The organism is Actinomycetospora cinnamomea (genome assembly GCF_003096675.1).
In the GTDB taxonomy this organism is placed as follows: Bacteria; Actinomycetota; Actinomycetes; order Mycobacteriales; family Pseudonocardiaceae; genus Actinomycetospora; species Actinomycetospora cinnamomea.
The window spans coordinates 1-55722 of sequence record NZ_QEKW01000001.1; the positions used below are offsets into that span (position 1 = coordinate 1).

The 55722-nt window shown below is 75.3% G+C and carries 55 protein-coding genes, 4 tRNA genes and 1 pseudogene (1 of these 60 only partly in view); 27 read left to right on the forward strand and 33 right to left on the reverse strand.

Annotated features, from left to right (window positions below):
• Positions 1–249, forward strand: a 249-nt coding sequence (locus C8D89_RS00005; protein ID WP_165825476.1) for an integrase core domain-containing protein, incomplete at its 5' end; no start/stop codon positions are given.
• Here C8D89_RS00005 and C8D89_RS28925 read toward each other — a convergent pair.
• The 5 genes from C8D89_RS28925 to C8D89_RS00025 form a co-directional block, all read right to left on the reverse strand.
• The gene (locus C8D89_RS28925; RefSeq protein WP_165825477.1) at positions 243–401 is read right to left on the reverse strand and encodes a hypothetical protein; all 159 of its coding nucleotides are present in this window, start codon (positions 399–401) and stop codon (positions 243–245) included. The two genes, C8D89_RS00005 and C8D89_RS28925, sit on opposite strands and share 7 nt — an antisense overlap.
• 508 nt (positions 402–909) lie before the next feature.
• Positions 910–984: transfer RNA gene (locus tag C8D89_RS00010), tRNA-Val, on the reverse strand.
• Between the two features lie 23 nt (positions 985–1007).
• Positions 1008–1511: a TIGR02611 family protein gene (locus C8D89_RS00015; protein WP_243417637.1), complete on the reverse strand. Its 504-nt coding sequence runs from the start codon at positions 1509–1511 to the stop codon at positions 1008–1010.
• Positions 1508–2461: an anti-sigma factor domain-containing protein gene (locus C8D89_RS00020; protein ID WP_116706063.1), complete on the reverse strand. Its 954-nt coding sequence runs from the start codon at positions 2459–2461 to the stop codon at positions 1508–1510. The genes C8D89_RS00015 and C8D89_RS00020 overlap by 4 nt, the downstream gene beginning before the upstream one ends.
• Positions 2458–3030, reverse strand: a complete 573-nt coding sequence (locus C8D89_RS00025) for a sigma-70 family RNA polymerase sigma factor (protein ID WP_243417639.1) — start codon at positions 3028–3030, stop codon at positions 2458–2460. Before C8D89_RS00025 ends, C8D89_RS00020 begins: the two co-directional genes overlap by 4 nt.
• Positions 3031–3331: 301 nt before the next feature.
• Here C8D89_RS00025 and C8D89_RS00030 point away from each other — a divergent pair, with 301 nt between their 5' ends.
• The 5 genes from C8D89_RS00030 to C8D89_RS00050 all read left to right on the forward strand — a co-directional run bounded on the left by C8D89_RS00030 (position 3332) and on the right by C8D89_RS00050 (position 4763).
• Positions 3332–3757: an SsgA family sporulation/cell division regulator gene (locus C8D89_RS00030; RefSeq protein ID WP_116706065.1), complete on the forward strand. Its 426-nt coding sequence runs from the start codon at positions 3332–3334 to the stop codon at positions 3755–3757.
• A gap of 96 nt (positions 3758–3853) precedes the next feature.
• A tRNA-Gly gene (locus tag C8D89_RS00035) sits at positions 3854–3926 on the forward strand.
• A gap of 56 nt (positions 3927–3982) precedes the next feature.
• A tRNA-Cys gene (locus tag C8D89_RS00040) sits at positions 3983–4054 on the forward strand.
• Between the two features lies 1 nt (position 4055).
• Positions 4056–4130 (forward strand) — tRNA-Val (locus C8D89_RS00045).
• A gap of 183 nt (positions 4131–4313) precedes the next feature.
• Positions 4314–4763 (forward strand): hypothetical protein, encoded by a 450-nt coding sequence (locus C8D89_RS00050; RefSeq protein ID WP_133251780.1) that lies wholly within the window; start codon positions 4314–4316, stop codon positions 4761–4763.
• Between the two features lie 26 nt (positions 4764–4789).
• Here the strand turns inward: C8D89_RS00050 and C8D89_RS00055 are convergent, their stop codons facing one another.
• Positions 4790–5224, reverse strand: a complete 435-nt coding sequence (locus C8D89_RS00055) for a MarR family winged helix-turn-helix transcriptional regulator (RefSeq protein ID WP_243417641.1) — start codon at positions 5222–5224, stop codon at positions 4790–4792.
• A gap of 71 nt (positions 5225–5295) precedes the next feature.
• On the opposite strand from C8D89_RS00055, the gene C8D89_RS00060 reads away from it, so the two are divergent.
• From C8D89_RS00060 to C8D89_RS00065, 3 genes are all read left to right on the forward strand, one after another.
• Positions 5296–5934: a maleylpyruvate isomerase family mycothiol-dependent enzyme gene (locus tag C8D89_RS00060; protein ID WP_116706067.1), complete on the forward strand. Its 639-nt coding sequence runs from the start codon at positions 5296–5298 to the stop codon at positions 5932–5934.
• 36 nt (positions 5935–5970) lie between these two features.
• A complete protein-coding gene (locus tag C8D89_RS28930) occupies positions 5971–6123 on the forward strand; it encodes a hypothetical protein (protein ID WP_165825478.1) in 153 nt (50 codons plus the stop codon).
• Between the two features lie 120 nt (positions 6124–6243).
• Positions 6244–7008 (forward strand): IclR family transcriptional regulator, encoded by a 765-nt coding sequence (locus C8D89_RS00065; protein WP_133251781.1) that lies wholly within the window; start codon positions 6244–6246, stop codon positions 7006–7008.
• A 48-nt stretch (positions 7009–7056) separates the two neighbouring features.
• Here the strand turns inward: C8D89_RS00065 and C8D89_RS28935 are convergent, their stop codons facing one another.
• The 5 genes from C8D89_RS28935 to C8D89_RS00085 form a co-directional block, all read right to left on the reverse strand.
• On the reverse strand, positions 7057–7230 hold the full coding sequence (locus C8D89_RS28935) for a hypothetical protein (RefSeq protein ID WP_165825479.1): 174 nt from the start codon (positions 7228–7230) through the stop codon (positions 7057–7059).
• Between the two features lie 31 nt (positions 7231–7261).
• Positions 7262–8173 carry an AAA family ATPase gene (locus C8D89_RS00070; RefSeq protein WP_165825480.1) on the reverse strand — a complete coding sequence of 304 codons (912 nt, stop codon included), beginning with the start codon at positions 8171–8173 and terminating at the stop codon, positions 7262–7264.
• A 5-nt stretch (positions 8174–8178) separates the two neighbouring features.
• A complete protein-coding gene (locus C8D89_RS00075) occupies positions 8179–8967 on the reverse strand; it encodes an alpha/beta fold hydrolase (protein ID WP_116706070.1) in 789 nt (262 codons plus the stop codon).
• A 23-nt stretch (positions 8968–8990) separates the two neighbouring features.
• The gene (locus tag C8D89_RS00080) at positions 8991–9962 is read right to left on the reverse strand and encodes an NADPH:quinone oxidoreductase family protein (protein WP_116706071.1); all 972 of its coding nucleotides are present in this window, start codon (positions 9960–9962) and stop codon (positions 8991–8993) included.
• A gap of 64 nt (positions 9963–10026) precedes the next feature.
• A complete protein-coding gene (locus tag C8D89_RS00085) occupies positions 10027–10650 on the reverse strand; it encodes a class I SAM-dependent methyltransferase (RefSeq protein WP_116706072.1) in 624 nt (207 codons plus the stop codon).
• A gap of 128 nt (positions 10651–10778) precedes the next feature.
• Between C8D89_RS00085 and C8D89_RS00090 the strand changes: the two genes are divergently transcribed.
• Complete coding sequence (locus tag C8D89_RS00090; RefSeq protein WP_116706073.1) at positions 10779–11036, forward strand: hypothetical protein; 258 nt, start codon at positions 10779–10781, stop codon at positions 11034–11036.
• Between the two features lies 1 nt (position 11037).
• On the opposite strand, the gene C8D89_RS00095 is transcribed toward C8D89_RS00090, so the two are convergent.
• Complete coding sequence (locus tag C8D89_RS00095; protein ID WP_165825481.1) at positions 11038–11688, reverse strand: TetR/AcrR family transcriptional regulator; 651 nt, start codon at positions 11686–11688, stop codon at positions 11038–11040.
• A gap of 119 nt (positions 11689–11807) precedes the next feature.
• Here C8D89_RS00095 and C8D89_RS00100 point away from each other — a divergent pair, with 119 nt between their 5' ends.
• Complete coding sequence (locus C8D89_RS00100) at positions 11808–14357, forward strand: DEAD/DEAH box helicase (protein ID WP_116706794.1); 2550 nt, start codon at positions 11808–11810, stop codon at positions 14355–14357.
• Here the strand turns inward: C8D89_RS00100 and C8D89_RS00105 are convergent.
• Both C8D89_RS00105 and C8D89_RS00110 read right to left on the reverse strand, forming a co-directional pair.
• Positions 14354–14914 carry a MarR family transcriptional regulator gene (locus tag C8D89_RS00105; RefSeq protein WP_165825482.1) on the reverse strand — a complete coding sequence of 187 codons (561 nt, stop codon included), beginning with the start codon at positions 14912–14914 and terminating at the stop codon, positions 14354–14356. The genes C8D89_RS00100 and C8D89_RS00105 overlap by 4 nt on opposite strands.
• A gap of 166 nt (positions 14915–15080) precedes the next feature.
• Positions 15081–16058 (reverse strand): AraC family transcriptional regulator, encoded by a 978-nt coding sequence (locus C8D89_RS00110; RefSeq protein ID WP_116706076.1) that lies wholly within the window; start codon positions 16056–16058, stop codon positions 15081–15083.
• Positions 16059–16205: 147 nt separating this feature from the next.
• On the opposite strand from C8D89_RS00110, the gene C8D89_RS00115 reads away from it, so the two are divergent.
• Positions 16206–17075 (forward strand): NmrA family NAD(P)-binding protein, encoded by an 870-nt coding sequence (locus C8D89_RS00115; protein WP_116706077.1) that lies wholly within the window; start codon positions 16206–16208, stop codon positions 17073–17075.
• 17 nt (positions 17076–17092) lie between these two features.
• On the opposite strand, the gene C8D89_RS00120 is transcribed toward C8D89_RS00115, so the two are convergent.
• The gene (locus C8D89_RS00120; RefSeq protein WP_479731917.1) at positions 17093–17935 is read right to left on the reverse strand and encodes an exodeoxyribonuclease III; all 843 of its coding nucleotides are present in this window, start codon (positions 17933–17935) and stop codon (positions 17093–17095) included.
• Positions 17936–18030: 95 nt separating this feature from the next.
• Here C8D89_RS00120 and C8D89_RS00125 point away from each other — a divergent pair, with 95 nt between their 5' ends.
• Complete coding sequence (locus C8D89_RS00125) at positions 18031–19632, forward strand: ATP-binding SpoIIE family protein phosphatase (protein ID WP_116706078.1); 1602 nt, start codon at positions 18031–18033, stop codon at positions 19630–19632.
• On the forward strand, positions 19629–19946 hold the full coding sequence (locus C8D89_RS00130) for an STAS domain-containing protein (RefSeq protein ID WP_116706079.1): 318 nt from the start codon (positions 19629–19631) through the stop codon (positions 19944–19946). Before C8D89_RS00125 ends, C8D89_RS00130 begins: the two co-directional genes overlap by 4 nt.
• Positions 19947–19960: 14 nt before the next feature.
• On the opposite strand, the gene C8D89_RS00135 is transcribed toward C8D89_RS00130, so the two are convergent.
• Entirely contained in the window at positions 19961–20416 is a 456-nt protein-coding gene (locus C8D89_RS00135) for an SRPBCC family protein (protein WP_116706080.1), read from the reverse strand.
• Between the two features lie 165 nt (positions 20417–20581).
• Here C8D89_RS00135 and C8D89_RS00140 point away from each other — a divergent pair, with 165 nt between their 5' ends.
• On the forward strand, positions 20582–21910 hold the full coding sequence (locus C8D89_RS00140; protein ID WP_116706081.1) for an ATP-dependent 6-phosphofructokinase: 1329 nt from the start codon (positions 20582–20584) through the stop codon (positions 21908–21910).
• A 69-nt stretch (positions 21911–21979) separates the two neighbouring features.
• Positions 21980–23059: a class I SAM-dependent methyltransferase gene (locus tag C8D89_RS00145; RefSeq protein WP_116706082.1), complete on the forward strand. Its 1080-nt coding sequence runs from the start codon at positions 21980–21982 to the stop codon at positions 23057–23059.
• On the opposite strand, the gene C8D89_RS00150 is transcribed toward C8D89_RS00145, so the two are convergent.
• Genes C8D89_RS00150 through C8D89_RS00170 form a run of 5 tightly spaced genes read right to left on the reverse strand, consistent with a single transcriptional unit; the run spans position 23056 to position 29356 of the window.
• A complete protein-coding gene (locus C8D89_RS00150) occupies positions 23056–23454 on the reverse strand; it encodes an FKBP-type peptidyl-prolyl cis-trans isomerase (RefSeq protein WP_116706083.1) in 399 nt (132 codons plus the stop codon). The genes C8D89_RS00145 and C8D89_RS00150 overlap by 4 nt on opposite strands.
• An 11-nt stretch (positions 23455–23465) precedes the next feature.
• A complete protein-coding gene (locus C8D89_RS00155; RefSeq protein WP_116706084.1) occupies positions 23466–24782 on the reverse strand; it encodes an MFS transporter in 1317 nt (438 codons plus the stop codon).
• A 32-nt stretch (positions 24783–24814) separates the two neighbouring features.
• Positions 24815–26629, reverse strand: a complete 1815-nt coding sequence (locus C8D89_RS00160) for a thiamine pyrophosphate-requiring protein (protein ID WP_116706796.1) — start codon at positions 26627–26629, stop codon at positions 24815–24817.
• Positions 26630–26646: 17 nt separating this feature from the next.
• The gene (locus tag C8D89_RS00165; RefSeq protein ID WP_116706085.1) at positions 26647–28326 is read right to left on the reverse strand and encodes an alpha/beta-hydrolase family protein; all 1680 of its coding nucleotides are present in this window, start codon (positions 28324–28326) and stop codon (positions 26647–26649) included.
• Positions 28327–28339: 13 nt separating this feature from the next.
• Positions 28340–29356 carry a glutathione S-transferase family protein gene (locus C8D89_RS00170; RefSeq protein WP_116706086.1) on the reverse strand — a complete coding sequence of 339 codons (1017 nt, stop codon included), beginning with the start codon at positions 29354–29356 and terminating at the stop codon, positions 28340–28342.
• 139 nt (positions 29357–29495) lie between these two features.
• On the opposite strand from C8D89_RS00170, the gene C8D89_RS00175 reads away from it, so the two are divergent.
• Positions 29496–30092 carry a dihydrofolate reductase family protein gene (locus tag C8D89_RS00175; RefSeq protein WP_116706087.1) on the forward strand — a complete coding sequence of 199 codons (597 nt, stop codon included), beginning with the start codon at positions 29496–29498 and terminating at the stop codon, positions 30090–30092.
• Positions 30092–30673 (forward strand): dihydrofolate reductase family protein, encoded by a 582-nt coding sequence (locus C8D89_RS00180; protein WP_116706797.1) that lies wholly within the window; start codon positions 30092–30094, stop codon positions 30671–30673. Before C8D89_RS00175 ends, C8D89_RS00180 begins: the two co-directional genes overlap by 1 nt.
• Positions 30674–30710: 37 nt before the next feature.
• Here C8D89_RS00180 and C8D89_RS00185 read toward each other — a convergent pair whose 3' ends face one another.
• Positions 30711–31151: an alpha/beta fold hydrolase gene (locus tag C8D89_RS00185; protein ID WP_116706088.1), complete on the reverse strand. Its 441-nt coding sequence runs from the start codon at positions 31149–31151 to the stop codon at positions 30711–30713.
• Entirely contained in the window at positions 31094–31603 is a 510-nt protein-coding gene (locus C8D89_RS00190; RefSeq protein WP_133251782.1) for an alpha/beta fold hydrolase, read from the reverse strand. The genes C8D89_RS00185 and C8D89_RS00190 overlap by 58 nt, the downstream gene beginning before the upstream one ends.
• Positions 31604–31656: 53 nt before the next feature.
• Here C8D89_RS00190 and C8D89_RS00195 point away from each other — a divergent pair, with 53 nt between their 5' ends.
• Positions 31657–32115, forward strand: coding sequence for an ester cyclase (locus tag C8D89_RS00195; protein WP_116706090.1), 459 nt, complete (start codon positions 31657–31659; stop codon positions 32113–32115).
• A gap of 141 nt (positions 32116–32256) precedes the next feature.
• Positions 32257–35073: a phosphoenolpyruvate carboxylase gene (ppc, locus tag C8D89_RS00200; RefSeq protein ID WP_116706091.1), complete on the forward strand. Its 2817-nt coding sequence runs from the start codon at positions 32257–32259 to the stop codon at positions 35071–35073.
• On the opposite strand, the gene C8D89_RS00205 is transcribed toward ppc, so the two are convergent.
• From C8D89_RS00205 to C8D89_RS00220, 4 genes are read right to left on the reverse strand one after another with little or no spacing between them, the layout of a single operon-like run.
• Complete coding sequence (locus C8D89_RS00205; RefSeq protein ID WP_133251783.1) at positions 35070–38033, reverse strand: ATP-binding protein; 2964 nt, start codon at positions 38031–38033, stop codon at positions 35070–35072. The genes ppc and C8D89_RS00205 overlap by 4 nt on opposite strands.
• A complete protein-coding gene (locus C8D89_RS00210; protein ID WP_133251784.1) occupies positions 38030–39385 on the reverse strand; it encodes a hypothetical protein in 1356 nt (451 codons plus the stop codon). Before C8D89_RS00210 ends, C8D89_RS00205 begins: the two co-directional genes overlap by 4 nt.
• Before the next feature lie 6 nt (positions 39386–39391).
• On the reverse strand, positions 39392–40057 hold the full coding sequence (locus C8D89_RS00215) for a LuxR C-terminal-related transcriptional regulator (RefSeq protein ID WP_116706094.1): 666 nt from the start codon (positions 40055–40057) through the stop codon (positions 39392–39394).
• A complete protein-coding gene (locus tag C8D89_RS00220; protein WP_116706095.1) occupies positions 40048–40629 on the reverse strand; it encodes a histidine kinase in 582 nt (193 codons plus the stop codon). The genes C8D89_RS00215 and C8D89_RS00220 overlap by 10 nt, the downstream gene beginning before the upstream one ends.
• Before the next feature lie 198 nt (positions 40630–40827).
• Here C8D89_RS00220 and C8D89_RS00225 point away from each other — a divergent pair, with 198 nt between their 5' ends.
• The 3 genes from C8D89_RS00225 (at position 40828) to C8D89_RS00235 (ending at position 43750) form a co-directional block, all read left to right on the forward strand.
• Complete coding sequence (locus C8D89_RS00225) at positions 40828–42552, forward strand: Hsp70 family protein (RefSeq protein ID WP_116706096.1); 1725 nt, start codon at positions 40828–40830, stop codon at positions 42550–42552.
• Between the two features lie 125 nt (positions 42553–42677).
• Complete coding sequence (locus C8D89_RS00230) at positions 42678–42911, forward strand: hypothetical protein (RefSeq protein WP_116706097.1); 234 nt, start codon at positions 42678–42680, stop codon at positions 42909–42911.
• 29 nt (positions 42912–42940) lie between these two features.
• On the forward strand, positions 42941–43750 hold the full coding sequence (locus C8D89_RS00235) for a PIG-L deacetylase family protein (protein ID WP_207786979.1): 810 nt from the start codon (positions 42941–42943) through the stop codon (positions 43748–43750).
• Here the strand turns inward: C8D89_RS00235 and C8D89_RS00240 are convergent.
• The 4 genes from C8D89_RS00240 to C8D89_RS28675 form a co-directional block, all read right to left on the reverse strand.
• On the reverse strand, positions 43735–44871 hold the full coding sequence (locus C8D89_RS00240) for a glycosyltransferase family 4 protein (RefSeq protein WP_116706098.1): 1137 nt from the start codon (positions 44869–44871) through the stop codon (positions 43735–43737). The two genes, C8D89_RS00235 and C8D89_RS00240, sit on opposite strands and share 16 nt — an antisense overlap.
• A gap of 115 nt (positions 44872–44986) precedes the next feature.
• Positions 44987–46426, reverse strand: coding sequence for a glycosyltransferase family 4 protein (locus tag C8D89_RS00245; RefSeq protein WP_116706099.1), 1440 nt, complete (start codon positions 46424–46426; stop codon positions 44987–44989).
• A gap of 198 nt (positions 46427–46624) precedes the next feature.
• Positions 46625–47377: a glycosyltransferase gene (locus C8D89_RS00250; protein ID WP_116706100.1), complete on the reverse strand. Its 753-nt coding sequence runs from the start codon at positions 47375–47377 to the stop codon at positions 46625–46627.
• A 199-nt stretch (positions 47378–47576) separates the two neighbouring features.
• Positions 47577–48776, reverse strand: coding sequence for a collagen-like domain-containing protein (locus tag C8D89_RS28675; protein WP_207786980.1), 1200 nt, complete (start codon positions 48774–48776; stop codon positions 47577–47579).
• Between the two features lie 379 nt (positions 48777–49155).
• Here C8D89_RS28675 and C8D89_RS00265 point away from each other — a divergent pair, with 379 nt between their 5' ends.
• The 4 genes and pseudogenes from C8D89_RS00265 to C8D89_RS30010 form a co-directional block, all read left to right on the forward strand.
• A complete protein-coding gene (locus tag C8D89_RS00265) occupies positions 49156–50169 on the forward strand; it encodes a methylenetetrahydrofolate reductase C-terminal domain-containing protein (protein WP_243417643.1) in 1014 nt (337 codons plus the stop codon).
• Positions 50166–50942 (forward strand): class I SAM-dependent methyltransferase, encoded by a 777-nt coding sequence (locus C8D89_RS00270; RefSeq protein WP_207786981.1) that lies wholly within the window; start codon positions 50166–50168, stop codon positions 50940–50942. Before C8D89_RS00265 ends, C8D89_RS00270 begins: the two co-directional genes overlap by 4 nt.
• Before the next feature lie 248 nt (positions 50943–51190).
• Entirely contained in the window at positions 51191–51487 is a 297-nt protein-coding gene (locus C8D89_RS00275) for a hypothetical protein (protein ID WP_116706101.1), read from the forward strand.
• A gap of 307 nt (positions 51488–51794) precedes the next feature.
• A pseudogene (locus C8D89_RS30010) lies at positions 51795–52409 on the forward strand (esterase/lipase family protein); the annotation flags it as partial.
• A gap of 188 nt (positions 52410–52597) precedes the next feature.
• Here the strand turns inward: C8D89_RS30010 and C8D89_RS00285 are convergent.
• Together C8D89_RS00285 and gltB are read right to left on the reverse strand one after the other, a co-directional pair.
• A complete protein-coding gene (locus tag C8D89_RS00285) occupies positions 52598–54061 on the reverse strand; it encodes a glutamate synthase subunit beta (protein WP_116706103.1) in 1464 nt (487 codons plus the stop codon).
• Positions 54054–55722 carry the 3' end of a glutamate synthase large subunit gene (gene gltB / locus C8D89_RS00290; protein WP_116706104.1) on the reverse strand. Its footprint extends 2990 nt past the window's final position, so the window shows 1669 of its 4659 coding nt (coding positions 2991–4659); its start codon lies off the right edge, out of view — the gene reads right to left on this strand; it ends in the stop codon at positions 54054–54056. The genes C8D89_RS00285 and gltB overlap by 8 nt, the downstream gene beginning before the upstream one ends.

Here is a 55722-nt window from a genome sequence, read left to right on the forward strand (position 1 = left end):
GCCGGCCTGCTCGGGTCGATGGGCTCGATCGGTGACTGCTACGACAACTCGATGATGGAGTCCTTCTGGGGCACCATGCAACTCGAGCTACTCGATGCACGGACCTGGAAGACCCGCGCCGAACTTGCCAACGCGATATTCGAATGGATAGAGTGCTGGTACAACCCCAAACGACGCCATTCCAGCATCGGGATGCTCAGCCCGCTGGACTACGAAGCCCACCACACCAGCCCCAGTCAAGATCACTGACCCCACACCGTCGGTGTCCGGCGCTGGGGGCCAACCTCAGCGACGATCTGGCCGAGGGTCTGCTCGAGGTCGCGGATGCTGCGGGGCTCCGCCAACCTGCGGCCGGCGTTGCGCATGGCGAGGACGAGCTGTTCGTTCTGGTCGGGTTCCACGTGCGGGTCCCACTCTCAAGGCGTTGCTGCGAGGAGACGGGGCGCAGCACCCGGGAGATGTGCTGACAGGGCAGAGCCGAAGCGGCATGCACTACGCTCTGCCCCCTCACCGCAACCGGTGACGAGGGACGCACATGACGAACGGGACCACCGGGCGCGTCCCCGCCGGAGCGAAAACCGCGTCCCGAGTCCGATCGCGGCCCGAAGCGTCGAGCCGCACCGCAGACGCTACAGAGAACAGAGCTGGCTGTCTGCTTTCGCTTGGTGGACAACGACCGGTGGCGACTCCGCCGCCGCGACCGCGGCCGCCGCGTGCGAAGCCGTCCCGTCGGGCTGCGCTGGTGAACCCGCACCGCAGGGCTACCCGATGTCGACCGCGCAGCAAAGGCGGCAACCGACGACGAGGACGGCCGCTGATGTCTGCTGCATCCCTGCTGCATCGATCTTCGCCGGACACGACGAAGGCCCTGGCCTCAGCACCGTGTGGGACTGTGACCAGGGCCTTTGCTGGTGGGCGATACTGGGATCGAACCAGTGACCTCTTCGGTGTGAACGAAGCGCTCTCCCCCTGAGCTAATCGCCCGCAGCGATGACCACCCTAGCCCATCAGGCGAAGGGGCTCTGCAGCCAGGTCCAGTGCCCGAGGCCGACCAGCTGGGCCACGAGGTAGGGCGCGCCCAGCAGCCAGAGCGTCACCAGGACGACGGCGCAGGTCAGCAGACCGAGCAGGGCCTTCACGACGACGTTCTGCCGTCCGACCCAGGCCATCCAGCGGTCGTAGTGCCGGCGCGCGAAGTGCAGCAGCCGGCCGGCCCAGGTGAACTCGGTGGCGAGGATGCCGAGGCCCGCGAAGACGATCAGCCAGCCCGGGCCCGGGTACGGGATCGCCACGACGCCCACCGCGAGCACCACGCTGCCGAGGACACCGATCGCGATGCGCCACGCGAGGTTGGCCCGCGGGTTGCGGCGCACGCGGGCACGGAAGTGGCGCAGCCGGGCGCGCAGGAGCTGGTACCGGGACGGGCGGCGACCCGCGGCGGCGCGCGGACGCGGCCGGGCGGCGACCGGCTGCTCGGCGGTGGCGGTCGACTGCTCGGCCGGTTCCGTCAACGTCCCACCTGTCCACTCGCGACGACTCGGGTCGGTGAGGCCGGTGCGGTCCGCCCGGGCTCGAGCGACAGCGCGAACCCCGCGAACGGGGGAGCCTCCGACGATGAGGGTACGGAATGGACGGACGGCACCTGCCCGGCCACGTCGAACGTGCCCAGCGGGCGCGGCGTGCCGTTCGCGAGACCCCACAGCACGTAGATCTCCTCGGTGGCGTTGGCGTCGAGCCCCGTGGTGAGCACCCGGGGTCCGGTGCCGTCATCGACCACCATCCCGACCATGGCGCCCTGCGGGTCCTCCAGCGTCGCGTGCACGACCCCCGGCCGGCCCGCGTCGTGCAGCATGTCCATGACCGCGGCCTCGCGCTGGGCCTGCGCCGCCGCGGTGTCGCGCTCGCTGCGCAGGGACTGGGTGACCACGGCCAGCCCGGCCACGGCGGCGACGACCGCGGCGGCCGCCGCGACGGCGAGCCAGCGGGTCGCGCGGCGACGCCGTGGGGGAACGACCCTCGACCCCTCGGTCCGCCGCCGAGCGGGCGCGGGTGCGGCGCGGCCCGTGTCGTCGAGGGCCGCGTCGTCGCGGGCGCGCCGTGGCGACGACGTCCACAACGTCGGCGGCACGTCGCCGGTCGGCGCGTCGTCCACCCCGTCGTCCACCGCGTCGTCGACCGCGTCGTCGACCCACCCGTCCAGCGCGTCGTCCTCGGCCGCCACGGCGTCCAGCAGCCGGGACCGGAGCTGCGGCGGCGGATCGACGGGCTCGACGGACCCGCCGAGGTCGCCCAGGGTCTCGAGCGTCTCGTCGACGGTGTGTCGGCACGCCGGGCAGGTCGCGAGGTGCGCGCCGAAGTCCCGTTCCTCGTCCGGGTCGAGGGCGTGCAGCGCGAACGCGACGGCCAGGGCGTCGTGATCGTGGGCATGGCCTCCGGAGGTCCGGACGGCGTCGTCGCTCATCGGCCCTCCTCCTCCACCTCGACGTGCGGGCCCAGCAGGCTCCGGAGCTTCTTCGTCCCCGTGAACATCCGTGACTTCACGGTCCCCAGCGGGACACCGACGAGACTCGCCACCTCGCGCTGCGTGTAACCACCGAAGTACGCCAGCGCCAGCGCCTCGCGCTGCTCCGCGGGCAGGGAGGCGAGGGCGTCGCGGACCTTGCCGGCGACGACCGCACCGAGCGCGGCCTGGTCGGCGCCCGGTCCGGGCGGCACGTTCCACTCCTCGCCGTCCTCGCTCGGGGCGACCGTGCGCCGGCGGCGGGTCGCCTCGCGGCGCACGGCGTCGACGGCCCGGTGGTGCACCAGGGTCAGGAGCCAGGTCGAGACCGACCCGCGGGCGGGGTCGAACCGCCCGGGGTCGCGCCACACCACGAGGAAGACCTCCTGCACCACGTCCTCCGCCAACGCCTCGTCGATGCAGATCCGACGGGCCAGGGAGTACGCGGGGCGTCCGAACCGGTCGTAGAGCTGCGCGAGGGCATCCGCGCTGCGGTCGCCTATACGTTCGAGCAATGTGACGTCGGTCACGACATCGCCGTGGGCGTCGTCACGCTGCGGAGCCGCCCTGGGGACTCCTCGCGACGCGTCCGTCACTGCTCGACCCTCTCTCCGGGGGTGTGTGTCCGGCTCAGATGTCGGAGAGGCTAGTGCTCCTGGGGCATCACCCCGCGCTCGGCCGGGGTGGGTGGTTCGTTACGGAACCGAACCGGGTAAGTCCTCCACCGGGTGCTCGTGCGGTGTGATGGATGCGTGAGCCGGGTGAACCGGCGTCACAGGCTCGTCCGCCAGTCGTTTCCCCCGACGACAGCAGCGTGCGAAAGGCAGCCACATGCTCAACGACCACACGACGATCCGCTCGACCGCGGTCTTCGACCTCGTCGGTCCGCCGAACCCGCCCGTGCCCGTCCAGGTCGAGATGCGGTACGACACCCGCGACCCGTACGCGGTGCAGGCGGCCTTCCGCACCGGCCGCGCCGGATGGGTGGAGTGGGTGTTCTCCCGCGACCTGCTCACCGAGGGCCTCCTCGCCCCGGCCGGCGCCGGCGACGTCCGCATCCGCCCCTCCGAGGGCGACGCGGAGTCCGTGGAGATCGAGCTGAGCTCGCCCTCGGGCCACGCCACCTTCCGGGCCGCGAGCCGGGAGGTGTCGGACTTCCTGACCCGCACCCACGAGATCGTCGCGCCGGGCTGCGAGGACGACTGGCTGGACCTCGAGCACGCCCTCGGGCTGCTGCTGTCGAGCGACCCGAGCTGACACGCCCCCCCCCGCGGATGGCGGGGGACGCACGATGCAGTAGTGTTCTCTTCGTCGGCCACGGCGGGACGGTCACCCGGAACCCGCCGGCCACATGCGGACGTAGCGCAGTTGGTAGCGCATCACCTTGCCAAGGTGAGGGTCGCGGGTTCGAGTCCCGTCGTCCGCTCGGGAGGCTCCTCGGCTGTACTTCTCCACGGTGAGCCGGACGACCTCCGGAAGCCTGGCGCAGTGGCCGAGTGGCTTAGGCAAGGGCCTGCAAAGCCCTGTACGCGGGTTCGATTCCCGCCTGCGCCTCGGGCGATTAGCTCAGTGGGAGAGCACTACCTTGACACGGTAGGGGTCACTGGTTCAATCCCAGTATCGCCCACCATGAAGGCCCTGGTCACAGCCTCGGAACGAGGCTCGTGCCGGGGCCTTTCGGTGTTCCGGGGCCCCGATCGTCGCTTCTCGCCGCCCCGCGCTCCCGGCGATCGGCGGTACCCTCCCCACGACGTGGGCTGACGTCGATGGCGTGGTGAGCACGATGAGCGAGGGTTCGGAGACGCTCCGGTCCGTGGACGTCCCCGCGCCGGATCGGCCCGAGCCTGCTGACGGCCCAGAGGGCGCCGCGGACGAGCGGGACGCCCGAGCCGACGCTCGTGACGTCGCTGCCGACCTCCGGGACGACGAGGCCGACCGCAGGGAGGCCGAAGCCGACCGGCGGGAGCAGCAGGCCGACGCGCGCGAGCGTCGAGCCGATGCGCGCGAGGCCGCACTGGACGACCTGGCGCGAGCCACCGGTACGGCCACGGCCCATCCGCTCGATCGCGGGTACGCAGCGCTGGACCGTGCCGCCGAGGCCGTGGCGCGGTCGGATGACCGTCTCCGCCGGTCGCGCGCGCTGCTGGACCGGAAGCGTGGGCGGGCCGACCGCGACCAGGACGCCGTCGACCGCGAGAGCGCGGCGTCGCGCCGGGCGGCCGACAACGGCGACGGACGCGAGGCGCCCTCGCCGCGCGACTGATCCCGGCGAACCCTCGTGCCCCGAGCTCACCGCCAGGGGTCGGTGATCTCCCGCAGGTCGGTCAGCGCGCGCCGGAGCTCGGCCATGCGTTCCGCGCCCAGGTGCGCCTCCCATTCCGCCTCCACCTGCGCCACCACCGTCCGTGACGCCTCGACGCTGCGCCTCCCCCGCTCCGCGATCAGCACGAGCCGCGCGCGGCCGTCGTCGGGGTCGGGGACGGTGTGCACGTAGCCGGCGCGCTCGAGCTTCTCGACCAGGAACGCGGCGCTCTGCTTGGTGATCCCCGCCTGGCGGGCCAGGTCGGTGAGCCGGCTCCCGTGCGGGGCGATGCGCTGGAACACGCGGGCCTGGGCCGGGGTGAAGTCGTCGAAGCCGGCCGCAGCGAGCTCGTCGAACACGCGCGTCTCCATCGCCCGGTAGGGCAGGAACAGCAACAGCCCGGTGTTCAGCTCCTCCGCCACGGTTGACGACACTAGGAGATGGTCAGACACTCTGTCGTGTTGGTCAGCCTCTCTGACGGATCGGGCTCAGCATGGACGTCGATCGGAAATGGCACCTCATCGCCGAGCAACGCCGGGCGCTGGCCGACCTCCTGGCGGGCCTGCCGGTCCCGGAGCTCGACCGGCCCTCGCCGTGCACCCGCTGGCGGGTCCGGGACGTCGCCGCCCATGTGGCCCTGGCGCCGGCGTCACCGGGGCTGCTCCGCATCCTGGGCGCCGCGGTCCGCGCCCGCGGGGACTTCGACGAGGTCAACCGCGCGATGGCCGTGGCCCACGCCGACGCGCTGGGCGCGGGCCTCGCCGACCGTCTGCGCGCGGTCGCCGACGCCCGTCACAAGCCCGCGATCACCACGCTCGACAACCTGCTCTTCGACACCCTGGTGCACGTCCAGGACGTGGCGACCGCGCTGGGCCGCGAGGTCGCCATGCCCCTCGACGGCGCGCGGGAGGGCGCCGAGCGCGTGTGGCGGATGGGCTGGCCGTTCTGGGCACGGCGCCGCCTGCGCGGGCTGGAGCTCTCCGCCACCGACACCACCTGGGTCCGCGGCGACGGCGCGCTCGTCCGCGGTCCGATCCGCGATCTCCTGCTCCTCCTGACCGGCCGCACCGAGGTGGCACTCCCCCACCTCGAGGGTGCGGGAACGGCCCACCTCCGCGCGTCGGCGACCTAGGCTCCGGGACGTCCGTGGACGACGAGGGAGCTGCACATGAGCGAGCCGCGCCCGGCGCACATCCCCGACGACGCCGGCGGGGACCCGGCCTGCTGGATGCACCGCGTGTGCGACGAGTGCGGGCGGCTGGCCGACGAGGACCCGCCGACCCGCTGCCCGTCCTGCGGAGCCCGGCTCGAGGCGGACTGAGAGCGCCTCAGACAGTCCTCAGAGCACGGTCGTTCCCGATCACACCACCTCCACCTAAGATCACGTGATGTGACGATCGACCTGCCGGCCCCCCGTTCGGGTCACACGGCGAGCCGGCGGGTGCCCGGGAGCCCCTCACGGATCGTCGCCCCGGGCGCGCTGCGCGTGCTGCGCATCCTGGCGGCGCACCCCGAGGGCGTCGACCTCGCCGCGCTGGGCGGCCACCTCGGCCGCAGCGACACCGGTGTGCTCCCGGTGCTGCAGCGCCTGTGCCGCGACGGCTACGCCGAGCGCACCGCCGCCGGGGCCTACCGCCTGCGTCCCGGGCCGAGCTGGAGCGGCACCCCCGCCGCCACGGCGCCGCGGCGCGAACTGCCCGCGATGCTCTCCGACGCGGTGACCGAGCTGTACGGGCGCGCGCGGGCCTGGGCCTACCTCGCCGAGTGGGCGGACGACGACCAGATCGACGTCCTCGACATCCGCGGGCACCAGGGCCTCGGGCTGGTCCCGGAGCTCTCGCAGCGCATCCCGCCGACCATCGCCCACGCGCTCGCGGTCAGCAAGGTGCTGGTCGCCCACTCCCCCGACCGCCGTGAACGGCTGGAACCGGCGCGCTGGACGGCCTTCACACCCTCGACGATCACCACGCCGGACGCCTACGACCTCGAGCTCGCGCGCATCCGGCGCGACGGCTACGCCCTCGACCGCGAGGAGTACGCCGCCGGCCTCTCGTGCGTGTGCGCCCCGATCGCCGACCCCGGCGGGCGCGTCGCCGCCGCGATCGCGATCACCCTGCCGACCCCCCGGTTCCGCGCCGAGCTCGGCCGGCTCGTCCGGGACGTCACCGACGTCGCGCGGGTCGCGCACCGCCAGTGGTACCGCTAGCCAGTGGTACCGCTAGCCAGTGGTACCGCTAGCCAGTGGTACCGGTGGTCAGCTCTCGTCGTACCTGTCCGCCGCCTCCGTGCGCTGCCGGGCGATCTCCAGGGCGTGCTCCGCGGTCTCCGGATCGGGGTACGGGCCCAGCCGGTCGGCCGCGCGGCAACCGTCCCAGGGCTCGACGCGGTGGTGCTTGAGGCAGTAGTACCACTCGTTCTCGTGGGCCACGGACCCATGCTGGCACGGCCATGCCTCCGTCTCACGTCCCCGGTTCGGCGAGCCCGAGAACGGTGAGCCCGAGCCCTCGCCACCGGGCCGCCCGCCGTGGGCGTCCCTCGACGACGGCCACGACCGTGTAGCGGTCGCGGACGTGGGCGTCGAACAGGCCGAGCGCGACGGCGTCCTCGCCGCGCCGGCGGCCGGGCGGGCGCAGCAGCACGGTGTCGACGGGCACCGGCACCCGGCGGGCGAGCCACGACGTGACGGCGGCCCGCTCCTCCTCGGGGCGCGCCGAGAGCGCCACGACCCGGTGCCCGGCGGCCGCCAGGGCGGCCAGGACCTCGACCGCCGCCGCCACCGGGACGTCCTCCGGGTGGTCGGGATCCGGCGGGTCGGCCTGCGCCAGCACGCCCTCGACCACGACCAGGACCGCGCTGGGGGTCCCCGGCACCGGCCGGTACGGCGCCCCGCCGGCCGACGAGAGCCGCGGGGGCGGGGCCAGCGGGGCGGGGCGGCCGGTGACGGGGTCGAGGTAGCGCGCGTGCAGGTCGCGCAGCGTGTCCTCCCCGACGTGCTCCGGCCCGTTGCGGGCGGCGTCGCGGCGGATGCACTCCTCGAGGTCGGCGACGACGTCCTCGACGTGCCAGCAGGCTCCGCAGGCCTCGGCGAGGGCGAGCCAGCGCCGGGCCACGGCGGCGCGCAGGTTGGTGGCGTCGACGACGACGTCCACCCCCGCGAGCAGGGTGCTGCGCACGAGCTGCCACTCCGCCGCCGAGATCCGCCGCTCCACCGCGTCCACCGGCGTCGAGTAGGCGGGGTCGGCCATGCTGCGGCGCAGGTCGTCCCGGTTGACCCGCAGGATCGACCCGGGCCGCCGCGACGCGACCAGCGCCCGCGCCCACGTCGACTTCCCCGACGCGGGCAGCCCACGGGTCAGGTGGAGGGTGGGCACACCCGTCAGGCGCGCGGGCGGGTGGCGGCGAGGATGAAGTCGGCGACCAGAGCCGGGTCGTCGGCCATCGGGACGTGTCCGCAGCCCGGCAGCACGTAGATCGCCGCGTCGGGCAGCGCGCGGCGCAGCCGCTCGGACTGCCAGCGCGGGAGCAGGAAGTCGCGCGAGCCCCAGCCGACGGTGGTCGGGACGGCGGCGCGGGCGGGCACCGTCCAGCTGCCGAGGTGCGAGAGCATCGTCGCGAACGACGAGCGCGGGCGGCTCAGCCCCTGCAGGTCGGCGGCCATCTGTTCGGCCTCGATGCGCGAGGGGTGGGCCAGGAGCAGGCCGACCAGGGCGGTGCGCAGGACCGGCGTGGCGAGCATCCGCTCCAGGCGCGCCGCCGAGACGGTCGCCAGCAGCGCGTGCGCCCCGCCCAGGACCGCCCGGGCGTAGACCCGCTCGAGGCGCGACCAGAACCCCGCGGGCGAGAGCGCGGTGGCCGAGCGCACCGAGCCGCGCGCGGCGAGCTCGAGGGCGATGAGCCCGCCGAGGGAGTTGCCGACGACGTGCGGGCGGTCGATCCCCTGCGCGGTGCAGAACGCCTCGACCGCGTCGGCGAGCGGGCCGACGTCACCGCGGTAGCCGGGCGGCAGGTCGGGTGACTCGCCGTGGTCGGGCAGGTCGAGCGCCCAGAGCTCGCGCTCCTTCTCCAGCAGCGGCACCACCAGGTCCCAGCCCTGCCGCCGGTGGGTGATGCCGTGCATCAGGACGACCGGCTCCCCGGTGCCGGTGCGGGTGTGGGCCAGCTCCACGACGTCCTCCTCCGGTGGGGTGCTCAGGCGCGCGGGTGGACGACGACCTTGCCCGTGACGCGCCGCTCGGCCAGCTCGCCGATCGCCGACGCGGCCTCGGCCAGCGGGTAGGTCGCGCTGATCGGCGGCGCGAGCCGGCCGCTCGCGATGTCGTCGTACATCGCGTCCCACTGCCGGCGCATGAACCCGGGGCGCTTCGAGGCGTAGGCGCCCCAGCCGGCGCCGACGACGGAGGTGTTGTTCAGCAGCAGCCGGTTGACCTTCACGGTGGGGATCTCGCCCGCGGTGAAGCCGACGACGGCCAAGCGACCGCCGTCGCCGAGGCTGCGCAGGGAGTCGGTGAAGCGGTCACCGCCGACCGGGTCGACGACGACGTCGACACCACGCCCCCCGGTGATCTCCTTGGCGGCGTCCTTGAAACCCTCGACCGGCACCCAGTGGTCGGCGCCCGCGGCCGTGGCGACCTCGCCCTTGCCCTCGGACGACACGACCGCGATGACCGTCGCACCGCGAGCCTTCGCGAACTGGATGCACGCCACGCCCACCCCGCCGGCGGCGCCGTGGACGAGCACCGTCTCGCCCTTCGCCAGGTGCGCACGGGTCTCGAGCACGAAGTGCGCGGTGAGGTAGTTCATCGGCAGCCCGGCGCCCACGTCGAACGAGACCGCGTCGGGCAGGGGGAAGACGGTCTCGGTGGGGGACGCCACGGTGGCGGCGAACCCGCCGAGCACCGGCAGCGCCGCCACCCGGTCGCCCGCGGAGAACCCCGAGCCCTCGGGCGCCTCGCGCACGGTGCCGGCGACCTCGCTGCCCAGCAGGAACGGCAGCTCTGGCTTCATCTGGTACTCGCCGCGTGTGAGCAGCAGGTCGGGGAAGACGACGCCGGCCGCCTCGACGTCGATGAGCACCTGGTCGCCGCCGGCCGTCGGCTCGTCGACCTCGTTGACCTCCACCGCGTCCGGCCCGTCGAGCCGGACGACCTGTACCGCGCGCACCGCGACCTCCCTGCACCGCCCGGACCGTCAGCCGTGACGGTTCTACAGGAGTCGGGGGGCGCTGTCAGGTGAAGCGGTGCACCGTCGTCCGGGTCGTCGCCCCGCCCTCGAGGTCCGCGGTGCCGGTGACCTCGTACACGCCGAGGGCGGTGCAGCGGCGCCGCGGGAGGTACTCGCGGCCCGGGTCGCCCACGATCACCTCGACACCCGCCGCGACGGCCTCGTCGCAGAAGCGCTCCACGTGGCGGGCCATCGGCTGCTCGTAGAACACGTCGCCGGCCAGCACCACGTCGATGTCGAGCTCGGTGCTCCCGCCGAGCACGTCGCCCACGACCTCGACGGCCACGCCGTTCGCCTCGGCGTTGAGCCCCACCGCGGCGCGGGCGCGGGCGTCGGAGTCCGAGGCGATCACCGCGCCGGCTCCGGCGCGCGCCGCGGCGATGGCCACGAGCCCGGAACCCGCGGCGAGGTCGAGCACCCGGCGCCCCCGCACGAGCTCGGGATGGTCGAGGACGTGGCGGGCCAGGGCCTGGCCACCCACCCAGGCGAACGCCCAGAACGGCGGGGCCTCCTCGTCGAGCGCCGACCACGCGCGGTGGATGTCGTCGGCGAGCAGAAGGGTGATCTCGGGGACGTGCGGGGGGTGTCCGGGCCGGGTCCAGTCGCGGATCCCGTCACCGTCCGTCATCCCCCGCTCCGACAAGAGACGCCGCAGGGATGCAGCGCGCGGGGCCGGGCGTCCCTACGCTGGACGCGGCGCCCGGACCCGGGTCGCGAGGAGGACCGTCGACCAGCGAGCCGTCCGAGGAGGCCGTCATGACCGTCACGCCCGTCGGCCCGACCGACCCCCCGACCGAGGAGGACGCCGTCCTGCTCTACGTCGGCGGCCCGCTCGACGGCCGGGTGGAGGTCCGCGAGGCGCGGCACGGCGCCCCGTTGCCGGTGGTGACCCACACCCATCTCCACGACGGCCCGAAGGTCGTCCACGTCTACGACCTGCACCCGCTCACCCCTGCCGCCGGCGTGTACCACCTGCGGCCGGCCGAGGTGCCGGTCGACACGGCCGCGGGGTAGCTCACTCCGCACCGTCGTCGTCCTCGGGCAGGCGCAGGAGCAGGCGCAGGACGCGGCTGTAGAGGTCGCCGGGGACCGCGTCCTCCCCCAGGACACGGCGCAGGCGGATCAGCCCGTGGTAGAGCGCCGCCGCGGCGACGACGAACTCGTCGTCGCGGACGGCGGCCCGGACGGCCGGGTCGAGGTCCTCCCAGGCGCGGTGGAGCTCGGCCGTCGCGACCCGGGCCAGCCGCACCTCGTGCTCGGCGAGGCGCTCGGCGAACTCCGGGTGGCGCACCGCGTAGAGCCACACCTCGGCGTCGAGCAGGGCCTCCTCGCGCGAGTCGGCGACGTCGGAGACGAGCTGGTCGAGCGCGGCGAACGTCTCCCGCGCGCTCCCCCGGACCAGCGCGGCCTTGTGGTGGACGTCGGCCGACGTCTGGTCCTCGACGAGCGCGGTGAACAGCGCCTCCTTGCTCGCGAAGTGCACGTACACCGAGCCGACCGACACCCCGGCAGTGCGCGCGATCTCCTCCACCGACGCCGGTCCGTAGCCGCGCTCGGCGAAGACCCGGCGGGCGGCCACGAGAAGCGCCTGGCGGGTGCGGGCCTTGGTGGCGGCGCGGCGGCCGAGCGGCGCCGCCGGTGCTGCCGTCTCGCCGCGTTCGCTCACGCGCCTCCCTCCCCCTGCGCCGTCGGAGCAGCGCTGGTACCCGTGCAGTGACGAAGCGTAACCCGCGGCCGTGCCCCGGCCCGCTCGTGCGCGCCCGACCTCGCGGGACAATGGCGGGGATGACCACCTCCACCGCCCTGCTCGCCCGCCCGGGAGCCGACCCCGACGAGCTCTACGAGGGGTTCGCCGAGTGGGCCGCCGAGCGGGGCCTGGAGCTCTACCCCGCGCAGTCCGAGGCGCTCATCGAGCTCGTGTCGGGCTCCAACGTGATCCTCTCCACGCCGACGGGGTCGGGGAAGTCGCTGGTCGCGCTGGGTGCGCACGTCGCCGCGCTGTCGCGCGGGCACCGCACCGTCTACACGGCGCCGATCAAGGCGCTGGTGTCGGAGAAGTTCTTCGCCCTCGGCTTGCAGCTGGGCTACGCGCAGGTCGGGATGCTCACGGGCGACGCCGCGGTCAACCCGGAGGCCCCGGTCATCTGTTGCACCGCGGAGGTGCTGGCCAACTGGGCACTGCGCGAGGGCGAGAACGCCCAGGTCGGCTCCGTGATCATGGACGAGTTCCACTTCTACGCCGATCCCGAGCGCGGCTGGGCGTGGCAGGTGCCGCTCATCGAGCTACCGCAGGCCCAGTTCCTGCTCATGTCGGCGACGCTCGGCGACGTCTCGTTCTTCGCCGAGGACCTGACCCGGCGCACCGGCCGCGAGACCGCGGTCGTCGCGCACACCGAGCGCCCGGTGCCGCTGTCGTTCCGCTACGCCCGCACGCCCCTGCACGAGACGATCACCGAGCTGCTGGCGGGCCAGCAGGCGCCCGTGTACGTCGTGCACACCACGCAGGCGGCGGCCGTGGAGCAGGCCCAGGCCCTGATGAGCCTCAACGTGTGCTCGAAGGCCGAGAAGGAGCAGATCGCCGAGCTGATCGGCGCGTTCCGCTTCACCGCCGGGTTCGGCAAGACGCTCTCGCGGCTGGTGCGTCACGGCATCGGCGTGCACCACGCCGGGATGCTGCCCAAGTACCGGCGGCTGGTGGAGACGCTCGCCCAGGCCGGGCTGCTCAAGCTCATCTGCGGCACCGACACCCTCGGGGTCGGGATCAACGTGCCCATCCGGACCGTGCTGTTCACCGCCCTGACCAAGTTCGACGGCCAGCGGGTGCGCCACCTGCGGGCGCGCGAGTTCCACCAGGTCGCGGGCCGCGCGGGGCGGGCCGGGCACGACACCGCGGGCTACGTCGTCGCCCAGGCCCCGGAGCACGAGATGGAGAACGCCAAGCGCCTCGCCAAGGCCGGCGACGACGTCAAGAAGCAACGACGCGTCGTGCGGGTGAAGCCGCCCGAGGGTTTCGTGTCGTGGTCGGAGAAGACGCTCGAGCGCCTCGTCGAGGCCCAGCCCGAGCCACTGACCAGTCAGTTCCGGGTGTCGACGGCGATGCTGCTGCAGGTCGCGCAGCGGCAGCAGCCGTTCTTCGCGGCGATGCGCCACCTGCTCGAGGACAACCATGCCGACCGCCCGACCCAACGCCGGCTGATCCTGCGGGCGATCGCGCTCTACCGCGGGCTGCTCGAGGCCGACGTCGTCGAGCGCGTCGAGACCGATGCCGGACCGGACGTGCGCCTGGTCGACGACCTGCAGGTCGACTTCGCGCTCAACCAGCCGCTCTCGCCGTTCGCGCTCGCGGCGTTCGAGCTGCTGGACAAGGAGTCGCCGACCTACGCCCTCGACCTGGTCTCGGTGGTCGAGGCGACGCTCGACGACCCGAAGCAGGTGCTGCGCGCCCAGGAGAACAAGGCCCGCGGCGAGGCCGTGCAGGCGATGAAGGCCGAGGGCATCGAGTACGAGGAGCGCATGGAGCTCCTCGAGGACGTGACGTGGCCGAAGCCGCTGTCCGAGCTGCTGTCGGCCGCGTACGAGTCCTACCGGTCGGGCCATCCGTGGGTCGCCGACCACGAGCTCGCGCCCAAGTCGGTGGTCCGCGACCTCTACGAGCGCGCGATGACCTTCACCGAGTACGTCTCGTACTACGGCATCGCCCGCTCCGAGGGCCTGGTCCTGCGCTACCTCACCGACGCCTTCCGGGCGCTGCGCCAGACCATCCCGGAGACCGCGCGCACCGAGGACCTCGACGACCTCGTGGCCTGGCTCGGCGAGCTCGTGCGCCAGACCGACTCGTCGTTGCTGGACGAGTGGGAGAACCTGGCCGGGGCGGGTGGGGACGACACAGCGCTGGAGGCGGCGGGTGAGGACGCAGCCGCCCGGGCCACCCCAGGAGGGGACGAGCACAGCCCGCCGCCGGTCACGCGCAACGAGCGCGCCTTCCGGGTGCTGGTGCGCAACGAGATGTTCCGCCGGGTCGAGCTCTTCGCCCGCCGCTCCCCCGCCGACCTCGCGGCGCTGTCCGAGGACGGCCCGGACGCCGAGACCTGGGCAGCGGCGATGGAGGAGTACTTCGCCGAGTACCCGACGGTCGGCGCCGGCCCGGACGCGCGCGGCCCGGCGTTCTTCCGCTTGACCGAGGACGGGCGCACCTGGCACGTCCGCCAGGTCCTCGACGACCCCGAGGGCGACCACGACTGGGCCATCAGCGCCGACGTCGACCTCGACGCCTCCGACGAGCTCGGCGCCGCGGCCGTGCACGTGACGGCGGTGGGGCCGATGGCGACCGCTTAGCGTGCCCACCACGGGGTCGACGTGTCGGCTGCGCGGGCCCGTCGCCGCGCGGCGAGCAGGCGCTCGTTCGCTGCCGCGTCGGCGAGGGTCTGCGCCTGGGAGAACAGTCGATTCGCCATCCCCACCAGCGCGATGGCGACGGCAGCGTGCCGCCGGTCGCGCAGGTCGTGGTCGACGACGAGGTCCGTGACCCGACGTCGCAGCGTCGCGCGCAGGTCGGCGAGAACCGCGTCCCGACGCGCGTGCGGGCGCAGCCGCACCTCGACCTCCTGCTCGCGGCCCTGCGGCGCTCGCCGGTCGATGTGGCCGGCCTTCTCCAGGCGGTGCAGCAGCTTCCACACCGCGCTCCGCGTCAGCCCCAGTTGCTGACCGATCCGGTTGCTCGTCATGGTCCCGTGCCGCCGGCAGAGGTCCAGGCAGAGGAGCTCAGCGGGCGACAGCCCCAGTCGGCGGGCCACCTCGTCGCGATATCGCTGCAGCGTCGGTCCGAGATCGTCGAGCAGCAGGGTGAGCAGCTCGTCGGTCGCCCGCGCCGCCTCGTCGTCGACACGCTCCACGGCGCTCATCGTCACCGAGCGCCTCGTCTCGTGGGGTCGGTTCCGCAGAACCGTTTCCTCGGGAAACGCTGCTCTCGCCGCGGCCCGGCCGGCTGCTCCCCTGCGTCGCGTGGCGACCCGACCGCAGCAGCCGTTTCCCCGGGAAACGCCTCCTCGCCGTCGCATCTCAGGCCCCGACGAGCAGCGGATCCTCCTCGCGGGTGCGGGCGCGCACGGCACCGGGCGGGGTGCCGACGACGCGGCGGAAGGCGCGGCTGAAGGCGGCCTCGGAGCGGTAGCCGAGCGATGATGCGACGGCGGCGACGGTGGTGTCGCCCGCACGCAGGCGGTCGTGGGCGACGAGCATGCGCCAGCGGGTCACGTAGGTCATCACCGGCTCGCCGACGAGCGCGGTGAAGCGGGCCGCGAAGGTCGAGCGCGAGAGGGCCAGCTCGCGCGCGAGGCCGGCGACGGACCAGTCGCGGGCCGGATCGGCGTGGACGAGGGCCAGGGCACGCCCGATGTCGGGGTCGGCGAGCGCACCGAGCCAGCCGGTACGGGCCGCGGGGTCGTGGGCGAGCCACGCGCGCAGCATCTGGACGACGAGGACGTCGGCGAGCCGGGTGATCACGGCCTCGCCGCCGGGGCGGGTCTCCTCCACCTCGAGCGCGATGAGGCGCAGCGTGTCCTGCAGGCGCGCGGTCAGCGGGGAGACGGGCACGTGGACGATGTCGGGCATCAGCGCCACCAGCCGCTCGGCCATCGGGTGCTCCAGGCGGACGGCACCGCAGATCATCGTGGTCGTCGCACCGGACCCGCCGTAGCTGATCGAGGCGTAGCGGTCGCCGTACCAGGTGTGCGGCAGCGTCAGCACGTTCGGGATCGGGAGGTTCGGCGGCGGGTCGACCGAGCGCATCGCGTGCCCCTCGCCGCGGGGCAGGAGCACGACGTCGGACGGCGACAGCGTCACCGCCTCCTCGCCCACCACGATCGTCGCCGTCCCCGACGTCACGACGTGGAACCACAGGCAGCTCGGCGTCGCGGGCAGCGCCAGCCCCCAGGGCGCCCGCAGTTCGGAGGAGCAGTAGAAGGTCCCGCTCATCCGCAGGACGTGCAGGGCCTCCCCGACCGCGTCGGTCGGTCTCCACGGGGGCTGGGTCGGCACCGGAGCAGCATCGGGCACCGAGGGACGCCGCGTCCACGTCCGCCGGACGAACGGACAAGGATCCCGGCGTCGCGGTGATGGCCCGTCCGGCTCCCGAGCTCGACGCTGGACGCATCGCACCGATGGACGAACGAAGGAGCCACCACCATGATCACCGTGCTGGGCGCCGGCGGGAACACCGGGGGACGGGTCGTGCGCCGCCTGCGCGAGGCCGGCGAGGACGTCCACGCCGTCGGGCGTGCCGCCACCCGCCTGACGGACGCGGCCGCACACGGCGCCGAGCCGCACGTCGCCGACATGACCGACCGCGCCGCGCTCGCCGCGGCGCTGCGGGGCGCCGACGCCGCCTACGTCCTCCTGCCGCTCGACCTCACTGCCCCCGGCTACCGGTCCCAGCAGGACCAGGTGGGCACCGCGATCGTCGGCGCCCTCGCCGACGCCCGCGTGCCCCGGGTGGTCGCGCTGAGCTCGCTGGGCGGGGAGGTCGCGTCCGGCACCGGCTTCCTCGAGACCCTCCACGAACAGGAGCAGCGCCTCGGCGCGCTCGACGCCCGGGTGCTGTTCCTGCGTCCCGGGCTGTTCTTCGAGTCGTTCCTGCCGTCGCTGCCCGCGATGCGGGCGAGCGGGGTGCACCACGACACGATCGACCCCGAGGTCGCCCTGCCCATGGTCGCGACCGCCGACGTCGGCGACGTCGCGGCCGACGCCCTGCGCCACCCCGGCGCGGTCGGTGTCCGCGAGGTGCTCGGGCCCGAGGACCTCACGCTCCCCGAGGCCGTCGCCCGCCTCGGCGCCGTCCTCGGCCTGCCCGGCCTGCGCTACGAGCGCGCGCCCGAGGACGTCATGCGTGGAGTGCTGGTCGAGGCGGGGCTGCCCGCCGACGTCACCGAGGAGCACCTCGCGATGAACGCCGCGTTCAACCGCGGAGCGGTGCGCAGCCTCGCCGGCCGGGGTCCGCGGACGAGCAGCCCGACGAGGCTGGAACAGTGGGCGCGCACGCTGGTGCCCGCGGCCTGAGCGTCGGGCCGGTGGCGCTACCTCTTCCGCGAACGGCCCAGGGACGGCGGCGGGACGACGGGCCCCAGGTCGCCGTCCGGGGCCTCGTCGAGGTCGAGGATCACCGGGGCGTGGTCGGACGGCCCCGTGCCCTTGCGGGCCTGGCGGTCGATCCACACCGCGGCCCGGCGCTGCGCCACCGGCTCGCCGGCCAGCACCAGGTCGATGCGCATGCCGCGATCCTGGTGGAAGGCGCCGCCGCGGTAGTCCCAGTAGGTGAAGATGCGCTGGTCGGGCCAACGGTCGCGCACGACGTCGTGCAGCCCGGTCTTCAGCAGCGCGCCGAGGGCCTCGCGCTCGGGCGGGGTCACGTGCGTGGACTCGGTGTACACCGCGGGGTCGTACACGTCGGCGTCGGTGGGGGCGATGTTGAAGTCGCCGGCCACCACCGCCGCGTCCGCGCCCCCGGCCTCGACGCGGTCGCGCAGGGCGGCGAGCCACTCGAGCTTGTAGGCGTAGTGCGGATCGGCCGGATCGCGCCCGTTGGGCACGTACACCGAGGTGACCCGCAGGCCCCCGCACGTCGCGGTGACCGCCCGGGCCTCCTGGTGCGGGTAGCCGGGACCGCCGGGCAGGCCCTCCTCGACGTCGTCGAGCCCGACGCGGGACAGCAGCGCGACGCCGTTCCACCGGCCCTCGCCGTGGTGGGCGACGGCGTAGCCGCGCTCGGCCAGCGGGGCCCCGAACGTCTCGTCGAACGCGTCGTCGGACAGCTTGGTCTCCTGCAGGCAGACCACGTCGGGCGCGCGGTCGTCGAGCCAGCCCAGCAGCCGCGGCTCGCGGGCCTTGGCCGAGTTCACGTTCCACGTCGCCAATCGCACGCCCGCCACGCTAGCCGGGGACCCCGACACCGCCCCCTGCCCGCCCGGTCGGGTGCCGGGTGACCCGTCCGGTGTGCGCGTACTAGCGTCGCGCCATGTCCACGACCGGTCCCGTCACCGACGAGGACCGTCTGCGACGGATCGAGCAGATCACGGACACGGCGCTGTCCCACCTCGACGTCAAGGACCTCCTCGTCGAGCTGCTCGACCGGGTGCGCGCGCTGCTCGAGGCGGACACCGCGGCCGTCCTCCTGCTGGACCCCTCGTCGACCTACCTGGTGGCCACCGCCGCGCGGGGCATCGAGGAGGAGGTGCGCCAGGGCGTGCGCATCCCGGTGGGCAAGGGCTTCGCCGGGCGCATCGCCGCGGAGCGACGCCCGGTGATCATCGACGAGGTCGACCACTCGAACGTCCTCAACCCGATCCTGCGCGAGAAGGACATCCGCTCGCTGGTGGGCGTGCCGCTGATCGCGCGGGGCGAGGTCCTGGGCGTCCTGCACGTCGGCACCTTGAGCGCGCGCACGTTCACCGAGGACGACGTGGAACTGCTGCAGATGGCCGGCGACCGCGTCGCGCTGGTGACGCGCACGCACCTCTCCGACCTCGACCGCGCCGCCGCCTCGGCCCTCCAGCGCAGCCTCATGCCCGGGCTGCTGCCCCGGGTCACCGGGGTGGAGTTCGCGGCGCGCTACGTGCCCGGCGAGGCCGGCGGCCTCGGCGGCGACTGGTACGACGTCTTCTCCCTGCCCTCCGGCCGCCTCGGCATCGTCATCGGCGACGTCGTCGGGCGCGGCCTGCAGGCCGCGGTGATCATGGGACGGCTGCGCAGCGCCCTGCGCGCGTTCGCCCTCGAGGAGGACGACCCGGCCGAGGTCCTCGAGCGCCTCGACGGCAACGTGCAGCACTTCGAGGACGGCGTGATGGCCACCGTGCTCTACGCCATCGTCGAGCCCTCGCTGGACCGCGTGGCGCTCTCGTCGGCCGGCCACCTCCCGCCGATCCTGAGCCGGCCCGAGGAGCCGGCGGCGCTGGTCAACCTGCCGGTCGACCTGCCGGTGGGGGTGTCCGTGGGCCCCCTGCGCCGGACGACGGTGATCGACCTCCCGGCCGAGGCGCTGCTCTTCCTCTACACCGACGGCCTCGTCGAGCGGCGCGGCCAGTCGCTGGACACCGGGCTCGACCTGCTCTGCGACGCGGTGCGCACCGACGACGCCGACGCGGTGTGCACCGCGGTCCTGCACCAGATGATCGGCTCCGACGAGATCGGCGACGACGTGGCGATGCTCGTCGCCCGCCGCCGGACCACATCCGCCGTCGTGCCGCTGAACATCGTCGTGCCCGCCGTGCCGCGCACGCTGGCCGACGTCCGCGCCACCGTGCGCCGCTGGCTGACGGCGGTGGGTGCCCGCACGGAGGCCGCCGCCGACATCCTCGTCGCCGTCGGCGAGGCGTGCTCCAACGTCGTCGAGCACGCCTACGGTCCGGCCGGCGGGACCCTCGCGGTCCACATGGAGCTGGTCGGCGCGACCGTCGTGACCACCGTGCGGGACAACGGCCGGTGGCGGCCGGCCCGCGGCGAGGGGCGCGGACGCGGCACCACGATGATCCGGGCCTGCAGTGACGACATGGACGTGGTCGCCGGCGTGGGCGGGACGACGGTCACCTTCCGCCGCCGCCTCACGGAGGACCCGCAGTGACCACCGCGACCGTCGTCGTGCACCCCGAGGGCGCCTGCGTCCGCATCGCGATCAGCGGCGAGATCGACCTGGAGAACGCGGAGACGGTCGAGGAGCAGCTGGCCGCGGCCATCCCCAACGAGGCCGCGGTCGTCGTCCTCGAGCTCGGTGAGCTGCAGTACCTCGACAGCGCGGGTCTGCGGGTGCTGTTCGCCCTGGCCGCGCGCCTCGAGGTGCTGCAGATCCTGCTGCGGGTGCACGTCCCGCCGGGCTCGCCCGCGCGCCGGGTGCTGCAGCTCTCCGGCTTCGAGGGCGTCGCGGCGCTCGAGGGCTGACCCGACCCGGGCCCCTACCCCTGCTCCGCCCGTCGCCGCACGGTGTCGAGCGTCTGCTCCATCCCCCGCCGGTTCGCGGCCGGCACGTCCCAGGCCCGCGCGCGGCCGACGACGTTGGCGAGCGGGCTGCGCCGGTCCTGCCAGAACTGCTCGACCCGCGTGCCGTCGCCCTCGGGGGTCAGGCGGAAGCCCCAGCGCGCCACCGACTGCCCCATGAGGTCCACGTCCCAGCTGATCGCCCGCTGGGGCTCGTACTCGGCGACCGTCCCCCGCGTCGACCAGCGCAGCAGGCCCTTGCGGTTGTGCCCCTTGAACTGCGCACCGGGCGTCGGGCCCGTCGCGCCGCCGAGCCAGTCGACGCGGTGGCACTCCGGGGAGATGGCGCCGATGCGCGCCGGGTCCCCGACGAGGTCCCACACCCGCTCCGGGGGCGCGGCGACGGTGCGGGTGACGACGATGTCGTCGGCCATGGGGTGTCCTCCGGGTGCGCAGACGATCTGGGAGCAGGCGCACGATAGGGGTCGGTGGGACGTCCCGCTGAGCTATCGTGAACGATGCAGACCCGGTAGCACCGGGTGCTCCGCGCCGTCCGCAACGCCGCGCCGGTACCCGTCCGACGACATCGGGGGCCGCCCGTGACGCTCGAGCTCGACGACCTGCGCGTGCGCACGCTCGGCGCCTGTCGCTACGACTCCCCCTTCGCGGAGATGCTGGCGAGCAAGCGCACGTCGCCGCACTACGTGCACGAGGACGACCGCGTGCTCGTCGACGACACCGTCTCGGTGCTCCTGTCGCGCGGGGTGCCGATCGACCAGGTGCCGAGCCTGGAGGCGGCCGGCCCACGGCGGAAGATCTACTTCGACCCGGACGCGACGAGCGTCGGCATCGTGACCTGCGGCGGCCTGTGCCCGGGACTCAACGACGTCATCCGCGGCATCGTGCAGGAGCTCACCGAGCACTACCACGTCGCGCACATCTACGGGTTCCGCAACGGCTACGCGGGCCTGACCCGCCAGCACCGCGACCGTGTCGTCGAGCTCGACCTGCGGGCCGTGGCCGACATCAACAACGACGGCGGCACGATCCTCGGCAGCTCGCGGGGCGACCAGGACCCCGAGGAGATGGTCGACACCCTCGTCGAGCTCGGCATCGACGTGCTGTTCGTCATCGGCGGCGACGGCAGCATGCGCGGGGCGATGAAGATCGTGAACACGATCGACGCGCGCGGCCTGGACATCGCCGTCATCGGCGTCCCGAAGACGATCGACAACGACCTGCCGTTCACCGACCAGAGCTTCGGCTTCCAGACGGCGTTCGCGCAGGCCACGTCGTTCATCGCCTCGGTGTTCATCGAGTCGCAGGCGGCCGAGAACGGTGTGGGCATCGTCAAGCTCATGGGCCGGCACTCGGGGTTCATCGCCTGCTACGCGGCCCTGTCGATCAACGACGCCGACTTCGTGCTCATCCCCGAGGTGCCGTTCGTCCTCGGGGGACCCAGCGGGGTGCTGCGCCGCGTCGAGGACCACGTGCGGCGCCACGGCCAGGTCGTCATCGTCGTGGCCGAGGGTGCCGGGCAGGAGCTGCTCGAGCAGGAGGGCCGGACCACCGACGCCTCGGGCAACACCAAGCTCGGTGACATCGGGCTCTTCCTCAAGCAGAAGATCACCGATCACCTCACCGAGGTCGGGCTGCCGCCGACGGTGCGCTACCTCGACCCGAGCTACGCCATCCGCAGCGTCGCCGCCAACGCCTACGACAGCGTCTACTGCGTCCGCCTGGCGCACGCCGCGGTGCACGCGGGCATGGCCGGGCGCACCGAGACCGTCGTGGTGCGCTGGCGGCGACGCTTCGTGCACATCCCGATGTCGCTCATCACCAGCCACCGCAACCAGGTCGACCCCGACGGCGACCTGTGGATGTCGGTGCTCGAGGCGACCGGCCAGCCCGCGTCCTTCACGGACTGACCGCGAGCGACCCGACCACGCCGCACGCACGGCTGACGGGCCAGACCTCGCACAGTACGGTTCCCTGACGTGAGCGACGTCACCACCACGGGCGAGAGCGTGATGCTCGGGCACGGCTTCTACGGGCATCACTCCCAGCCCCAACGCGCGGCGGCCGGTCTCGGTGCCTCGTGGCTGGCCGCCGCGGCCTCGGCGGTTCCGCTGCCCGAGACCCCTGCCCCGGTGGTCGTCGCCGACCACGGGTGCGCGGGTGGCGCCAACGAGATGGGACCGGTCGCGGCCGCGCTGGACGCGCTGCGCGCCCGGTCCTCGACGCTGCCCGTCGAGGTGGTGCACACCGATCTGCCGACCAACGACTTCGGTCCGCTGTTCCGGCTGCTGCAGTCCCCGGACGGCTATCCGGCGGGGCGGCCGGGCGTCTACCCCTCGGTCGTGGGCCGCACGCTCTACGGGCCCCTGCTGCCCGACCGGCGACTGCACCTCGGCTGGTGCGCGATCACCCTGCACTGGCTCTCGGCGATGCCGATCGTGGTCCCCGAAGGGGTGTACTCGAACCTCCTGCCGGAGGGCCCGGAACGCGACGCGCTGCGCACGCAGGCGGCGCGCGACTGGCACACCTACCTGACCGAGCGGGCGCGCGAGCTCGTCGACGGCGGGGAGCTCGTGGTCGTGGCCGGGCTGACCGGCGCCGACGGGCTCTCGGGGGCCGAGGGCCTCTTCCGGATGGTCGGGAACCAGCTCGCCGCCTCGGTGGCCGACGGCACCCTGCGGCCCGCGGAGGCCGAGCGCATCTTCTACCCGACATGGAACCGCACGCTCGAGGAGTGGACCGCGCCGCTGGCGGCCTGCGGCTTCGACGAGGTCGACCGCGCCGAGTCCGCCGCCGACGACGCCGCCACCTACGGCGGGACCGACGACGGCGCGCGCTTCGCCGACGCCTACACACCCTTCGTCCGCGCCGTCACCGAGCCGGCGTTCTTCCGCTGGCTCGACGACGACCGCACGACGGCCGGGCGCGAGGCCGTGACGACCGCGTTCTACGCCGGACTCCACGCACGGATCGCCGCCGACGCACCCGCGGCGGCCTGCCGCTGGCGGGTGGTGACGCTGCGACTGCGCCGCCGTCCCCGCGGCCCGGACGACGCCTAGTTGACCTTGACCAGGTCGACGACGAAGACGAGGTGAGCGTTGGCCGGGATCACCGGCGGCACGCCGCGGGCGCCGTAGCCCTGGTGCGGCGGGACGACGAGCACGCGGCGCCCGCCCTCGCGCATGCCCGAGATGCCGAGCTTGAAGCCGTCGATGACGCCGGAGAGCGGGAACTCGACCGGCTGGCCACCGCGGGTCCACGACGAGTCGAACTCGCCGCCGTCCGAGACGCGGATGCCCTGGTACTGCACCTGCACGGTGTCGCGCGGGCCGGCCTCGTTCCCGCCGCCGACGACGAGGTCGGTGACGTCGAGGTCGTTCGGCAGGGTGTCGGGGGTGACCGACGCGCCGGGCGCGCGGGTCAGGTCGTCGGTGTTCTCCACGGTGACCGCCATGCCGTCAGACCCTACGGGCGGTCGGGCGCCGTCCCCGCGGGGCCCGTCGGGAGGGCCGAGGCCAGCTCCTCGTCCTCGCGCGGGTCGTGGTCGCGGCCGACCGCGAGTCCGACCGCGGAGAGCACGCAGGCCAGGGCGACGTAGCCGGCCGCGGCGGCCCAGCCGAGGTCGGCCTCGAGCGAGGTCAGCAGCAGCGGGGCCAGCGCGCCGCCGACGACGCCGGCGACGGTGTAGCCCAGCGAGGAGCCGGTGGAGCGCAGGCGCGGGGCGAACTGCTCGGTGATGAACGCGGCCTGCGGGCCGTAGGCCGCGGCGTGCAGGACCAGCCCGACGACGACGGCGAGCACGAGCAGCCCGAACGAGCCCGAGCTGATGGCCGGGAACAGCACGAACACCCAGACGCCGGCACCCACGACGGCGGCCGTGGAGACGGCCCGCCGGTTGCAGCGGTCGGACAGTGCCCCGAACGCCGGCACGAGCCCGAGCTGCAGCGCCGACCCCATGAGCACCGCCGAGAGCACCTCGGCGCGCTCGAACCCCGCGGTGCGCGTGGCGTAGCTCAGGACGTAGACGGTGAGCAGCGAGTACGAGACGTCGGGGCCGAGGCGGGAGAGAATCGCCGCGAGCAGCCCGCGCGGGTGGATGCGCAGGACCTCGCGGATCGGGGCCTCCGACGTCGAGCCGGTCTCCTGCAGCGCGCGGAAGACCGGGGTGTCCTCGAGCGCCAGCCGGATCCACAGGCCGAACGCGACGAGCACCGCCGAGAGCACGAACGCCAGGCGCCAGCCCCAGGACAGCAGCTGCTCGCTGGTCAACGTCGCCGCGAGGATCGCGAAGACGCCGTTGGCGAGCAGGTTGCCCGCCGGCGGCCCGATCTGGGCCGCCGAGGACCAGAAGCCGCGCCGGCGGGCGTCGCCGAACTCGCCGGAGAGCAGCACCGCGCTGCCCCACTCGCCGCCGACGCCGACGCCCTGCGCGAACCGCAGGAGCACCAGCACGATCGGCGCGGTGACCCCGATCGTCTCGTAGGTCGGCAGCAGGCCGATGAGCACCGTGGCCACGCCGATGAGCAGCAGCGTCGACACCAGCACGCGCTTGCGGCCCAGCGTGTCCCCGAGCCGCCCGAACACGAACCCGCCCACCGGGCGCGAGACGTAGCCGACGGCGAACGTCGTGAACGCGAGCAGGAGTCCGGTGAGCGGATCCGAGCCGGGGAAGAACAGCTGCGGGAACACCAGCGCCGACGCCGTGCCGTAGACGGCGAAGTCGTAGTACTCCAGCGAGGTCCCCGACAGTGACGCGGCGAACGCCTTCCCCCTGGCAGCCATGTGAGCGAAGTTCCCAGCTATAGCTCGGAATATCACTCACGAGGCCGAAGGCCCAAGACGGAGCGGGCCTTGGCGCCGACGGTCTCGCGCACGCCGTTGGCGATGATCGACAGGGTGTCGGTGTCGTCGCCGGAGAGCTGGGAGCGGGCGGTGTTGAGCGCCTGCTGCAGCGTCACGTGCGGCGGGACGAGCGGGATGTCCTTGTCGACCTTCGCGTCGACGAGGAACGGGCGGTCGGCCGCGAGCGCGCGGTCCCAGGTCGGGCCGATCGTCCCGCGCTCGGTCAGCGTCGTCCCACCCAGTCCGAGCAGCGTGGCCCAGTCGGCGTAGGGCACGTCGGGGACCGCCTGCGACTGCGGGTCCGGGGCCTCCCCGAGCATCCCGCGGGTCTCCCACGAGACGTAGGACAGGTCGTCGTTGGAGAGCACGAGCACGACGAAGCGCGGGTCCGGCCACTGCCGCCAGTAGCGCTGCACCGTGATCAGCTCGTTGACGCCGTTCATCTGCATGGCGCCGTCGCCGAGCAGGGCGACGACCGGCCGGTCGGGGTGGGCGTTCTTGGCCGCGATCGCGTAGGGCATGCCGCCGCCCATCGACAGCAGCGTCCCCGACAGCGACCCGCGCTGGCCGGGGCGCAGCGTCAGGTCGCGGGCGTACCAGGAGGTCGCCGTGCCGCAGTCGACGGCGACCAGGGCGTCGTCGGGCAGGCGGTCGGACAGCTCGCGGACGACGAGCTCGGGGTTCAGCGACGTCGTGTGGGCGTGTGCCCGCTGCTGGGAGTAGTCCCGCCACGAGGTCGTCCAGCGCTCGACGTGGGCGCGCCAGGAGCTGCCGTCCCGGCTCCGCAACCGCGGCAGCAGCGCGGACAGGGTGGCCGCGGCGTCGCCGGTGAGGTTGACCTCGGTGTCGTAGCGGATGCCGCAGCGCGAGCCGTCCACGTCGACCTGCACGGCCCGGGCCTGCCCCGGCGCCGGGTAGTACTCGGTGTAGGGCATCGTCGAGCCGACGATCAGGAGGGTGTCGCACTCGCGCATCAGGTGCCACGACGCGGTGGTGCCGAGCAGGCCGATCGCCCCGGTGTTCCAGGGCGACCGCTCGTCGACCACGCCCTTGCCGAGCAGCGCCGTGGCGACGCCGGCGCCCAGGGCGTTCGCCATCTCGGTGAGCTCGGTCGACGCGCCGAGCGCGCCCGCGCCGGCCAGGATCGCGACCTTCTCCCCGGCGTTCAGCACCTCCGCCGCAGCGTCCAGTGCGGCCTCGGGCGGGGTGCCGATCGCCGAGGAGGGCACCGCGGAGGTGTGGTAGTAGCCGTGGGCGTCGGGCGGGTCGGTGACGGCGTCCTGCTCGAGGACGTCCGACGGCAGGATGATCACCGAGACCGTCCGGTCGGCCAGCGCGGTGCGGCAGGCGCGGTCGACGATGTGCCGCACCTGGCTGGGGTCCTTGACCTCGGCGAGGTAGCCGGCGACGTCGGCGCACAGGGCGCCGAGGTCGACCTCCTGGTAGTAACCGCCCGCCTGGGCGGTCTGCGCGGTGTGGCCCAGGAGGGCGACGACGGGCTGGTGGTCGAGCTTGGCGTCGTAGAGGCCGTTGAGGGCGTGGATCGCGCCGGGCCCGCTGGTGACGGCGCAGCAGCCGATGGGCGAACCGCCGTACTTGACGTCGGCGCACGCGGCGAACGCGGCGGTCTCCTCGTGGCGGACCTGGACGAACTCGGCGTCACCGCGCTCGGGCAGCGCCGTGAAGACCCCGCCGATGCCGTCACCGGGATAGCCGTAGAAGCGGTGGACGCCCCAGGCGGCGAGACGGTCGAGGACGTGCGCGGCGACGTTCTTCGGTGCACTCACACCGGAGGCTCCCCCCTTCAGCCCACCAGGACACGCCGTGCCCGCGCGGTGTCGTCGGCGGTCCAGACCGGCGGCGGGGCGACGGCCGCCCACGCGTCGACCAGGAGATCCCCGTAGCGGTGCCCGTGGCCCGACGGCACGGTCTGCGCCCGCGGCAGGTCGACCGTGACCTGCCAGAACGTGACGACCGGGAACCAGCGCATCGCCGCGGGGCGGTCGTCGCCGGGTGGTTCGGCGAGCCAGTCCGGCCGCCCCCACAGCAGGGTCGGCGACCACCAGACCACGGGGTCCGACGGGTGCTGGAGGTAGAGCACGCGCGGGGGGTCCCACGGCGACGGCGGCGACGCCGCCACCTCGCCCGGCCGGGCGGCGAAGCGGACCTCGCGGCCCCCGCCGACCACCGGGTCGACCGCCGGGGACGTCGGCGCGCGTCGGGCCAGCTGGGCCTGCCAGAGCCGGCTGGCGTGCGGCGGCCCGACCCAGAGCACCCCGTCGCTGCGGGCGCGGGCGTCGTCGATCGAGTCGAACACCGACTGCGACGCCTGTGCGCCCAGGCTCTGGCCGAACACCAGCAGCCGGGGCCGGCGGTCGGGCGGCAGCTGGTCGAGACGGGCCCGCACGGCCCCGAGGAGCAGCCGGCTCGTCTCCTCCGCCCGGGCGAGATCCAGGAAGAAGGACAGGGCGCTCGGCAGGTAGGAGTACTGCAGGGCGGCCATGGCCGTGTCGCCGCCGTGGACGAGCTCGAGGGAGTCGGGGATCGGCGGATCGACCGAGCCCGTGCCCGTCGGCGTGACCAGGGCGAGGACGGCACGGTCGAAGGCACCGGTCCGCTCGAGTTCGGCGACGGCCAGTGCCGCGCGCTGCCGCGGGTCCGGCGCGCTCTCGAGCCCCACGTAGACCCGGATCGGGTCCACCGGTCGACGGGCTCCGGCGAGGGCGAGCTGCTCGGCCGGTCGTCCCCCGACCACGAACCGGCGCCCCTCCCGGCCCAGGGTGTCCCACGGCACCAGCGACGCCGGCGAGCCCGAACGGGTGGCGCGTGTCGGCGGACCGGCGGCCGTGCCGGGCTGGTCGTTGCGGGCCGCGAACGCGTGCTCGGCGAGCACGACGGCCGCCCGCGCCGCCGCGCCGTCCGCCACCGCCGTGACGAGGAGGACCAGCAGGACGGCACCGAGGACGGCGGCAGCGCGGGAGAGGTGGACCCGGCGGCGCATCAGCCGCGCGAGCCGCGCCGTGAGGCCGCGGGCGGCCCGGACGAGCACGACGAGCACCGCGGGCACGAGCACCATGACCGGCAGGGCCAGCAGGAACGAGGTGGTCGTGGGCGGGGTCGTTCCGACGAGGGCGGCGGCCCGTTGCTGCGCGTGCGCCGCGACCACCACCGCCACCACGAGCACCACCGGGATCGCGACCGCCAGGGCCCGGTGGACCGGACTGGCCACCTCCTGGCCCGGGCGCGCGAGTCGGGCCGGGACGAGCGCCCGGGCACGGGCCCGCACGGCCCGACGTCGCAGCAGCCACGCGACGGCCACGCCGCCCGCGTAGCCGAGAGCGGCCGCGACCCCCGACACCACGCCCTGGACCAGCCCGGTGCGGGGGATCAGCGACGGGGTGAGGGCGACGACGGCGAGCACCGTGGCCACCGCGAACCCGGCGGGGTCGACGTCCCACCACCGTCGTCGGCCCGGGGTGGTCATGCCCGGGACGCTGTCACATGTCGAGCGGCGGCAGCGGGCGCAGGGGCCCGGCGAGCGGCTCGGGCGGGGTGCCGTCGCCGAACGGCGAGCCGCCCAGCTCCTCACGGTGGTGGGGCTCGAGCCACGCCGACGGCTCGGGTCCCAGCGGCACGATCTGCGTCGGGTTGATGCCGGTGTGCACCTGGTGGTAGTGCCGCTTGATGTGGTCGAAGTCGACCGTGTCGCCGAAGCCGGGCGTCTGGTACAGGTCGCGGGCGTAGGCCCACAGCGCGCCGAACTCGGCGAGCTTCTGCCGGTTGCACTTGAAGTGACCGTGGTAGACCGCGTCGAAGCGCGCGAGCGTCGTGAACAGCCGGATGTCGGCCTCGGTGATGTGGTCACCCACGAGGTAGCGCTGGTTCTCCAGCCGCGCGTCGAGCTCGTCGAGGCGGGCGAACAACGCGGTGTAGGCGTTCTCGTAGGCGTTCTGCGTCGAGGCGAAGCCGGTCTTGTAGACGCCGTTGTTGACGTCGTGGAAGACGCCCTCGTTGACCTCGTCGATCTCGTCGCGCAGCCCCTCGGGGTAGAGCGTCGGCGCGCCGGGGCGCTGGTACTTCGCCCACTCGACCCCGAGGTCGATCGTGATCTGCGGGTAGTCGTTGGTGACGAGCAGGCCGGTCGACTCCTCGACGATCGCCGGCACGCTGACCCCGTTCTCGAGCCCGTTCTCCGGGTCGCGCGCGAGGTAGGCCTCCTCGAGGTAGCGGTACCCGAGCACCGGGTCGCGGCCGTCCTCGTCGAGCGCGAAGCGCCACGAGCGCTCGTCCTGGATGGGGTCGGTGATCGCGAGCGAGAGCGCGTCCTCGAGCCCCATCAGGCGCCGCACGATCAGCGAGCGGTGCGCCCACGGGCACGCCAGCGAGACCACGAGCCGGTACCGGCCGGGCTCGACGGGCCACTGCCCGTCGCCCTCGGGCTCGGCGACGATGCGGTCGGTGAAGTGGGGGCCGCGGCGACGGAACGAGCCGCTGGCGTCGGTCGGGATGCTCACGTCACGCTGGGTGCCCCCTGGTCGCCGCGAGGCAACGTGACGCGCGCAGTGACACGCGGACCCGGCGATGAGCAGCCCGTGAGCGGTCCTGTTTCCGTACCATCCGGTTCTCCACAGGAATGACAGGGAGGAGCCCGTGATGGGCGTGGTGCTCTACATGTGGATGTCGGTCGACGGCTTCATCGCCGGGCCGGAGGACGGGCCGGGACGGGGGCTCGGGATCGGCGGGGAGCGGCTGCACGACTCCCTCACCCTCGACGACGGGGACCCCGCGACCGCCCGGACCACCGACGAGGTCGGCGCGACCGTCCTCGACGAGGTGATGGCCACCGGCGCGGTGCTCACCGGACGGCGCACCTTCGAGCTCGCCGGGCAGTGGAACGGCGACCACCACGACGGCGTCCCGATCCTCGTGCTGACCCGCTCGGTCCCCGCCGAGCCCCCGCTCGGGCGCGCCCGCTACGTCACCGACGTCCGCGGGGCGGCGCGCCTCGCGACGGAGGCCGCCGGCGACAGGGACGTCCTGCTCCACGGTGCCGAGGCGGCACGGGCGTGCCTGCGGGCCGGGGTGCTCGACGAGATGGCGCTGCAGGTCGTGCCGGTGCTGCTCGGGCAGGGTCGCCGGCTGTTCGACGACATGCCGCCCGACCAGGTCGAGCTGGAGCTGGTGCGCGCCCTCGACGGGCCCGGCACGGTGCACCTGCGCTACCGGGTGCTCCGGGGCGGTGAGGCGTGATGGCCGTCCGGCTCGACATGACGATCTCCCTGGACGGTTTCGTCGCCGGACCCGACGACGGCCCCGGCCAGCCGATGGGCCGTGGCGGGTTCCGCCTGTTCGACTGGCTCGATCGCCGTCTCGAGGAGGGACCGAGCGGGCAGGTCTTCGCGGAGGCACTGGCCACCCGTGCGGTGCTCTCCGGTCGCCGCACGTACGAGCTGGCCGGGCGGTGGGGCGGCGACCACCACGACGGCGTCCCGATCGTCGTCCTGACCCACGCCGTCCCCGACGACCCGCCGCCCGGCAGCGTCGTCTACGCCACCGACGTCCGCCAGGCCGCGACGCTGGCCCGCGCCGCGGCCGGGGACGGCGACGTCCTGGTGCACGGGGCGGGTGCGGCGCAGGCGCTGCTGCGGGCCGGGGAGCTCGACGAGGTGGAGCTGCACGTCGTGCCGGTCCTGCTCGGCCGGGGACGGCGGCTGTTCGACCACCTGCCCGCCGCGCACGTCGAGCTCGAGCTCGTGCGCCGGCTGGAGACCCCGCCCACCGAGGACCTCCCGCGCCGCGTGACGCATCTGCGCTACCGCGTCCGCCGGTGAGCGGCCGCCCCGCGCCGGGTGGTCACACGCCGGGTGGTCACACGCCGTCGAGCACCCGGTGCAGCGCGTCGCGCAGCTGGTCGACGCCGGGCTGCTCGACGGGCAGGTGCCCCGCGCCCTCGAGCAGTACCGCCTCGGTGGGCGCGGCGATCCGGCGCAGGAAGCGCAGGCTGAGTTCCGGCGGGGTCCAGGCGTCGGCGCCCGGGTGCACCAGCGTCAGGGGGCACACCGTGAAGTCCTCGGGGGCCACGACGGGACGCGAGGTCATCCACGTGCGCAGGAACCGCAGCGACACCCGTCCCCCGCCGCCCCGGGGGTCGCGGCACACGAGGGCGGTGAGCTCGGGGTCCGACGACATCGCCGACATCCGCGCGAGCCAGCGCACCGGCACGCGCACCGGGTCGGCAGCACGGACGGCGGTCAGCAGTGCCGGGCCGTGCTCGCCGACCAGCGGCCACCGGGCGACGGCGCGGCGCACGTCGCGGGGTCGAGCAGGCAGGTGGCGACGACGTGGCGCACGGCCGGTCCGACGGTGGCCGCGACGTCGTAGGCGAGCATCCCGCCCAGACTCGCGCCGAGCAGCACCACCGGCCGGGTCTGCGCGCGGACGAGGTCGGCGACACACGCGATCCAGCCGGCGTGGTCGACGGGACCGCCGACCCGGGTCTCGCCGTAGCCGGGCAGGTCGGGGGCGACGACCTCCGCCCGCCCGTCGATCAGGCGCCCGAACGGCGCGAGCATCGCCCCGTGCCCGCCGGCGCCGTGGAGCAGGACCGTCACCACCGGCGCGTCGGGTGCGGGGAGCCGGTGCAGCCGGACGTCGTGGGCGCCCCACCGCCACCACGCCGACGTCACCGCCGTCCCGGTGCGCAGCACGCGTGGGTAGCGGGCGAGGTAGTCGGCGAGGTAGTCGGCGAGGGAGGCCTCCACGACGATCACCGTAGGCGTCGCGCCGCGCGGGTCGCGGGTGCGAGCATCGACCGATGACCAAGGCGGTCCAGGACCTCATGGTGGCGGTGGAGCGCACCCGCGACGCGTTCGCCGCCGCGGTCCGCGACGGCGACCTCGACGCCGCGACGGACCTGGTCACCGACGACGTCGTGCTGACGACCCTGCCGGTGGGCACCGGCGCGCGAGGTGCGCACGCGCTGCGCCGCCACCTCGCCGACGACGTCCTCCCCCACCGGCCCGCGGACCTCGCCGCCACCCGCGTCTCGCGCACCGGCGACCGGTGGCGGGTGGTGGACGAGGATCTCGTGACGTTCACCCACGACCGCGAGCTGCCCTGGCTGCTGCCCGGCATCGCGCCCACCGGTCTGCGGGTCGAGGTGCTCGCGATCTCGGTGGTGACGGTGCGCCGGCAGCGGATCACCCAGCACCGGACGCTCTGGGACCACCACGGCCTGCTCACCCAGCTGGGGGTCGCGGCGCTCGCCACGTGACGCCCGCCGGTCGCGGGGTGTCGCGCACGGCCATCGGGGGCACAATCGCACGGCGTCCCCACCGTCGCGGACCCCGCAGCAGGCGGTCTCGACGGTCGAGCTCCGCTGCGCCACGTCTCCGGCCGACCAGGGAGGACGCCGATGAGCGAGAACGGCGAGCGACAGGCGCGGGCCGACCGCGTCTCCACCGAGGGCACCGTCGCCTCGGAGTCCGAGCACTCGGCGCTGCGCGCCGACATCCGCCGGCTCTCGACGCTGCTCGGGCGCACGGTCGCCGCACAGCACGGCGACGACGTGCTGGACCTCGTCGAGCGGGTCCGCCACCTCGTGCGGCAGGCGCCGAGCCATGATCCGGGTGGAGGCAGGGGCGACACCGAGATCCGGGATCTGCTGGCCGAGCTCGACCCCGGCACGGCGGCGGTGCTGGGCCGGGCCTTCGCGACGTACTTCCACCTGGCGAACCTCGCCGAGCAGCTGCACCGGGCCCGGGAGCGCGGGGCGGTGCACGACGAGGGCCGCGGGCCGCTGCACGAGCTGGCCGACCGGCTCGTCACCGACGCCGACCCCGACGAGGTCCCGACCGCGCTGTCCCGGCTCGAGCTCAAGCCGGTGTTCACCGCACACCCCACCGAGGCGCAGCGGCAGTCGGTGCTGGGCAAGCTCCGCTCGATCGCCGCGATCCTGGGCTCCGACCTCCCCGACGACGTCGCCGAGACCCGCCTGCACCGCTTCGTCGACCTCATCTGGCAGACCGACGAGATCCGCCCGGAGCGTCCGACGGTGCTCGACGAGGCGCGCTCGGTGGCCTACTACCTCGAGCAGCTCGGCCGCCGTGCCGTGCCCGAGGTGCTCACCGAGCTCGACGAGCAGCTCGCCCGCGTGGGACTGACGCTGCCCCAGGGCTCGCGCCCGCTGGTGCTCGGATGCTGGGTCGGCGGCGACCGCGACGGCAACCCCAACGTCACCGCCGAGCTCACGCTCGAGACGATGCGGATCTACGGCGAGCGCGGCGTGCGGATCCAGACCGACCTGCTCGAGGACCTCGTGCAGGAGCTGTCGGTCTCGACGCGCCTGGTCGGCGTCAGCGAGGACCTGCGGCGCAGCCTGGCCCGCGACCGCCGGGCCCTGCCCGAGGTGTACGACCGGTTCGTGCGGCTCAACGCCGAGGAGCCCTACCGGCTGAAGTGCTCGTACATCCACGCGCGGCTGGAGAACACCCGGCGCCGCTACGCCGAGGGCACCCCGCACCGGCCGGGGCGCGACTACCTGGGCGCGGACGAGTACCTCCGCGACCTCGAGGTCATGGACGCCTCGCTGCGCAGCCACCAGGGCGAGCGGATCGCCGACGGGGGCCTGCGCGACGTCATGCGCTGCGCCAACGCCGTCGGGCTGCACCTGGCGAGTGTCGACGTCCGCGAGCACACGAACTTCCATCACACCGCGCTCGCTGCGCTGTTCGACCGCGTCGGCGAGCTGGACACCCCCTACGCCGAGCTCGACCACGCCGGTCGGGCCGAGGTGCTGTCGCGGGAGCTGGCGGGGCGCCGGGCACTGACCCCGCGGCGCAACTGGGAGGGCATCGGGGACGACTCCTTCAGGGAGACGCTCGAGGTCTTCGACTGCATCCGCACCGTGCAGGAGACCTACGGCGAGGAGGCGCTGCACACCTACGTCATCTCGATGGCGCAGAACGTCGACGACATCCTCGCCGTCGCGGTGCTGGCGCGGGAGGCAGGGCTGGCCGAGATCACGGGCGGGAGGGACGCGCCGGAGGCCGTGGCGTCGCTGGACATCGTCCCGCTGTTCGAGACCGCCACCGAGCTGAAGATATCGGGCGACCTGCTCGACGGGATGCTCTCGGATCCGTCGTACCGGGCGCTGGTGGCGGCCCGCGGCGACGTCCAGGAGATGATGCTGGGCTACTCCGACTCCAACAAGGGCGCCGGGCTGACGACGTCGCAGTGGTCGATCCACCAGGCCCAGCGCCAGCTGCGCGACGTCGCCGCGAAGCACGGGGTGCGGCTGCGGCTCTTCCACGGCCGCGGCGGGTCGGTGGGCCGCGGCGGCGGGCCGGCCGGCGAGGCGATCGCCGCCCAGCCGCACGGCGTCGTCGACGCGTGCATGAAGGTCACCGAGCAGGGCGAGGTCATCTCCGACAAGTACTCGCTGCCGACGCTCGCCGAGGACAACCTCGAGATCATGCTCGCGGCGGTGCTCGACGCGACGCTGATGCACCAGACCTCGCGCGTCGAGGCGGCCACGCTGAAGCGCTGGGACGAGGCGATGGACGTCATCTCCGACGCCGCCCAGGAGGCCTACGAGAGGCTGATCGGGCAGGAGGGGCTGCCGGACTTCTTCACCCAGGCCACTCCCGTCGACGAGCTGTCGATGCTCAACGTCGGCTCGCGGCCCGGAAAGCGGCCCGGCGCCGGCGGGCAGGCGTCGCTGGACGACCTGCGCGCGATCCCGTGGGTGTTCGGCTGGACCCAGACGCGGATGATCGTGCCGGGCTGGTTCGGGCTGGGCAGCGGGCTCGCCGCCGCCCACGAGGCGGGCTACTCCGAGGTCATCGACGAGATGCGCGACTGGGCGTTCTTCGCCAACCTCATCTCCAACGTGGAGATGACGCTGGCCAAGACCGACATGCGCATCGCCGGCTTCTACGTCTCCGAGCTCGTCGACCCCGAGCTCCAGGGGATCTTCGAGATGATCAAGGAGGAGCACCGGGTCACGGAGCGCGAGGTCCTCAAGCTCACGCCCGGGCACGAGCTGCTCGGCGGCAACCCGCTGCTGCGCCGCAGCCTCGACGTCCGCGAGGGCTACCTCGAGCCCCTGCACCACCTGCAGGTGCACACCCTCGCCCAGCGTCGCGGCGTCGACGACCCGGACCCCGACCTGCAGCGCGCCCTGCTGCTCACGGTCAACGGGATCTCCGCGGGGATGCGGAACACGGGTTAGGTCTCGGCCAGCAGGGCCTCGCACACCCCCGCCAGGACCAGGGCGGCGTCGCGCACCGTGCGGGTGGACGCGGGGTGCGTGGCGCGAGCGCGCCAGACGCCGAGCTGCTCCTCGGCGGCGCGGCGGACGTCGCCGTCGCTCGCCTCGGACGCCAGACCGAGCCGCGCCCGCGCCGGACCCGGGCCGGTGAGCCGTTCCGCGGCCTCCTGCTCGCCGCCGGGCAGCACGACGGCGCGGCGGCGCAGGGCGTCGGCGAGATCGGCCTGCGCGGTCTCGCGGGCGCCGGCGAGCCGCGTGCGCTCGGTCTCGTAGAGGACTCGGCGCGACCAGGCGGGGCCCGCGACCCCGGCGCGGCCCAGGGCGTCGAGGGCGTCGAGGGCCCGGCGGGCGCGGACGGTGCCCGGGCCCGGCCCGTTCAGCTCGTCGGCGATCGCGGCGAGGCGCATTGCGACCGGCGGCGGGCGCTCCAGCCCGGCGACCAGCGCGCGCACGGCGTCGAGCAGGGCCGACGGCTCGCTGGGCTCGCTGGCGGGCGGCGGCGTGTCGGGAGCGAGGGCGTCCCTCGCTGCCTGCGACGCAGCCGGGGCGTCCCTCGCTGCGCCCGCCGCCAGCGAGCCCGAGGGAGCGAGGGCGTCCCTCGCTGCCTGCGACGCAGCCGGGGCGTCCCTCGCTGCGGCCACCGCCGGCACCGCGAGGACCACGGTATCGGGGTCGTCGGTGTCGGGGTCCTCGGTCGCGGGCGCGCGATCGGGCAGGGGGATCGAGCCCTCGACCGTGGTGCCCGCGCCCGGGGCCGAACGCAGGGCGACGGTGCCGCCGACCGCGGCGACGCGGGTCGTCACGTTGCGCACGCCCCTGCCCCCGCCGGCGGCCGACGGGTCCGGGGTGAAGCCGGGGCCCTCGTCGCGGACCGCGAACCGCAGCGCCCCGTCCGCCTCGGCGAGCGTCACCGTGACGCGGGCCCCGGGGGCGTGCTTGCGGGCGTTGTTCACCGACTCCAGGCAGCAGAAGTAGACGGCCGACTCGACGTCGGCGCCGTAGCGCCGGCCGGGCGGCACGCCGGTCGCGTCGACGGTGACCGTCGAGTCGGGGCCCGCGACCTCCTGGCGCAGGGTCTCGACGAGTCCGCGGTCGGCGAGCGTCGCCGACGACACCCCGGTCGCGGTCTCGGCGAGCACGGCCTCGGCGGTGTCGACCTGCTCGGCGAGCTGCGCCAGACGCTCGCGGGCCGCGTCCAGCTTGCCGGCCGCGACCTGGTGCTCGACGAGGCCGAGCGACAGGCGCAGCGAGACCAGGTGGTGCTGGGCGCCGTCGTGCAGGTTGCGCTCGATGGCCCGTCGCTCGCCGTCGGACTCCGCGACGGCCTCCCGCCGCGACGTCGCGATCTGCTCCCCGTGCGACACGGCCGCCCGCAGCTGGCGCTCGAGCTCGATCTCGACGCGGTACGCCTGGAGCACGGCGCCGAGGCTGTCGGCGACGTCGGCGAGCAGCTGGTGGCGCTCGCTGCCGCCGGCCACGGCCTCGGCGTCCACCGACAGCGCCCCGATCTCCTCGGTGCCGTGGCGCACCGGGAACGTGACCAGCTCGTCCGCCGGCGCGGTGTCCCCGGCGTCGCTGCGCCGCCACCGGTAGGTCCGTGGACGCAGCCCCGGGCGGCGCGCCGTCAGCTGCACGGTCCGCGCCCCGAGGTGGCGCCCGACGGCCTCCGGGAGCCGATCGAGGTCGCCGCCGGCCGCCGCGGTGCGGGAGACCTCGGCGACCTCGAGCAGCACCCGGTAGGGCGTCGGGCGCCGGCCGTGGAGCAGGCGCTCGACGACGCGGTCGACCCGCGAGGACACCGCCACGTACACCGCCGCCCCGCCGGCGGCCCCGAGCACCCAGCCCGCGGGGCCCCGGCCCGCGAGCGTGGCGAGCAGCGCGACGGTGCCGCCGACCGCGACCACCACGACGACGACGGTCAACGCCCGGTGCAGGCGGTCCGCCGACGCCCGCAGCCGCGGGCGGTAGGCGGCCAGGACGGCGAGGGCCAGGGCGGCGGCGGAGAAGCGGGCGAACCAGAACAGCAGCGCGGTCGGCTCGCCCCCGCCGCCGCCCCCTGCACCGCTGTGGCGGGCCGTGGGATCGTCGAGGGTGAGGCCTGGCTGACCGGAGGCGGCCATGACGGCGGTGAGCAGGGCGAGGACGGTCGCGGTGACCAGCACGCCGGTGAGGACGGTGGCGAGCAGCCGGGCCTGGTCGCGTCGCTCGGGCGTGGCGCCGGCGCGCAGGTGGCGGGACACGCCGAGCGCGCCCACCAGCGGCACCCCGAAGCCGAAGAACACCACGCAGCTCACGGTGTGCGGCAGCAGCGCGGTCCCGACCCCCGCCGCGAACAGCGCGATCCCCGCCAGCCCGACCAGCAGGCGCTGCCCGCCCCGGGCCGCGGCGACGCCCGCCGGAAAGAGCAGCAGCGCCCCGACGTAGGCGGCGCTGGCCACGCCGTGGAGCAGGATCTGGTGGAGCTCGCCGATCTCGAGCCCCGAACCCCGGCGCACCACCAGCGTCGCGGCGTGGGCCTGGAGGTTGAACGCACCCGCCGAGCCGATCATGGCCAGGATCAGCAGGCGGACGGTCCACGTGCGACCCCCGCGGCGCCACAGGACGACGGCCACCGCGAGGTTCACGGCGCTGGCCAGGTAGTCGAGCACCGCCTGGCCCGCGGGCTCGCCCAGCGCGGCCGCCTCGACGATCCCTGCCGACCACGTCCCCTCGGCGCCGGCCACCGCGGCGCCGATCGCGGGCACGTGCGCGGCGAGGGCCACCAGCGCGCCGAGGACGAGCCAGACCAGCGTGAGCACCGCGCACGCCGCCAGGACCACCCACCACGCCGCCACCCAGCCGCGCCCGGCGTCGTCGGGGCGGGCCGCGGCGCGGGCGTCGCCGCCGGTCACGCGCGGTGTCGCGGCCAGGGTCCCGGTCACGGCCCGCCGCCGGCCGTCGATCCCGTGTCCAGCACCACCGGCCGCAGCCGGTCGGGCAGCCACGCGCGCAGCTCGACCCCGGGGCCGCGGCCGGCGACCTGCAGGGCCCCGCCCAGCGCGGCCAGCCGGTCGACGTCGTCGGCCAGCGCCACGCGCAGGGATGCCGCGTCGTCATCCGGCTCGGCGTCCTCCACCCGCACCTCGACCACGTCGCCGTGCCGCTCGAGGTGCACCTCCAGGGGTGTACGTCCCCCGGGCGCGGCGAGCAGCGAGATCGCCGACGCCGCGGCGTAGTACAGCCCGGACTCGATCTCCCACGGCAGCCGGTCGGCGAGCCGGCCGGAGAGGTGCACCGGCCGGGGGAGGTCGACGACGACCTCCTCGAGCGCCGCGCGCGGCCCCTGCTCGCGCAGGACGGCGGGGTGCACGCCGCGGGCGATGACCCGGAACCGGTCGATGAGCGCGGTGAGCCGGTCGCGCGCCTCCTCGACGTGGTGGCGGGCCATCTCGGTGGCGCCCTCGGGGTCGTCCTCGGCGTCCTCCAGCGCGTCGGCGGCGTCGATGATCGACGTGCGGAAGGCGGCGAGCCGGTCGGTGGTCGCACCCCGCAGCTCGGTGGCCAGACGCCGGCGCTCGACCTCGCGGGCGGCCTCGAGGCGGCGGCGGGACGCGGCGGTCTCGGCCGCCAGCTCGTCGACCCGCCGGACGCGGGCCGCCAGCTCCGCGGTGCGGGCGACGCCCCGGAGCAGGAGGTGCGCCCCGCCGGCGACGTCGCGCACCAGCCGCCGGTCGGCGGCCGTGACCGGGCGCCCACCCTTGCCGACGGTCAGCACCGCCCGCAGCCGCTCGCCGTCGAGCACGGGCACGGCGTGGTCGACCCCGGGCCGGGCCAGCAGGAGACCCAGGGACGGCACGCGCTCGCCCGCGCCCTCGCCCGGCGGGAACACGGCCTCGGCGACCAGCTCGTCGCCGACCGCCAGCCACACGCCGGCCCGGTCGGCCGCCGTGCCCTCGCCGAGCACGCGCGCCAGACCGGGCAGGGCGTCGGCGAGGGAGCCCTCGCGGACGCGGGCGGCGGTGTCGGCGAGTGCGGTGTAGGGCGTGGTCGCCGGTCGGGGCGCCAGGCGGCGCGCGGCACGCTCGACGCGGGGCCCGGTCGCCCGCGCCGTCGCCACCGCCGCCGCGGCGGCCACGAACGGCCCGACGACGGCCGCCAGCGCCGGGCCCGCGAGCCACGCCCACAGCGCCGTCACGACGAGCAGGACGACGGCGACCAGGGCACCGACCAGCACGGGCCGGACCGGCCAGGCCACCCGGGGCCCGACCCTCCACGCGGCGCCCGTCGCGCTCATGGCGGATCAGGCGTCGCCGCGCTGCGAGCGCAGGTAGGTCAGGACGGCGAGCACGCGGCGGTGGTGCGCGGACGTGTCGGCGTGCAGCCCGAGCTTGTCGAAGATGTTGGCGACGTGCTTCTCCACCGCCTTGCCGCTGACGTAGAGCGTGGACGCGATGCCGTTGTTGGACCGGCCCTCGGCCATCAGCTTCAGCACGTCCCGCTCCCGCTCGGAGAGGGTCGAGACGGGGTCGCGCTTCTCGCCGCGCGGGCGCTCGACGAGGCGCTTGGCCAGCTCGGGCTCGATGACGATCTCGCCGTCGGCGATGCGGGCGAGGGTGTCGGAGAGCACCTCCACGCTGCCGACCTTCTCCTTGAGCCGGTAGCCGATGCGGTCGGTGCCGATCTCGAGGATGCGCATGAGGTAGTGCGACTCGGCGTAGTGCGAGAGGAACAGCAGGCCCATGTCCGGGTGCGCGGCCCGCAGCCGCTCGGCGGTGACGAGGCCGCCGTCGGGCTCGGGCGGCATGCGGATGTCGAGCAGGGCGACGTCGGCGGGCACGGTGCCGAGCACCGCGACCAGCGGATCCCCGCCGGACTCGACCGCGACGACCTCGTGTCCCGCCGCCTCGAGCAGCATGACCAGGCCCTGGCGGAACAGGGCGCCGTCCTCGGCCACGGCTACGCGCACGGGAACCTCGCGGTGATCTCGGTCTTCTCGGCGGAGGCGTCGGTGACGCCGACCGACCCGCCCAGGGGCACGGCCTCGTCGAGCACCACCCCGTGCAGCGCCGGGTCGACCCCGGAGAGCGTCAGCACGAGGTGCCCGTCCGCCACGCGGACGCGGACGTCGACGGGCGCGTCGCGGTCGGCGGCGAGGCAGGCGGCGGTGGCGAAGTACGCGGCGCCCTCGGCAGCAGTGCCGGCGCGGACGCCGTCGGCGTCCACCCGGGCGCGCCCGCCGCTCGCCGCGACCAGCTCGCGCAGCGCCGGGCCGAGCCCCGCCTCGTCCAGCAGCGGCGGGTAGATCGCGGCGGCGACGTCGCGCAGCTCCTGCAAGGCGGCCGCGAGCTCGTCGGCGAACTCGTCGAGGCCCTGCCGCCACGCCTCGTTGCCGTCCGGGGCGTCGGCCCGCAGCACGCCGAGGCGCAGCGAGAGGGCGGAGAGCCGCAGGGCGGGTCCGTCGTGCAGCCGGCGCTCCAGCCCGCGGCGCCGACGCCACCGCTCCTCGGCGCGACGACCGTGCTCGCCACCCAGCGTCATCGGTGCAGCGTCGAGGACGGAGCGGGCCGCGCGCCAGGGGGAACACCCACGACGGGGATCGGGCACATCCCCGGGGCGTCGGCGTCGCTGATCACGCCTCGTGCGCAACAGGACCCCCAGGGTGGCGAGACGCCGCCGACACGTCGCTGACGGACGGGCGGGAAGGTTACTATCCGTCAGCCCGCCGGAGGAGGGGTCGTGACGTACAGTCTGGGGATCGATCTCGGCACGACGTTCGTCGCCGCGGCGATCTCCCGGGACGGCCAGCGGGTCGAGATGGTCCCCCTCGGCGACCGGACCGTCACGGAGCCCGCGCTCGTCCTGCGCCGCCCGGACGGCTCGCTCGCGGTCGGCGACGCGGCGGCCCGGCAGGCGGGCAGCCGGCCCGCCGACGTCGCCTGGGGGGTCAAGCGCCGCCTCGGCGACCCGACGCCGGTCGTGCTCGGCGGGGCGTCGCGCCCGGCCGGGGAGCTGCTCGCCGCGATGCTGCGCGACGTCCTCGCCCGCGTCGCCGCCGAGGAGGGCGGGCCCCCGGAGCGGGTCGTGCTCACCCACCCCGCCAACTGGGGTCCCTACCGCCGCGGGCTGTTCGAGGACGTCGCCGTGCTCGCCGGGCTGGAGGATCCGCCGATGCTCACCGAGCCCGAGGCGGCCGGGGTGCACTTCGCGATCACCCGCGGCCTCGCCGAGGGCGACCTGCTCGGGGTGTACGACCTCGGCGGTGGGACCTTCGACGCCGCCGTGCTGCGGGGCCGCGCGGCCGGCGTGGAGATCCTCGGCGTGCCCGAGGGCATGGAGCACCTCGGCGGCGTCGACTTCGACGAGGCCGTGCTCGACCGCGTCGACCAGGCCTGCGGCGGCGCCGTGAGCGAGCTCGACCCGCACGACGCCCGCGCCCGCGCCGCGGTGGCCCGCGTCCGCCAGGACTGCGTCGTGGCCAAGGAGACGCTCTCGGTCGACGACCAGGCGAGCGTCGCCGTCCTGCTGCCCACCCGGCAGGAGGAGGTGACGGTGACGCGCGCCGAGTTCGAGGCGATGGTGCGCACGCCGCTCGAGTCGACGGTCGCGGCGCTGCGCCGGGCGCTGGACTCCGCCGGGGTGCGGGCGGACGCGCTGTCGGCGGTGCTGCTGGTCGGCGGCTCGTCGCGGATCCCGCTGGTCGGGCGCATGGTCGGCGACGCACTGGGCTGCCGGACGGTGGTGGACAGCCACCCGAAGCACGCGGTCGCCCTGGGGGCCGCGGTGGTGGCGGCCCGGGGCGCGGGCGCGGTCGGCGCGGGCTGGGTGAGCGGGGACGCCCGCGCGGCGGCCCGTCCCACGGCGGGCGGCGCGGCGACCGCCGGCCCGGCCACACCGGCCGCCGCGCCGGCGACCGCCGCCCCGCCGCCCACCGTCGTGCACTCGCCCGACCCGGTCGCCGCGACCCGCGCGCTCCCCCGCGACGCCTGGGCCGCCCGACCCCTCCCCCCGCCCCCGGCCTCGCCGCCCGCGGCGCTGCCCGGCGGGCCCGCTCCCGGCCGTGGCGGACCCCACGACAGCGGCTACCACCCGCGACCCGCCGCGCCGCCCGGCCCACCCGGCCCACCCGGCCCCCGCGGCCGCCCGGGCCCCGCACCGGGTGGCCCCCCGTCGGGCGCGGCTCCCGGCCCGGGCCCGCGCCGCCCGCCCGGCGACCCCCGGCCGGGCGGCCCCGGCTGGGGCGCTCCGCCGGGCGGTCCGCGTCCCCCGCAGGGCCCGCCGCCGCGGCAGGGTCCGGTGCGCCCGCAGCCCGCTCCCCGTCCGGTGCCGGCGGACGCGGCGCCGACGTCGGAGCACCGCACCGCGACGGGCGGCACCGGCCGCCGCCGCACGGTCCTCCTGGCCGTGGTGGCGCTGCTCGTCGTGGCGGTGATCGCCGTCGTCGTGCTGCTGGTCCTCGGATGAGCCCGCGGGTGGGGTGCTCCCCCCGGGCGGGGTGGGGACGGCTGTCGGGTACGCCCCCGGGTGCGCGCACCCCCGACGCACGACCCTGGTCGTCACCACCGAGAGACCAGGTCAGGGAGCCCGCGATGGACGCCACCACCGCCACGATCAGCGTCACCGTCAGCCACCGCGACCGCGCCGTCCTGAGGGCCGTCGCCTCCGGCCGCGCGTCGGTCGAGGGCGGGGCCCTGTTCATCGACGGCCGGTTCAACGCCGACCAGTTCGCGCTCGTCCGCCTCGGCCGCGCCGGCCTGGTCACCACCGACGGCGGGCCCGCCCGCCTCACCGCGGTCGGCAGCCACGTCCTGCTCGCCGTCTGACCACCGCCCCACCAGCCCCGGAGCCCGCCGTGACCAGCCCGCTCGAGCGCCTCGGCACCGCCACCGCGTCCGGGGCCCGCTGCGTGTTCCTCTCCCCCCACCTCGACGACGCGGTGCTCTCGTGCGGCGCGCTGATGCGCGCGCTCGCCCCGCGCTCGGAGATCCACGTCGTCACCGTCTTCACCGCGACGACCGACGGCCCCCACACGCGGGCCGCGCGGTCGTTCCTGCGCCAGTGCGGCCACGGCGACGCCACGGACGGCTCGACCCTCTTCGCCGCCCGCCGCGAGGAGGACCGCGTCGTCCTGGACGGGCTGGGCGTGTCCCACGAGCACCTCGGCCTGCCCGACGCCCTGTTCCGGCGACGGGCGGTGCCGCGCGCCCTGGCCGGCCCCGCCGCGCGGGTCGCCCGGGTCCTGCCCGAGCTCGTCCACCGCTACCCGACGTTCCGCTACGACATCGCCCTGGGACGGGTCTCCCGCGGCGACCGCGCGCTCGGTGCCGCGCTCGCCGCCCGCCTCGAGGCGCGCCTCGCCGGCGCCGACCTCGTGTTCGCCCCGCTGGGCGTCGGCCGCCACGTCGACCACCTGCTGACCCGCACCCTCGGCGCCGGTCACCCCGGCCGGGTCGTCTACTACTCGGACTTCCCCTACGACCAGTCCCACGCGCGCGACGAGGACTTCCTGCGCCGCCACGGGCTGCGGGCGTGGCGGCACGACGAGGGCCCCGAAGGACGGGCGGCGAAGGCCGACCTCATCCGCGGGTACGCCACCCAGGCCGACGCGCTGTTCCCCTCCGGGGTCATCCCCGCCGCGCCCGAGACCTACTTCGCCGCCTGAGCCACCTCCGCCAGCACCTCGTCGAAGATCGCGAGCTGCGCGGCGGCCAGCGCGTCCCAGTCGAAGGCGCGGGCGAACTCCCGTCCCCGCTCCCCCGCCGAGGCGAGGGTGGCGTCCGCATCCGGGCCGGTGAGCAGGTCGACCAGGCGCGCCGCGAGGGCGTCACCGTCGAAGGCCGGCACCGTCCAGCCCACCCCCTCCGGCACGACCTCGCGCAGGCACGGGATGTCGAACGCCAGCACCGGCGTCGCCGCGGCGAGGGCCTCGAGCGCCACGAGCCCGAACGTCTCGTGCCGCGACGGGACGACGACGAGCCGGGCGTCGGCCAGCAGGGCGGTCTTGTCCTCGCCCGAGCACCAGCCGACGAACCGGATGCGGTCGCCGACGCCGAGCCGCTCCGCGTGGCGGCGCACGCGCGGCTCCTCCGGGCCGCCACCGGCGATCACGAGGTCGCCCTCGACCTCGCCGCACACGGCGGCCCAGGCGTCGAGCAGCAGGTCCAGGCCCTTGCCGTGCAGCTCGAGGCGCCCGATGAACACGACGTCGCGCCCGACGCGCGGGGGCGGGGCGAACAGCGCCGGGTCGATGCCGTTGCCGACGACGTCCACACGAGCGGCGGGGTTCATCTCGCGGAGCCGCTCCGCGGTGCCCGCGGAGACCGCGATCATCCGCCGGTGGCTGCGCACGCCCCAGCGTTCCACCCGGTGCACGGGCACCTTGTACTGGCGCGCCTTGTCGCGGGCGTGCAGCCACTGCACCAGCCCGAGCGTCGGGCGCCCGGTCCAGCGCGGGGCGCCCATGCTCGAGATCGGGGCGAAGAAGTCCTCGACGACGAGGTCGGCGTCACGGCGATGGCGACGCACGGCCAGCGGGAGGCCGGCGACGTAACCGAGGAGGCGCGTGAGCCGGTTGGCGCCCCGCCGAACGCCCACCTCGGGCCCGACCGGCACGTAGCGCACGCCGTCGTGCTCGGCGTCGCGCGCGCCGGGGAAGGTCGTGGTCAGCACCGTGACGCGGTGCCCGGCCGCCACGAGCCGCCGGTCGATCTCGTGGGTGCGCCGGGAGCCCCCGCCCGCCCCGGGCTGGTGGGGGTGCTCGAACCCCAGGTGCAGGATGTGCATCGCGTCCTCGTCTCCCGGAGTGGCCGAGGCACCCGGACGAGTGAGTCCTCGACGGCGGATCGAACCAGCGCCGACCATGCGGAGCAACCAGCGGCCCCGGTGGTCGGCGCCGTGGTCACGCCTCGACCGGCTGGGCGGCACGGCGGCGGGCCGGGCCGGCGAGCAGGTCGTGGCGCTCGGCGATGCGCAGCTCGACCGGGGTGGCGCCGAGCCGGGCGAGCACCGCCAGGGCGTCGACCTCGTCGCACCCGACCAGCAGGATCGCCACCTCGTCGGAGTCCTGCACGACCTGGTCGGTGCTGCGCAGCGCGGCCCGCGCCTGCTCCGCGGGGATGCCGCGGACGCGGGCGACCGTCGCCAGGTCCGCACGCGCGACCCGCTCCTGCGTGCGGTGGCCCTCGTGCATCTCGGCCAGCACGACACCGGCGAGCAGCTCGGCGCTGCGGTCCCAGGAGAACGCCGACGCCCAGCGGCGGCAGGCGTCCTCGACCGCGGCGGCGTGGTCGTCGTCGGCGAGCGCGGTCAGGGTCTCGACCAGCGCGTCGGCGAGGCCGTCCGGCCCGGGCACCAGGCGGCCCGTGACGCCGTCGACGACGGAGTCGCGGATGCCGGCGGCGTCGAGCGCGACGCAGGGCAGCCCGTGGGCGGCGGCCTCGATGACCGAGCAGCCCCAGCCCTCGGCGTCGGAGGTCGAGGTGGTCAGCCACGCGCGGCCGAGGATCTCGTCGCGCACCGCGTCGGGCTGGTAGCCGTGCAGCGTCACCGTGGCCTGCAGGCCCAGCTCCTCGACCAGGGCCTCCAGCGCCGGGCGCTCGGGGCCGTCGCCGACGACGTCGACGCGCAGGCGCTCCACGCGGCGGGCGACCTCCGCGACCCGGCGCAGCAGCACGTCGACGCGCTTGTGGGGCACCAGGCGGGTGACCACGGCGATGGTCGGGTCGATGTCGCGGGGGATCGTGGGTGTGACCGGCGCGGCCGCACCGTTGGGGACCACCGAGATCGGCCCGGTGAAGCCGAGGCGGCGGCGCAGCTCGTGGCGGGTGGACGGCGAGACCGCGGCGATGCGGCGGGTGCCGTGGACGCGGCGGGCGACGCGGCCCTCGAGGAAGCGGCCGAACGCGGCCACGGGAGCCGGGAACCGGGTGGCGAACTGGTCCTGGTGGACGTGGTGCACGACCCCGACCACCGGGACGTCGCGCGGCACGAAGGCCGGGGCGAAGAACGGGATGCCGTTCTGGCAGTCGACGATCGCGTCGAACTCGCGGCCACGGGCGGCCAGGCGGGCGCCGACGTGGGCGTACAGCGAGAGCTCGCCGCCGACGCGCTCGATCGTGATCCCGTCGATGACCTCGCGCGCGGCCAGGCCCTCGGGGCGGGCGCAGAACCAGGTGACCCGGACCCCCGCGGCGACCCAGCGCTGCGCGATCCGGTGCATGTACTGCTCGGCGCCGCCGGCCTGCGGGTGGCGCACGTCGCGCCAGTTGAGGACGAGGACGTGGCGGCCGGCGAGACGGTCGGTGAGGGGCGTGCCCGGCGTGGTGTCCGTCGTCGTCATCTCGGTCTCCTCGGTCTCGCGGTCTCTTGACCTGCGAGAACGAGGATGCCGCCGGATGACCGGCGGACCGAGGGGGTGCGCCCTGCGCTGCCCGGAGCCGTCCCCCGGTCGTCGGTGGGGCTCTCCCTACCCGCCGCAGCACCGCGCCCGCCACGGCGCGGGGCCGTGACGGGCGCGGGTGTTGCGGACGGGCGCGCGTCAGGCGCCGCGGAGCGAGAGGACGGCGCGGAAGCTGGGGATCCCGTCACGGAGGGGGTGGAACGTGGAGCGGGCGTCGTCGGTCCAGGTCACCGGGACCTCGACGATGGTCGTGCCGGCCTGCTGCACGCGGCGCAGGAGCTCGACGTCGAAGGCGAACCCGTCGAGGCGGCACTCGCGCACGGCCTGCGCGGCGACCTCGCGGGTGAAGAACTTGAACCCGCACTGCGAGTCGTGCACCCCGGGCACGACCGAGCGGCTGAGCGCCCGGAACGCGGCGCCGCCGAGGCGACGGCCCAGCGGCTGGGGCTCGGCGAAACCCGCACCGGGGGCGTGGCGGGAGGCGATGACGGCGCCGGCCCCGGCCTGCAGGTGGTACATCGCCGCGGTCAGCGTCTCGACCGGGGTGGAGAGGTCGGCGTCGAAGAAACCGACGAACCGCGCCGAGCTCGTGGCGAGCCCGCGACGCACGGCGGCGCCCTTGCCGGCGCGGGTGCACCCGATGACGTCGATCGGCACCGCGTGGCCGAGCCGGGCGGCGACGGCGCGGACGACGCCCGCGGTGTCGTCGACGCTGCCGTTGTCGACCACGACGATCCGTGCGTCCCACGGCTGCGCCGCGAGGAAGGCGACGGTGGCCTCGAGGGTCCGCGGCAGGCGGGCCGCCTCGTTGTAGGCGGGGATGATGACCTCGAGGTCGGCGGCGGGGCGCCGGGTCGGCAGGGCGGTCGGGCCGGTCGTCGAGGCGGTCATCGCTGGCTCCTGGGGTGCGCCACCGGGGTGGCTCCCCGGTGATGGAGTCAGCGTCGCCGCGTCGGGTCGGCGGGCCGATGGTGTGAGCCCTGCGTCGCGCGGTGCCCACCCGCCCGTCGAGGTGGGGTTCTCCCCCGCCCGGGACGACGACGGGGGCCCTCCTGCGCGAAAGGACCCCCGTCGTCACGGGCCTACCGGGTCACCGGCGGCCGCCTCGCAGGAGGTGGGCCAGCGTCCGGAAGCCGAAGCGGAGCGTGGCGTCCGTCGCGTGGATCGGGAGGAGCAGCGTCGACGTCACGAGGTCGCCGACCGAGGCGCCGACGGGCCGCGGCGCGACGGGCTGCCGCTCACCGGACGGCGGGCCGCCGAGCCGGCGGTCACCGGACCGGAGGTCGCCGGACTGCGGGAGGCGACGGTCGTCACCGTTGCGACGCGGCTCCGGTGCCCAGCCCTGCCGACCCTCCGGGCCCGGGGCGCCCTGGGGGCCGGGGGCACCCTGCGGCCCGGGCGGACCGGGCGGGCCCGGCTCGCCCTGCGGCCCGGGCGGACCCTGGGGACCGGCCGGACCGGGCTCGCCCTGCGGGCCCTGCTCGCCGCGCGGGCCGGGCATGCCCTGGGGTCCGGGCGCACCGCGCTCGCCCTGCTCGCCGGTGGCACCCTGCTCGCCGGTCGCGCCCTGCTCACCGGTCGCGCCCTGCTCACCGCGCAGGCCCTGCTCACCGCGCAGGCCCTGCTCCCCCTGCTCGCCCTGGGGGCCCTGGAGACCCTGCTCCCCCGGGGCGCCCTGCGGGCCGGGGAAGCCGTGAACGCCCTGCTCGCCCTGCGGGCCTTGCAGGCCCTGCTCGCCCTGCTCACCACGGGTGCCCTGCTCGCCCTGCTCGCCGCGGAAGCCCTGCTCACCACGGGTGCCCTGCTCGCCCTGCAGGCCCTGCTCGCCCTGCTCGCCCTGCAGGCCCTGCTCGCCCTGCTCGCCCTGCAGGCCCTGCTCGCCCTGCAGGCCCTGCTCGCCTTGCTCGCCCTGCTCGCCACGGGGACCCTGCGGACCCTGCTCGCCGGCCGGGCCCTTGTCGCCGGCCGGGCCCTTGTCGCCGGCCGGGCCCTTGTCGCCGGCCGGGCCCTTGTCCCCGGGCGGGCCCTGCGGCCCGGGCCGGGTCCGCAGCCCGTCCTCGTCGTTGCTGCTCGAGGTCCGGCGCGCGGCGCGCGCGGAGGAGGTGGTGCCGGTGGTCCCGCGGGACTCCCGGGACACGCGCGCCTCGCGGGACGCGCCGGCGGACCGCCGGACCGTGGTCCTGCCGGTCGTGCTCCTCTCGGCGGGCGTGCTCGGCGCGGTGCCCTCGCGCCGGGGACGCGTGGTGGTCTCGTCGGCGTCGCTCGCGCCGGTGGGTTCGGTCTCTGCCACGGATGCTCCTCGGGGGCTGGGGGGACGTCGGCCGTCCGGGCCACGTTCGTGCGGGAGGGGTTCGCGTCGTCCCCAGCGCCGGCGCACGGGGCGCGCCCGACGGCGGCCGGTGGCCACCGTCGCGTGGAGCTGCCGGGTGCGGCCCGGAGCGGGCCGGCGTCGACGTCGGGCCGGACCGCGGTGTCGAGTCCGGCCGTGGGTTCGACGGTAGGCGTGCGCGGCGTCGACCGACCACCGCTGCGCCCATGACGAGACCCACCGGGTCGGCAGGGTTCGCCGGGCGCCCCCGCCGCCGAACGTCGCACGCCCGAGTGCCGCCGACGGGACTCGTCCGCGCACCCCTGTTTGGCCGGGGTGGTGCGCCGGGAACGGCGGCTCGGTGGCCGACACGCTGTTCGCCCCGCCCCTCACCGCCTGCCCGAAGCGCATGGTGTTCGGCCCGTGCGGCGGCGCGCGCAGCGACGGTACCTGCGAGCTCGATGCCGCGCTGCCGTGTCCATGGTGCGACCCGGAGGACCCGGTCGGCCTCCGGGTCTGGCCCGGCCCGACGCCCACGCCCGTCCCGGTGCGCGCCCCGGCCGTGCTCACCGACCTCAGCGTCCCGCCCTACGACCTGGCGGCGCTGCGCGAGGCCCTCGCGCTGCTCGCCCCGGTGTCCGATGCCCTGCTCGTCGGCGAACACCACCACCGTCCCGACTTCCCGCCGACGATGATGACCGCCGAGATCCTCGCCGCCGACGCGCAGCCGTGGATCACGCTGACCTGCCGGGACCGCAACCGCGTCGTCCTCGAGCAGGAGGTGGCCGGGCTCGCCGCGCTCGGCGCCGGTGGGGCGCTGTGCGTGACCGGGGACGGGCGCGGGCACGACGTGCGCCCCGAGGCCACCCAGGTGTTCGACCTCGACAGCACCCGCCTGACCCACCTCGCCGCCTCCGCGGGGCTGCCCGCCGCGGTGGCCGTCGCCCCGGCGGCCCCGCCCGCCGCGCTGCGACCGGCCGCGCTCGCCGAGAAGCAGCGGGCGGGCGCGTGCCTGGCCGTCGCCAACCACGTCGGCTCCCCCCACGCGCTGGCCTCGTTCCTCGACGCGGCCCGGGCCGCGGGCGCGGACCTGCCGGTCGTGGCCGGCGTCGCGGTCTACACCGACGAGCGCTCGGCCGCGGTGCTCGCCGCCTTCCCGGGTCTCGCGCTCGACGCGGAGGCGGTGGCCGCGGTGCTCGCGGCACCCGACCCGCGCGAGGCCGGTATCGCGGCGGCCGTCGCCGAGGCCGAGGCGCTGCTCGCGGTACCGGGGGTGGTCGGGGTGAACCTCTCGGGGCTGGCGTCGGCCGACGGTTGGCGCGCCGGGGCGGAGGTCAAGGCCGAGGTCGCGGCACGGCTGAACGAGCGCCAATGAGCGGGCCCGACTCGGCGATGGAGGCCGAGTTCGACACCGTCGCGGCCTGGACCGAGCAGGCGGTCGCCGACCTCGGGCGCGACCACGCGGTCCCGGCCGCCTGCCGGGGCAGCGGCTCCCCCGCCGACCTCGCGTGGCTCGCCCGGGGGCTCGACCTGCGCGGCGACGCCCGGTTCCTCGACGCCGGCGCGGGTCTGGGCGGGCCCGCAGCGTGGCTCGTCGACCACCTCGGGGGCCGCTGGACCGGGCGCCCGCTGCTGACCGAGCCGATGATCCACGCCGCGCGGTCGGCCCGCCGCCTCTTCGGCTTCCCGACGGTCGCCGCCGTGTCCGAGGCGCTGCCGCTGCCGTCGGCGAGCGTCGACGTGGCGTGGTCGCTGGGCGTCCTGTGCGTGACGCCGTCGCGCCCGCAGGTGCTCGGCGAGCTGCGCCGGGTGCTCGTGCCCGGCGGGCGGCTCGGTCTGCTCGTGCTCCAGCACGGCGGCACCCCGCTGCCCGAGCAGCCCGAGGGCAACGACTTCCCGACCCACGACGAGCTCGCCGCCCAGCTCGCCGACGCGGGCTTTCGGGTCGACGAGGAGGTCGACGCCGCGCGCCTGCCCGGGGCACCCGCGGGGTGGGACGAGCGCGCCGACCGGGTGGACGACCACGTGCGCCGCCACCACCGTGAGCACCCGGCCCACCGTCAGGCCGAGGAGCAGCAGCGCGTCATGGGCCGCCTGCTGGGTGAGCGCCTCGTCACCACCCAGCTGCTGGTGACCACGGCGGTGTGACCCCGGCCGCACGGGCGGGCCCGCTCGCCCGCCCGGCGGGCGGGACGAGGTGCCCGTGCGCCCGGCGGCACGCCCGGACGAGCGACACCCGGCCGGGCGCACCACCCGCCGCCGGATCGGACCGGTCGGGCGTCCCCGGGCGCGCCGCGCTCGTGGCGGGCGCCCCGGCCGGGTCTACTGGACGTGTGCCGGCTGATCCGGGCCCCGCGACCGCGGGGCCGGCCGACCGGTGCCGGGAGGAGAACGCGGTGACCTACGACGCGGTCAGTGCCTACACGGTGCTGTTCGGCGACGGCGAGGCCCCGGCACGCGTGACCGTGCACGGGTCGGCCGAGGAGGCCTGGGGCGCGCTGGACCTGCTGGTCCGCGGCCGGTCCCGCCGCTGGCGCGCCCGCCCGGGCGCCATCGACGAGGGACGGGTCACCGAACTGGCCGAGCGCTGGCGCCGCGCCGACCCCGAGCGCCGCTACTGGCAGGTGGCGCCCCACCGCCTGCGCGTCACCGTCCCGGCCATCGCCGAACCCCGGACCGTCCGCCCGGCCTGACCCGCCCCACCCCCGGCAGCGAACGCGCTGTTCGCGGCTTCTATGCGTCGAAAGTCCCCGTTCGCGGTCGCCGCGGGGCGCTCCACGCCCTCGCCGATCCCCTACGCGATGATCACCAGGCTCCTGCGCGGGACCGGAAGATCGACACGGGCGGCACGAGCCTGCTGATCTCCCCGCCACCGGCGAGGTGGGGACCACCCCACCGCATCGCAGGGCGCGCCCTCCCGACGCGGCCCGCCGGCCCGAGCAGCCTCGTCGCCAGGACGCGCCGGGCGACGGGCCCGGCCCCGCGCGGCGGAGGTGGGTCATGGTCGAGGGTCCGGCGTCGCACCGTCGCGGCGTCGTCACGTCGGCCCGCCGTCACCTCCACGAGGTCCGGGCGGGGCTGCGGGTGGTCGTGGCGGTGCTCGTCACCCTGCTGCTCGTCGCGGTGCGTGCGGGGCGTCGGCGCCCGGAGCGCGCCGCGACCCCGGTCGCGTCGGCACGCTCGCTCGTCGTCCTCGTCCACGGCCTCGGCGCGGGTCCGCACTGCTGGGACGCCGTCGCCGGCGCGCTGAGCGGACCGGGCGTCGCGGTCGTCACCCACCGCTACCCCTGGACCACCCGTGTCGAGGAGCTCGGCGACCGGCTCGCCGACGAGGTCCTCGACCTCGCCCGCCGCAGCGGCGCCCGCACGGTCACGCTCGTCGGGCACAGCCTCGGCGGCGTGGTCGTGGCTGCGAGCCTGGCCGGCGGGCGCTTGGAGGGCACCGTCACCGGGGTCGTCACCGTCGCCGCGCCGCTGCGCGGCACCCCCTGGGCGCGGCTGTTCCCGGTCGGCGCGGTGGGCGACCTGCGCACCGGCTCGCCCGTCCTGCGCACGCTCGCCGCGACGCCCCGCCGGGCCGGCGTGCCGTGGACCGCGGTCGCCTCCCGGGTCGACGGCGTCGTCCCGCCCCCGCGGGCGATGCTGGAGGGCGCCGAGCCCGTCGTCGTCGACGGCGTCGGCCACTGCGGCCTGCTGGGTGACGTCGACGTCGTCGCCCGCATCGCGGGCCTGGCCGGCCGCGCAGGCGAACGCGGACTTCGAACGCATAGAAGCAGCGAACAGCGCGTTCGCTGCCCCGGGGGTCAGGCCAGGGCGCGGTCGGTCGGGTCGATCGGGCGCGGGAGGACGTCGCGGCCGGTGAGGTGGGCGTCGACGCCCGCGGCCGCCGAGCGGCCCTCGGCGATCGCCCAGACGATGAGCGACTGCCCGCGCCCGGCGTCGCCGGCGACGAAGACGCCGGGCACCGACGTCTCGTAGTTCGACTCCCGCCGCACGTTGCCGCGCTCGTCGTAGGCCACGCCGAGGCTGTCGAGCAGGCCCTCCTTCTGCGGGCCGAGGAAGCCCATCGCGAGGAAGACCAGGTCGGCGGGCAGCTCGCGCTCCGAGCCCTCGACCGGCACGAACTTCCCGCCGGAGCGCTCCACGTCCACCAGCCGCAGCGCGCGCAGGTTCCCGTCGGAGTCGCCGAGGAACTCCTCGGTGTTGACCGAGAACAGGCGCTCGCCGCCCTCCTCGTGCGCGGAGGACACCCGGAAGATCATCGGGTAGGTCGGCCACGGGTTGGTCGCGGGCCGCTCCGACGGCGGGATCGGCATGATCTCGAGCTGGGTGACCGACGCGGCGCCCTGGCGGTGGGCGGTGCCCACGCAGTCGGCGCCGGTGTCGCCGCCGCCGATGACGACGACGTGCTTGCCCTCCGCGTCGATGAACGAGCGCTCGTAGTCGCCCTGCTGGACCCGGTTGGACGGCGGCAGGTACTCCATCGCCTGGTAGATGCCGTGCAGGTCGCGGCCGGTGATCGGCAGGTCGCGCCAGGCGGTGGCCCCCACCGACAGCACCACCGCGTCGTACTCCGCGCGCAGCTTCTCCACCGTCACGTCCGTGTCGGCCGGTCCCCCGACCTCGACGCCCGCGAGGAACCGCGTGCCCTCGGCCACCATCTGCTCGAGGCGGCGGTCGAGGCGGCGCTTCTCCATCTTGAACTCGGGGATGCCGTAGCGCAGCAGGCCCCCGATGCGGTCGGCGCGCTCGTAGACGGTGACGTCGTGCCCGGCGCGGGTGAGCTGCTGGGCGGCGGCCAGGCCCGCGGGCCCGGAGCCGATCACCGCCACCGACTTCCCGGTCCGGTGCTCCGGGGGTTGCGGGCGCACGAATCCCTCGTCCCAGGCCCGGTCGATGATCTCGATCTCGACCTGCTTGATCGTCACCGGGTCCGAGTTGATGCCGAGGACGCACGCGGACTCGCAGGGCGCCGGGCACAGCGTGCCGGTGAACTCCGGGAAGTTGTTGGTCGCGTGCAGGCGCTCGATGGCCTCGGCCCAGTCGTCGCGCCAGACCAGGTCGTTCCACTCGGGGATCATGTTGCCCAGCGGGCAGCCCTGGTGGCAGAACGGGATGCCGCAGTCCATGCAGCGCCCGGCCTGCTTGCGCAGCGTGGTCGGGTTGAGCTCCTCGTAGACCTCGTGCCAGTCCTTGATGCGGATGTCGACCGGCCGCCGCCGCGGGAGCTCGCGGCCGGTGGTGAGGAAACCTCGGGGGTCAGCCACGAGCAGCCTCCATGATCGCTTCGTTGACGTCGCGGCCGTTGCGCTCGGCGTCGGCGGTGGCCTCCAGGACCCGCTTGAAGTCGGTCGGCATGACCTTGGTGAACCGGGCCGCCGCTGATCCGATTCCTGTGTCCCAGTCGGTGAGCAGGTCATGGGCCACCGCGGAGTCGGTGGCCGCGTAGTGCTTCTCGACCAGCGGGCGGAGCTCGTCCAGGTCGTGGGCGTCGAGCACCTCGAGCTCGACCATCTGGTGGTTCACCCGGCCCTCGACGAGGTCGAGCACGTAGGCGATGCCGCCGGACATGCCGGCGGCGAAGTTGCGCCCGGTCGGGCCGAGGATCACCGCGCGCCCGCCGGTCATGTACTCGCAGCCGTGGTCGCCGACGCCCTCGACGACGGCCACCGCCCCGGAGTTCCGGACGCAGAAGCGCTCGCCGACCTTGCCGCGCAGGAACGCCTCGCCGGCCGTGGCGCCGTAGAGGATGACGTTGCCGGCGACGATGTGCTGCTCGGCGACGAACGGCGCCTGCGGGTGCGGGCGCACCGAGAGCCGCCCGCCCGAGAGGCCCTTGCCGAAGTAGTCGTTGGTGTCGCCGATCAGCCGCATCGTCACGCCGCGCGGCAGGAAGGCGCCGAACGACTGCCCGCCCGAGCCGGTGAACGTGATGTCGATGGTGTCGTCGGGCAGGCCCTGGCCGCCCCAGCGGCGGGTGACCTCGGAGCCGAGCATCGTGCCGACGGTCCGGTTGACGTTGCGCACAGGCAGCTCGAGGCGCACCGGGGTGCCGTCGGCGATCGCGCCCTCGGCGAGCTGGATCAGCGTGTGGTCCAGCGCCTTCTCCATGCCGTGGTCCTGGGGCACCGCCTGGTGCAGCACGGTGGCGTCGGGGATGTCGGCGGGCCGGTGCAGGATCGGCGAGAGGTCGAGCCCCTCGGCCTTCCAGTGCGACTCGGCAGCGCGGGTGTCGAGCACCTCGGTGCGCCCGATCGCCTCGGACAGCGACCGGAAGCCCAGCGCCGCCAGGTGCTCGCGCACCTCCTGGGCGATGAACTCCATGAACGCCACGACGTACTCGGCCTTGCCGTCGAACTTCTGGCGCAGCACCGGGTTCTGGGTGGCGACGCCGACCGGGCAGGTGTCCAGGTGGCAGACGCGCATCATGATGCAGCCGCTGACCACCAGCGGAGCCGTCGCGAAGCCGTACTCCTCGGCACCCAGCAGCGCGGCGATGACCACGTCGCGGCCGGTCTTCAGCTGGCCGTCGGTCTGCACGACGATCCGGTCGCGCAGACCGTTGGCCAGCAGCGTCTGCTGGGTCTCGGCCAGGCCCAGCTCCCAGGGCCCGCCCGCGTGCTTGATCGAGGAGAGCGGCGACGCGCCCGTCCCGCCGTCGTGCCCGGAGATCAGGACGACGTCGGCGTGCGCCTTCGACACCCCGGCCGCGACCGTGCCGACGCCGACCTGGGAGACGAGCTTGACGTGGATGCGCGCTCGCGGGTTGGCGTTCTTGAGGTCGTGGATGAGCTGGGCGATGTCCTCGATGGAGTAGATGTCGTGGTGCGGCGGCGGCGAGATCAGGCCGACCCCGGGCGTCGAGTACCGGGTCTTCGCGATCCACGGGTAGACCTTGTGCCCGGGCAGCTGCCCGCCCTCGCCGGGC

Excerpts from the sequence above, each read along its gene's own strand:
- C8D89_RS00060 (WP_116706067.1), top strand. The coding sequence starts at position 5,296 with ATGGACGTCGATCGGAAATGGCACCTCATCGCCGAGCAACGCCGGGCG.
- C8D89_RS00155 (WP_116706084.1), bottom strand. The coding sequence starts at position 24,782 with ATGGCTGCCAGGGGGAAGGCGTTCGCCGCGTCACTGTCGGGGACCTCG.
- C8D89_RS00150 (WP_116706083.1), bottom strand. The coding sequence starts at position 23,454 with ATGGCGGTCACCGTGGAGAACACCGACGACCTGACCCGCGCGCCCGGC.
- C8D89_RS00270 (WP_207786981.1), top strand. The coding sequence starts at position 50,166 with ATGAGCGGGCCCGACTCGGCGATGGAGGCCGAGTTCGACACCGTCGCG.
- C8D89_RS00020 (WP_116706063.1), bottom strand. The coding sequence starts at position 2,461 with ATGAGCGACGACGCCGTCCGGACCTCCGGAGGCCATGCCCACGATCAC.
- C8D89_RS00195 (WP_116706090.1), top strand. The coding sequence starts at position 31,657 with ATGACCAAGGCGGTCCAGGACCTCATGGTGGCGGTGGAGCGCACCCGC.
- C8D89_RS00085 (WP_116706072.1), bottom strand. The coding sequence starts at position 10,650 with ATGACGGACGGTGACGGGATCCGCGACTGGACCCGGCCCGGACACCCC.
- C8D89_RS00030 (WP_116706065.1), top strand. The coding sequence starts at position 3,332 with ATGCTCAACGACCACACGACGATCCGCTCGACCGCGGTCTTCGACCTC.
- C8D89_RS00230 (WP_116706097.1), top strand. The coding sequence starts at position 42,678 with ATGGACGCCACCACCGCCACGATCAGCGTCACCGTCAGCCACCGCGAC.
- C8D89_RS00165 (WP_116706085.1), bottom strand. The coding sequence starts at position 28,326 with ATGACCACCCCGGGCCGACGACGGTGGTGGGACGTCGACCCCGCCGGG.
- C8D89_RS00115 (WP_116706077.1), top strand. The coding sequence starts at position 16,206 with ATGATCACCGTGCTGGGCGCCGGCGGGAACACCGGGGGACGGGTCGTG.
- C8D89_RS28930 (WP_165825478.1), top strand. The coding sequence starts at position 5,971 with ATGAGCGAGCCGCGCCCGGCGCACATCCCCGACGACGCCGGCGGGGAC.
- C8D89_RS00245 (WP_116706099.1), bottom strand. The coding sequence starts at position 46,426 with ATGACGACGACGGACACCACGCCGGGCACGCCCCTCACCGACCGTCTC.
- C8D89_RS00090 (WP_116706073.1), top strand. The coding sequence starts at position 10,779 with ATGACCGTCACGCCCGTCGGCCCGACCGACCCCCCGACCGAGGAGGAC.
- C8D89_RS00240 (WP_116706098.1), bottom strand. The coding sequence starts at position 44,871 with ATGCACATCCTGCACCTGGGGTTCGAGCACCCCCACCAGCCCGGGGCG.
- C8D89_RS00135 (WP_116706080.1), bottom strand. The coding sequence starts at position 20,416 with ATGGCCGACGACATCGTCGTCACCCGCACCGTCGCCGCGCCCCCGGAG.
- C8D89_RS00175 (WP_116706087.1), top strand. The coding sequence starts at position 29,496 with ATGGGCGTGGTGCTCTACATGTGGATGTCGGTCGACGGCTTCATCGCC.
- C8D89_RS00100 (WP_116706794.1), top strand. The coding sequence starts at position 11,808 with ATGACCACCTCCACCGCCCTGCTCGCCCGCCCGGGAGCCGACCCCGAC.
- C8D89_RS00210 (WP_133251784.1), bottom strand. The coding sequence starts at position 39,385 with ATGAGCGCGACGGGCGCCGCGTGGAGGGTCGGGCCCCGGGTGGCCTGG.
- C8D89_RS00220 (WP_116706095.1), bottom strand. The coding sequence starts at position 40,629 with ATGACGCTGGGTGGCGAGCACGGTCGTCGCGCCGAGGAGCGGTGGCGT.
- ppc (WP_116706091.1), top strand. The coding sequence starts at position 32,257 with ATGAGCGAGAACGGCGAGCGACAGGCGCGGGCCGACCGCGTCTCCACC.
- C8D89_RS00125 (WP_116706078.1), top strand. The coding sequence starts at position 18,031 with ATGTCCACGACCGGTCCCGTCACCGACGAGGACCGTCTGCGACGGATC.
- C8D89_RS00250 (WP_116706100.1), bottom strand. The coding sequence starts at position 47,377 with ATGACCGCCTCGACGACCGGCCCGACCGCCCTGCCGACCCGGCGCCCC.
- C8D89_RS00180 (WP_116706797.1), top strand. The coding sequence starts at position 30,092 with ATGGCCGTCCGGCTCGACATGACGATCTCCCTGGACGGTTTCGTCGCC.